Below are 55320 nucleotides of genomic sequence, written 5' to 3'. Positions count from 1 at the left end.
GGCCCCCGGTTATGACGGCGTGGCGTTCCAGGCGGCTTGCGATCTGGTCTTCCTGGGCCGGGTCCAGCCTTCGGGCTATACCGAGCCGGTCCTGCACGCACGCCGGCTTCAGGCCAAGGCCGACCAGGCCGCCTGAACAGCGCCTGCGCCCGACCGTTCCTGCCCCGGTCCATGCCGCCTTGCGGCGGGGCCGGGGCCTTTTCTTTTCGAAATCCTGGCCGCGATCATGAATCGATTCCCGTGACGTTACGTCCCATTTCCGGATGAGATGTCTTGTCACGCCCTTGTGAAAGATAATTTCGCGATGCTAAGAACGCCGCTGTAAGTCGCTAACAGGGGAGGTGCCCTCGTGAAGATCGGCGCTTTGAAAGAGAGCTACGAGGGAGAGGCGCGCGTCGCGATCACTCCTGCTTCGGCCGCCCATCTCAAGAAACTGGGCCATGATGTCTTTGTCGAATCCGGGGCCGGGGTGGGGGCCGGGTTTACGGATGCGGCCTATGAGGCGGCGGGGATCACGCTTGAACCCACGGCCCTGGCGCTGATCAACGACGTCGATGTCGTGGTCAAGGTCCGTCCGCCCAGCGAAACCGAGATCGGCCAGATGCGCCACGGCCAGACGCTGATCTCGCATTTCTATCCGGCGCAGAACGCAGAGCTTCTGGAAGCGGCGCGGGAACAGGGCATCACCGCCATCGCCATGGACATGGTGCCGCGCATCTCGCGCGCACAGAAGATGGACGCGCTGTCCTCGATGGCGAATATCGCGGGCTACCGCGCGGTGATCGAGGCCGCGAACAATTTCGGACGTTTCTTCACCGGCCAGGTGACGGCTGCGGGCAAGGTCCCCCCCGCCAAGGTTCTGGTTGTGGGTGCGGGCGTCGCGGGCCTTGCCGCGATCGGCGCGGCGACCAGCCTTGGCGCGCAGGTCTATGCCTTCGACGTGCGCCCCGAAGTCGCCGAGCAGATCGAATCGATGGGCGCGGAATTCGTCTATCTCGATTTCAAGGAACAGGCGCAGGACGGTGCGGCCACCGGCGGCTATGCCGCCCCGTCGAGCCCGGAATTCCGCGAAAAGCAGCTGGAGAAATTCCGCGAGCTTGCGCCCGACATGGACATCGTCATCACCACGGCGCTGATCCCCGGCCGCGATGCGCCCAAGCTCTGGACCACCGACATGGTCCAGGCGATGAAGCCCGGTTCGGTCATCGTCGATCTTGCGGCCGAGCGCGGCGGCAATTGCGAACTGACCGTTCCCGACGAACGCTTCGTCACCGAAAACGGTGTCGTCATCATCGGCTATACCGACTTCCCGTCGCGGATGGGGGCGCAGGCCTCCGAGCTTTACGGCAACAATATCCGCCACATGCTGACCGACCTGACGCCCGGCAAGGATGGCAAGCTCGTCCAGAACATGGAAGACGACGTCATCCGCGGTGCGACCGTCACCCATGATGGTGACGTGACCTGGCCACCGCCGCCGCCCAAGGTCGCGGCGATTGCGGCGCAGAAACCACGCGAAAAGGCCAAGGAACTGACGGCGGAAGAACGGCGGGCCAAGGAACTGGCAGCCTTCAAGGCGCAGACGAAGTCGCAGATCACGCTGCTGGGTGCCGGTGCGGTGCTGATGCTTCTCATCGGCAGCTTCGCGCCCGCCAGCTTCCTGTCGCATTTCATCGTGTTCGTTCTGGCCTGTTTCGTGGGCTTTCAGGTCATCTGGAATGTCAGCCATTCCCTGCACACGCCCCTGATGGCGATCACCAACGCGATCTCGTCGATCATCATCGTCGGCGCGCTTCTGCAGATCGGCTCGGGGTCATGGCTCGTGATGCTCTTGGCCGCGCTGTCGGTCCTGATGGCGGGCGTCAACATCTTCGGTGGTTTCCTGGTCACGCGCCGGATGCTCGCCATGTTCCAGAAGTCGTAAGGAGGGCATGATGGAATTCGGAGTAAGCACCGCCGCCTATGTGGTCGCGGCCGTCCTCTTCATCCTGTCGCTGGGCGGGCTGTCGGGGCAGGAAAGCGCCAAGCGTGCGGTCTGGTACGGCATCAGCGCGATGGCGCTGGCCGTGGTGGCCACGCTGTTCGGCCCCGGCGCGGGGAACTGGTTCCTGTCGCTGGTGATGCTGGCCATCGGCGGCAGCATCGGCTGGGTGGTCGCCAAGCGCGTCCAGATGACCGAGATGCCGCAGCTTGTCGCCGCGATGCACAGCCTGGTCGGCCTCGCCGCCGTCATCATCGGCTTCAATGCGCAGTTCGAACTGTCGCGCGTGCTGCGGATCAAGGCGTCCGGCGCTGAAGCCGCCTTCCATGGCTTCGCCGCCGTTCTCGCGCACAAGACCCCGGCCGAAATCGCCATGCTCAAGGTCGAGGTCTTCCTGGGCATCTTCATCGGCGCAGTGACCTTCACCGGCTCGGTCGTGGCCTTCGGCAAGCTTGCCGGCAAGATCGACGGCAAGCCCAGGAAACTGCCGGGCGGCCATATGCTGAACGCGGGCGCCGTGGCGCTGTCGCTTCTTTTCGGCATCCTTTATTGCGCAGGTGTCGGCCCTGCGGTGTTCTGGCTGATCCTGATCGCGGCGCTCGCGCTTTTCATCGGCTATCACCTGATCATGGGCATTGGCGGGGCGGACATGCCGGTCGTCGTCTCGATGCTGAACAGCTATTCCGGCTGGGCGGCCGCGGCCATCGGCTTCACGCTCGGCAATGACCTCCTGATCGTCGTGGGTGCGCTGGTCGGCTCTTCGGGTGCGATCCTGAGCTACATCATGTGCAAGGCGATGAACCGCCATTTCGTCAGCGTCATCCTGGGCGGCTTCGGCGGCACCGCCGGCCCCGCGATGGAAATCGAGGGCGAACAGGTCGCGATCGACGCCGACAGCGTCGCGGCCGCGCTGAACGACGCCGATGAAATCGTCATCGTTCCGGGCTATGGCATGGCCGTGGCGCAGGCCCAGCAATCGGTCAGCGAACTGACCCGCAAGCTGCGCGCCAAGGGCAAGAACGTCCGATTCGCCATCCACCCTGTCGCCGGGCGCCTGCCGGGGCACATGAACGTGCTCTTGGCCGAAGCCAAGGTTCCCTATGACATCGTCCTGGAAATGGACGAGATCAACGAGGATTTCCCCTCGACCGACGTGGTCATCGTGATCGGCTCGAACGACATCGTGAACCCGGCGGCGCAGGAAGACCCGAACAGCCCGATCGCCGGCATGCCGGTCCTGGAAGTCTGGAAGGCCAAGCAGGTCTTCGTCAGCAAGCGCGGCCAGGGGACGGGCTATTCCGGCATCGAGAACCCGTTGTTCTACAAGGAAAATACCCGGATGTTCTATGGCGACGCCAAGAAGTCGATCGACCAGCTCCTGCCCATGATCGACTGATCGCCAAGCCGGTCACCATGCCGCAATGATTAAGGCGGGCCAATCGGCCCGCCTTTCTTTTACCGCCGCAAGGTGGTGGAGATCAAAGAGCCTGGAGCATGGATTTGATGACATCGGCGGGCAGCGCAGGATGGACCGCCAGCTTGCGCGTGCGGCTGCCCCTGCGCGGGATCAGCAGGGCGCAGCGGGTGGCCGCGGCCTGCGAACGTTCGGCCGAGCTCAGCACGATGGCGCCGGCACGCCACCGTGATTTGGGACCGAAACGCATCACAATTTCGATGAGACCCGGGACATAGCCATGGGTTTCTGCCGAATCGATCAGACGATCATGAATGACTGGTGGTAAGTGCATCAGGTTGAAACTCGAAAACTCGAGTGAATCATTAACCGGATGCCCCCCAGAATCCTATCTGACCTTTTGAACAGGTCTCCCATACAAGTTACGGGAAGACGCGGTCTTTTTGGCAATCAGGGGGTGATGAGAATCGGCGTGCCGTCGCGCACCATGGCATAGATGTCCTCGACCTCGTCATCCCTCACGGCGATGCAGCCCGCCGTCCAGTCGCGCCTGTATTGCGACAGCGTTCGACCCTCGGGGCCCTGGCCATGGATGAAGATGTCGCCGCCCGGTCTTTGGCCAAAGGCGGCCGCGTTGGCCGAATCGACGACGTTCGGATAGGACACCCCGATCGACAGATGATAGCGGCTGTTGGGATTGCGGCGGTCGATGAAATAGACCCCCTCGGGGGTCTTGCCATCCCCCTCGAACTGCTTGTGCCCGATCGGTTCGTTGCCCAATCCGATGTCATAGACCTTGATCGCGCGCCGCCCGTTCAGCAGGTACATCTTGCGCTCGCCCTTCTGGACCAGCACCTCGGTCACGGGCGGGCCCTTGTAGGTCTTGAACTTGCTGGGTGCGCAGGCGGCCAGACCTGCGATCAGGAACACGCCCAGAATTCTGGCGATCAACCGGTTCATCTCTGCCCCTTTTGCATGGTTTTCCGGTTATTTTGCCCTGTTCCGGGCCTTGCGGCAACGACGCCCGCGTTCACGAAAACCTGATGCCGCGGCGGGGACGCGCCAAATGGTTGAGACAGAAGATTTTCCCTTGCGGCAGCATTCGCGCTCTGCCCATGATCCGGGCATGAATGACGAAGATGAACACCCGCTGCGCTATGCGCTGGTCAATGAATTGCATGCCCGGCCTTCACCGCGGCTCGAAGCGCCCTGCACGGCAGTCTTCCTTGCGATCAAGGAACCGAAGAATGCGGCGACCCGGGACCGGGAACGGGATGTGGCCCATCTGGCCGATCTGGTCGGCCGCCACGGTGCGCCGCGTCCCGACCCCGAGGCGGGGCATTATTCGGCCAAGCTTGGCCGCCATCGGCTGCGCTGGGAAAGCCATACCGAATTCGTGACCTACACGGCCTTTTCCCGCGGCCTTCCGCCACGGCCCTTCGATCCGGGGGTGGGTGACATCTTCCCGCGCGACTGGCAGCACGAGGCACCGGGAAAGCGCGTGGCGGCGGTGATGATCCATGTCGATCTCTTGCCCGAGGACCCCGAGGCGATCCTGCCCCGGCTCGAGGAATGGTTCGCGGCGGAAAGCCTTGCCTCGGTCTGGGTTCTGGACGAATCCGCCGTGGTCGCCGGTGACTTCCGGGTCGATCCGGCAGGCTGGATGCGCTTTGCGGTCTTCGTGCGTCCGGGCACGGCATCCGGGCGGATCGGCCGCATCATCCAGCGCCTGCTTGAACTGGAAACCTATCGCGCGATGTCGATGCTGGGCATGGGCCGGGCGCGCATCCTGACCGACCAGATGAACACGCTCGAACCGCAGCTCAGTGAAATCGTCCAGGGCATGGCCGATGATTCCCGGCAATCCGAAACCGTGCTGCATGATCTGCTTTCCGTGGCGACCCGGCTCGAAAGCGCGGCCACCCAGAACAGCTTCCGCTTCGGCGCGACCTCGGCCTATGAGGCGATCGTGCGGGAACGCGTCGCCGCCTTGCGCGAAACCCGCTTCATGGGTGGCCAGATGCTGACCGAGTTCATGTCGCGGCGCTACGCCCCGGCAATGCGGACGGTGAAATCGACCGAAAGGCGGCTGGCGGCGCTGCTCGACCGGGCCGAGCGGGCGGGCGAGCTGTTGCGCACCCGCGTCGATGTCTGGCGCGGCGAGCAGAACCGTGAACTGATGCTGCGTATGGACAGGCGGGCCGATCTGCAGCTTCGCCTTCAGCACACGGTCGAGGGGCTTTCGGTCTTCGCGATCAGCTATTACGCGGTCGGGCTGCTGGGCTATGCGCTGGGTCCCGTGGCCTATGCGATCCATCTCGACAAGGCGGTGCTGCTGGCGCTGCTGACGCCCTTCGTGATCGCCTGCGTCTGGTACAGCATGCGCCGGATCAAGGCCAGGCTGCACGATGATCACGGATGAGTGCTGTTTACCAGCGCTGTCCAAGAGGCCATAACCCGGCGAAAACCTCTGGAGACCCATCTTGCGACTCTGCCTGTCCCTCCTAGCGCTCATGGCCCTTTCGGCCTGCAATGTTCCCTTCATTCCGGTGATCTGATGACCAAGAACCTGACCATGTACGGGCTTTCCCATTGCTCCACCTGCCAGAAGGCCCAGGCCGAACTTGAGGCCGCCGGCTGGACCGTCAAGTTTCGGGACGTGAAGAATGATCCTCTGGCCACGGCGGATTGGACGACCATGCTGGCCGAATTCGGCGACAAGCTGGTCAATCGCGCCAGCCTCACCTGGCGCGGCATGTCCGAGGATGAACGCGCCGCCGAACCGCTTCGGATGCTCGAAGCAAAGCCTTCGCTGATGAAGCGCCCCGCGATCGTCGAGGGCGACAAGCGCCTGCTCGGCTGGACCGCGAACGTCAAGCGCGCATTGGGTGTGGCGGCCTGAGGGCCGCCCGTCAGGCGATGTAGCGGTCGCGCCGGTGGTTGATCGCGATCACCAGGTTCAGCACCACCGCGCCAAGGAAGGACCAGGCCACCGTCTCGACGTCACGCAAGAGCAGCGCCGCCGCGAAAAGGCAGGCGTCGAAGATGAGCTGCGTCCAGCCCGCGCGAAACCCGGTCGCGTCCTGGATGTAAAGCCCGACGATCCCGATCCCGCCCAGGGATGCGCCGTGGCGGAACAGCGCAAGCAACGCCGATCCGGTCAGGCAGCCCAGAAGAAGCGCCGCGACCAGCGGGTGGATCTCGCCGAAATGCAGCCGGCTTGGCAGGATCTGCACGATAAGCGACAGAAGCGCGACGGCGAGAAAGCTCTTCAGCGTGAAGCCCAGCCCGAAGCGCCTGTAGCCCAGCCAGTAGAAGGGCAGGTTGACCACGAAGAAGACCGGGCCGAAGCCCCAGCCCGTGGCATAGGAAATCAGCACCGCAAGCCCCGCGGTCTGTCCGGTGACGAAACCCATATGGGTCATGAGCATGACACCGACGGCGGCCACGAAACTGCCATAGGCAAGTCCCTGGGCGTCGTCGATCATGCCGTGTCTTGTGTTCTTTTCGCTCATCGCGCTGCTCTGGCGCGCTCGGGCGCGATGCGCAAGATCCCGCGTTCGAATTCGACCTACTTCCCCGGAAATGCGTCCGGATCTGTCTGAAGAGACAGCCCGGATGCCCCACCTTGGGCATCGGGTGTTCCGCGCTTAGTGGTAGATTTCGCGCCAGTCTTGCCATGAGGAAATTTTCATGATGCGTCTTGCCGTCCTGGCTGCCCTGGCGGCCATGTCTGCACCGGCCCACGCGGCGCCCAGCGTCGAGCGCGGTGAATATCTTGTCCAGGGGCCCGCGGGTTGCGGCAATTGCCACACGCCGATCGGTCCCGAGGGTTTCGACTTGACCAAGGACCTGGGCGGCCGGCTGGTCGAAGAGAACCCGTTCTTCACCGCGATCGCACCGAACATCACGCCCGGCGGGGCGATCGCGCAATGGAGCGACGCCGAACTGGCCCGCGCGATCCGCGAAGGGGTCCGCCCCGATGGCAGCCTGATCGGCCCGCCCATGCCCTTCACCATGTATCGCGGCTTGGGCGATGAGGATCTCGCCTCGATCGTGATCTATCTGCGCAGCGTGCCCGCCGTCCAGAACGACCCGGGCAAGTCGACCTACAGAAACCCGCTTCCCCCGAATTACGGGCCGCCCGTCAGCGGCGTGACCCCACCCCCGCAAGGCGTGACGGCCGAATATGGCGCCTATCTTGCGGGGCCGGTGAGCCATTGCATGGAATGCCACAGCCCGATGGGTCCGCAGGGGCCAATGATCGACACGCGGCTCGGCGCGGGCGGGTTCGAGTTTCACGGACCTTGGGGCGTCGCGGTCGCCGCCAACCTGACGAACGGGCCGGACGGGCTGGCCGATTATACGGATGACGCGATCAGGGCGATGATCGTCGAGGGCAAACGGCCCGATGGCAGCATGATGATGCCGCCAATGCCCTATCCCTATCTTGCCCGGATGACGGCAGAGGATCTCGATGCGATCATCCTCTACCTGCGGTCCTTGCCGGCGCTGCCCGATCAGGAATGAAGGAAAAAGGGGGGCGGGCTGCCCCCCGATCGTTGCTGCATGCGCTCAGTTCAGCGCCTTGTCGGTGATGGCATGGCTCCAGGCACCGTCGGGCGCCTTCGAGATCACCGGATCCGACCCGCCCGACAGAAGCGTGTCGACCGTGCGCTGATAATCGGCCTCGTCCAGCGCACCGCTGGAACCGGCGGTCAGCTTGGCGATCTCGCCCGCCATCCGGGTCTGGTGCTCGATCGTCTGGGCCCCGGTCTCGTCGTTTTCAAGCACGATCTCGGCGGCCTCCTCGGGATGTTCCTCGGCATATTTCCAGCCCTTCATGCTGGCGCGGACGAAACGGACAAGCTTGTCCTCCATTGCCGGATCGCCCAGCTTCTCTTCCAGGACATAAAGCCCGTCTTCCAGCGTCGCGACACCCTGTTCCTCGTATTTGAAGGTCACCAGATCCTCGGCCGCGATGCCCGCGTCGATCACCTGCCAATATTCGTTATAGGTCATGGTCGAAATGCAGGCGGCCTGCTTTTGCAGCAACGGGTCGACGTTGAAGCCCTGTTTCAGCACGGTCACGCCTTCGGGGCTGCCATCGGTCGCAAGGCCCAGATGGTTCATCCAGCTCAGGAACGGATATTCGTTTCCCGAAAACCAGACGCCCAAGGTCTTGCCCTTGAAATCGGCCTTGGGATCGGTGACGCCCGATTCCTTGAGACAGGTCAGCATCATGCCCGATTTCTTGAAGGGCTGGGCGATATTGACGATGGGCAGGCCCTTTTCACGCGCGGCCAAGGCGGCGGGCATCCATTCGACGGTGACATCCGCGCCGCCTCCGGCCAGCACCTGGACCGGGGCGATATCCGGTCCGCCCGGCTTGATGGTGACGTTCAGGCCCTCTTCCTCGTAGAAGCCCTTGTCCTTGGCGACGTAATAGCCGCCGAACTGCGCCTGCGTGACCCATTTCAATTGCAGGGTCAGGTCATCTGCCGCCGAGGCTGCGCCTGCCATCAGCGCCATGACGCCCGCCGAGATCAGGAATGTCTTCATCACTCTCTCCACTGTTGATGGGGCATTTGCCCCGGCTTATTGGCGCTGCGAAGGGTGCCAGAAGGTCAACCGTTTCTCGGTCAGCGCGACAATTCCATAAAACAGGGTGCCGGACAGCGCCGCCACCAGGATCTCGGCCCAGACCAGCGCCATGTCGAGCTGTCCGACTGCGGTCGAGATGCGAAAGCCCATGCCCCGCGTCGGGCTGCCAAAGAACTCGGCGACGATGGCACCGATCAGGGCAAGCGTCGTGGTGATCTTGAGCCCGTTGAACAGAAAGGGCAGGGCTGCGGGCAGGCGCAGCTTGACCAGCGCCTGTGCATAGCTCGCGCCCCAGGTCGCGATCTGGTCCCGGGCCAGCGCATCGGTGGCCTTGAGCCCCGCGACCATGTTCACAAGGATCGGGAAAAAGACCATGACGACCACGACCGCCGCCTTGGACTGCCAGTCAAAGCCGAACCACATGACAAGGATCGGCGCGACGCCGACAATGGGCAGCGCGGCGACGAAATTCCCGATCGGCAGCAGGCCGCGCTGCAGAAAGGGTGAACGGTCGATGGCAATCGCCGTCACGACGGCCAGCGCCGCCCCGATCAGCCAGCCCGACAACGCGCCCTTCAGGATGGTCTGCACGAAATCCCCCCAAAGCAGCGGCAGGTTTCCCGCGAATGCCGACCAGATCTGGCTTGGCGCGGGCAGGATCACGGCGGGAACGGCAAGGCGGCGACAGGCCATTTCCCAAAGCACAAGGATCGTCGCCCCAAAGATCATGGGAACCAGCACGGATGGCAGCCGCCCGGCGCGACGCGCCAGAACGGTATTCAGGGCCACCGCCCCAAGCCAGATCGCGATCATCGCAAAGGCGTTGCTCATCGCGCCAGCCCCATGCGCTGCAGCGTCGCCTTCTCGATGGCGCCGATCACGGCCACCAGCGCGGCGGCAAGCGCCGCCGCCGCGAAAAGCGCGGCCCAGATCTGGATGGTCTGCCCGTAATAGCTGCCCGAAAGCAACCTTGCCCCCAGCCCCGCCGTGGCGCCCGCCGGCAACTCACCGACGATCGTGCCGACCAGCGCCGCCGCCACCGCGACCTTGAGCGAGGCGAAAAGATAGGGCAGGGCCGAAGGCAGCCGCAGCCGCCAGAACACCTGGGCAGGGGATGCGTTCCACGACCGCATCAGGTCCATCTGCATGGCATCGGGGGTTCTCAGCCCTTTCACCATGCCGACCAGGACCGGAAAGAAGCTGAGCCAGGCCGAGATCATCGCCTTGGGCATCAGGCCGGTGACGCCCATGCTCGCGAAGACGACGATCACCATCGGCGCGATGGCCAGAATGGGCACCGTCTGGCTTGCAATCGCCCAGGGCATGACCGACAGATCCATGACCCGGCTATGGACGATCCCCACGGCAAGCAGGACCCCGGCCAGCGCGCCGATCGCGAAACCCGCGAGCGTGGCGGACAGCGTGATCCAGCCATGCCAGACAAGGCTGCGCTTCGAGGTGATCTTCTGGCCCGCGACCCCGTCCCACAAACCCTTCGCGACCTGATGCGGCGCGGGCAGGACCGGGCGCTCCTGCGACAGGCTCCGTTCGACCAGTTGCCTTGCGTCCAGAACTTCACCCGCCCGTGCCGCCTGGTCGCGGACCCATGCGGCATTCAGCCCCACCGCCGCGACATACCAGACAAGGATGATCGCAAGGATCACGGTCAGGACGGGCAAGGCGCGGCTCATCTTGGCCCCACGGGGAACGCCACGGGGAACAGTGCACGAACGGTGTACGCGCTGTGTACAGGCGGTGTACGCGTGGTGCGGGGCTTCCGGTCAGTCATAGCTGTGCCCCTCGCGCAGGCCTTCGCGCACCTCATGGGCGATGCGGATGAACTCGGGCGTATCTCGGATCTCCAGCGGCCTTTCGCGTGGCAGGGTGCTTTCGATGATCCGGGTGATCCGCCCCGGACGCGGCGACATGACCACGATCCGGGTCGAGAGGTAAACTGCTTCTGGAATCGAATGTGTAACGAAACCAATAGTTTTTCCTGTCTTCCTCCAAAGTTCAAGCAGCGCTTCGTTGAGCCGGTCGCGGACGATTTCGTCCAGCGCGCCGAAAGGTTCGTCCATCAGCAGGATATCCGCGTCGAAAGCCAGGGCGCGCGCGATCGATGCCCGCTGCTGCATGCCGCCCGACAATTGCCAGGGAAACTTGCCGCCAAATCCGCCAAGCTCGACAAGATCAAGCACGCGGGCAATCTTCTCATCCCGATCCGCCTTGGAAAAACCCATGATTTCAAGAGGAAGCGAGATATTTCTGGAAATCGTTCGCCACGGGTAAAGGCCCGGTGCCTGAAAGACATAGCCATATGCTCGCGCGCGCCGGGCCTCGTCCGCGCTCATCCCGTTCACGCCGATCTGTCCCGAGGTTGGGGTTTCCAGCGCCGCGATCGTGCGCAGGAAAGTGGTCTTGCCACAGCCCGAAGGCCCGATGAAACTGACGAAATCGCCCTTTTCGATGGTCAGATCCACGTCTTTCAGCGCGTGAACCGGGCCATCCGCCGTTTCAAAGGTCAGGCTGACGCCATGCGCCTCGATCACCCCCAAGTCAGACCCCGCTCGCCGGAATGCCCGAGCGCTCGATCGGGCGCGGCGCAGTCAGCTCCTTCCAGGCCGAAAGCGCGCGGTTGACCGCCGGACGCGGTTGGCGCGCCACGAATTCGCCATGTCCCTCCCGGCTGTCGACTTTCCCCTCGGTGACGGCAACGACACCGCGCGTCAGCGTGTAGCGCGGCAGGCCCTTGACCTTGATGCCTTCGAACACGTTGTAATCAATGGCAGATTGCTGGTTTCCTGCGCTGATGCTCTTTTCGGCGGCCGGGTCCCAAACGACCAGATCGGCATCGGAACCGATCAGCACGGCCCCCTTTCTCGGATACATGTTCAGGATCTTGGCGATATTGGTCGAGGTCACGGCGACAAATTCGTTCGGTGTCAGCCGGCCGGTTTCCACGCCAAAGGTCCATAGAACCGGCATCCTGTCTTCAAGCCCGCCGGTCCCATTCGGGATCTTTGTGAAATCGCCGACACCATAGCGCTTCTGCTCGGTCGTGAAGGCGCAATGATCTGTTGCGACGCAGCTCAGGCTGCCCGATTGCAGCCCGGCCCAAAGACTGTCCTGGTGCAGCTTGTTGCGGAACGGCGGCGACATCACCCGGCGCGCGGCATGATCCCAATCCGCGTTGAAATATTCGCTTTCGTCCAGAACAAGATGCTGGATCAGCGGCTCGCCCCAGACGCGCTTGCCCTGCTGGCGGGCGCGTCGGATCGCTTCGTGGCTGTCCTCGCACGACGTATGAACGACATAAAGCGGGACGCCCGCCATATCCGCGATCATGATCGCGCGGTTTGTCGCCTCACCCTCGACCTGCGGCGGGCGGGAATAGGCGTGGCCTTCCGGGCCGGTATTGCCTTCCGCCAGAAGGCGGGCAGAAAGTTCGGCCACGACATCTCCGTTCTCGGCATGGACAAGAGCGACGCCACCCAGATCACCAACCCGGCGGAATGATGCGAACATTTCGTCATCATTCACCATCAGCGCGCCCTTGTAGGCCATGAAATGCTTGAACGAGGTGATGCCGCGCTTCACCACTTCATCCATTTCGTCAAAGACCTGCTCGCCCCACCACGTGACGGCCATGTGATAGCTGTAATCGCAATGCGCCCGGCCGGACTTGTTGTCCCACATCTTCAGCGCATCCAGCAGCCCTTGGTCAGGTGAAGGAAGCACGAAATCCACGACCATTGTCGTCCCGCCCGCCAGTGCCGCGCGGGTCCCGGATTCAAAGTCATCGGCCGAATAGGTGCCCATGAAGGGCATTTCCAGATGCGTATGCGGGTCGATGCCGCCCGGCATGACATAGCAGCCCGTCGCGTCCAGGGTCGTGCCACCGACCAGCCCTTCACCAATCGCGGCGATCTTGCCGCCTTCGATCAGGACATCCGCCTTGTAGCTCAGATCGGCCGTGACGATGGTACCGCCCCTGATGACCGTGCTCATCCCTTATTCCTTCCTTCGTTTTGGGTTCTGTGGGGCTGCCGGGGCGCAGGGCCCGGCCTCCCATCAGGAAACGATTTCGGCGGTTTCAAGCACCGCATGCAGCAGCACATCCGTACCGGCAGAGGCCCATTCCGGGCTGATTTCCTCGGCCTCGTTATGGCTGAGCCCATCGACGCATGGACACATGATCATCACGGTGGGCGCGACCTTGTTCACCCAGCAGGCATCGTGCCCCGCGCCCGAGATGATATCCATATGGCTGTAGCCCAGCCGGTCGGCAGCCGAGCGTACCCGGTCGACCAAGGCCGCATCGAAGGCCGGCGGGTCGAAGTGGCCCACGATCTCGTGGCTGAATTCACACCCCAGGGCTTCGCAGATTGCCGGAGCCTTTGAGGTGAACTCTTCGACCATCTCAAGCAGAGTTGGCATAAGATGACTTCTGAAATCGATCGTAAAAACAACCCGTTCCGGAATGATATTGCGGCTGTTTGGATAGACGTCGATATGGCCTATCGCGCCGACGGCGGCGGGTTGGTGCCGCATCGCTATTTCGTGGACCAGCTCGGTCAATTGCGCCAGGCCTCGCCCCGCATTGCGGCGCATCCGCATGGGCGTCGAACCGGTATGCTGCCCCTTGCCCGTCACTGTGCATTCGATCCAGCGCAGGCCCTGGCCGTGGGTGACGACGCCGATCTGGACATCTTCAGCCTCGAGAATCGGGCCCTGTTCGATATGATATTCGAACATGGCGTGGATCTTGCGATCTCCGGGCTTCTCGTCGCCCATCCAGCCGATGCGGGCAAGTTCCTCGCCGAAGCTCTTGCCCTTGGCATCGCGCCGCCCATAGGCGAAATCCTGATCTATCACCCCGGCAAAGACGCCCGAGGCCAGCATGGCAGGGGCGAAGCGGGTACCTTCCTCGTTCGTCCAGTTCGTCACGACGATAGGGCGGCGGGTCGTGATGCCAAGATTGCGGATCGACCGGATGACTTCGAGCCCGGCCAGCACGCCCAGCACTCCGTCGTATTTTCCCCCAGTAGGCTGGGTGTCCAGATGGCTGCCGATATAGACCGGCTCAAGCTCCGGCTCCGCCCCCTCGTGGCGAAAGAACATGTTGCCCATCTGGTCGACCGACATGACCATCCCAGCTTCTTCGCACCAACTCTGGAAAAGTTTGCGACCTTCGCCGTCCTCATCGGTCAGGGCCTGTCGGTTATTGCCGCCCGCGATGCCAGGCCCGATCTTGGCCATCTCCATCAGGCTATCCCATAGGCGGTCGCCGTCGACCTTCATGTTGGCTGCGGGCATGATGGCGGTATCCGCACCACCTTGGGCAGTCGTCATAGCTTCATCCTTCCTGTCTGGCCGCCGTCTTCTTCTGGACGGTCGGCGGGATCGGGCAGCGGCATTGGTTCTGGCACTCATGGCCAAAGTGCGCCGCGAAATATTGACCATTTGGTCAGGATCAGGCTAGCACGGGTCCATAGTCAGTCAAGCGCCGCGATATCAGCCCTTTGGCAGATCGGGTGCCTTTCACGGAAATCCGATGCAGGAAAAGCCGCGCCGACAGAGCCGTATCCAGAAAAAGAACCGCGAAGCGATCATGACCGCGGCGTTGCGTGAATTTTCGGCACGCGGCTTCGCAGGAACAACGATCGACCAGATCGCGGATGCGGCCGGTCTGTCGAAGCCGAATGTCCTTTATTATTTTCAGTCTAAGGACGCGATTCACAGCGAATTGCTGCGGGGTCTGCTGGACATGTGGTTGCAGCCGCTGCGGGATTTGCAGGCAGAAGGCGACCCGGCCGACCAGATCCTTGCCTATGCCCGACGCAAACTTGAGATGTCGCGGGATTTCCCGCAGGAAAGCCGTCTCTTTGCCAATGAGGTCCTGCAGGGAGCGCCGCGTCTCGAACCGATCCTGGGCGGTGAGTTGCGCCAGCTTGTCGATGAAAAATCGGCTCTTATCGGCCGTTGGATTTCAGAGGGACTGATTGCGCAGGTCGCCCCCCATCACCTTCTGTTCTCGATCTGGGCATTGACCCAGCATTACGCCGATTTCGAAGTCCAGGTGCGGGCGGTTCTTGGTCCCGATCACGATCCCTATGCCGAGGCCGAGGTCTTTCTGGACCTGCTGTTCCGTCGTCTGCTGCTGCCTCATTCTCGCGAATAGACATCCTCGTAGCGAACGATATCGTCCTCACCCAGATAGGCGCCGGTCTGAACCTCGATCAATACCATCGGAACCTTGCCTGGATTTTCCATGCGGTGGACGGCACCCAGCGGGACGTAGATCGACTGGTTTTCGGTCACCAGCGTCACGGTTTCATCGACAGTGACCCGAGCCGTTCCGCTGACCACGATCCAATGTTCCGAGCGGTGAAAGTGGGATTGCAGCGACAGGGCCGCACCGGGATTGACGACGATTCGCTTGACCTGGAACCGGTCGGCCAATGCAAGCGTCTCGAACCATCCCCAGGGACGATGATCGCGCAGGAAAATTTCAGCCTGTCGCGCGCCCTTTGCCTTCAGAGCGGATACCGCCTTGCGGACATCCTGGGCGCGATCCATCCCGGCGACAAGCACGGCGTCATTGGTCGAGACGACCATGACGTCCTTCAGGCCGATGCCGACGACCTCGACCCCTTCGTCCTGCGAACGCAGAAGGACGTTTTCGCAATCGATCGCCGTTGAATGCCCGTCCGTGACGTTGCCGCCTTCGGCGGGTGCATCCTCCTGCGCTTCGCGCCAGACCGCATCCCATCCGCCCAGATCCGACCAATGGCCCGAGAAGCGCACGACCGAAAGATTGTCCGCCTTTTCCAGAACCGCATAATCGATCGACACATCTGGAAGCGTGTCCCAGGGGCCCGGTGCGATACGCAGGAAGCCAAGGTCGGTGCGCGCCTCTCCCAGTGCCTGCTGAACTGGTTCAAGAAATTCGGGGGCATGAGCGCGGAACGCGTCGATCATGGTCCGCGCCGAAAACAGGAAGATCCCCGCATTCCAAAGGAAGTTCCCCTGGGAAATCATCTCGTTTGCGGTCGCGAGATCGGGCTTTTCGACGAAGCGTTTCAGCACCACCGGGCCTTCGCCCGAGGTTTCGGCCTCCATATATCCATAGCCGGTTTCTGGGCGCGTCGGCGTAATGCCGAAGGTCACGATCCGCCCGGCTTTCGCAGCCGGGGTGCCCAGTTCGACAGCGCGGCCAAAGGCCTCGGCGTCCGGGACGACGTGATCTGATGGGGCGACCAGCAACAGGCCATCAGGGTCCTTTTCGGCGACACTCAATGCGGCTGCAAGGATCGCTGGTGCGGTGTTGCGCCCGGAGGGTTCGATGAGGATGGCCGATGGCGTGATGCCGATAGCGGCCAGCTGCTCGGAGACGATGAATCGGAAATCGGCATTCGTCATGACCAGTGGTGCGCCGAAACGTGGGCCAGCCAACCTGCGGGCAGAGGCCTGGAAAAGCGTTTCGTCGCCAACCAGGGGAACGAATTGCTTCGGGAAGCTCTTGCGCGAAACCGGCCAAAGCCGCGTGCCCGATCCGCCGGCCAGAAGTACTGGGGTCATCACCATGCGTCACTCCCTTGGCGCGAGGCCGTTCATCTAAGCTCTGAAAACGCATTATTGATTTGGATTCCCAACGAGGCAAGCCATGCGTCGCCGGTTGTGTGTGTCAGTATCCACGTGCCCGGTCGACGCGGTGCAAGAGCGGCTCGTCCCGCATCGCGCGTCGCAGGTTTTCTGCCGCGACTGTCGCAGCCGTGGTCGGGCGGGTATCTGCGGCGATATGCGATGTCACCGTGACGCGAGCATGGGACCAAAACGGATGGTCCGCCGGCAGCGGCTCGATCTGGAAGACATCCAGCACGGCATGGCCGGGTCTGCCTGCCTCCAGCGCTTCGATCAACGCGCCTTCGTCGATCAGCGTCCCGCGTCCGGCATTGATCAGGGTCGCACCTTCGGGCAGCAAGGAAAGGGTCCTTGCGTTCATAAGGCCGCGCGTCTCAGCGGTGTCCGGCAGAAGGCAAATCAGGATCTCGGCACGGGAGAGCGCGTCGCCCAGACGATCGCCGGGAAGCACCTCGATGCCCTCCACGGGGCGACCGGATTGCGACCAACCGGTGACGCGGAAGCCCAGCCGTGCAAGCGTGCCGGCGACCGATCGCCCCAGTTCGCCCATGCCCAGAACCGTGATCCCGCGTTCCGAGGCCAGGGGCGGGACCAGTTCGTTCCGCCAGACGCCGTCCTGCAACTGGCTGTCCATGCCCAGATGGGCACGCATCGCCCAGCCGAGGCAGTATTCCGTCATGCCGATGGCCAGTCCGGGATCGACCATGCGGCACAACGGCTGCGTCAATGTCTCGTTCGTAACGATGCGTTCGACCCCGGCCCAAAGGCTCTGCACCAGGCGGGCATTCACGAAGGGGCTGAAATCAAGCGTGCTGCCATCCTCGGGGTAGCCGGGCGCATAGATGAGCGCGTCGAAGCTTTCCGGAGCGCCGTCGCGGCAAAGCTCGATCTCGGGGCAGGCGGCTTGCAGCGCGGGGGCCCATTCATCCCACAGCCGGGTGGGGGCCGCGAACAGAACCCGCATCAGCGCGGCCTGTGAACATGTGCGGATTGCAGGATGCCGAAACCCATCAGCAGAATCATGAGCGATGTTCCCCCGTAACTGACCAGTGGCAAAGGAGATCCCTTGGCAGGCAGCATTCCCATCACCGTGGCCATGTTGATTGAAAAATAAAGGAAGAATGTCCCGGCGATGCCGATCGTCAACAGGCTTGCGAACCTGTCCTTGTTCGTCAGCGCCGAATGCAGGCAGAAACCCAGAATGAGAACGTAAAGCATCAGTAGCGTGCCCGCTCCGACAAAGCCGAACTCTTCGGCAAGCGAAGTGAAGATGAAGTCGGTGTGCTTTTCGGGCAAGAAATTCAGCCGAGATTGCGTGCCCTGCATGAAGCCGCGCCCTGACCAGCCGCCGGAGCCCAGGGCGATCTGCGCCTGCATGACATTATAGCCCGCCCCCAGCGGGTCGGAACCCGGGTCGAGGAAGGTGTCGATACGCTTGAACTGGTACTCGTGCAGGAGCTGCCAGTCGGTTCCACGACTTTCCATGACCGCCGTGACCAGTCCGACGACAATCGCGATGACCGCTCCGAAATACCAAAGGCTGACCCCGGCCGCGAACATCACGATGCCGCCACCCGCGATCAGCATGACCGAGGTACCGAGATCTGGCTGCATCAACACCAGGGCCGTGGGCGTCAGGATCAGCAGAACCGGGATCAGCACCCATATCGGGCGAGAGACCTTTTCGATCGGCAGCCAGTCGTAATAGGCGGCCAGCGTCATCACGAAGGCGATCTTTGTCAATTCCGAGGGCTGGATGCGGATCGGGCCAAGGATCAACCAACGCTGGGCCCCCATGCCGATATGGCCCATGAGTTCCACCGCCACCAGAAGCAGGACACAGATCACATAGGCCACGACCGCGATTGATCGCCAGAACCAGATCGGAACGAAGGCGAGCGCGAACATGATCGCCATGCCGGCTGCGAAACGCTCCATCTGCGGCATCGCCCAGCGGTCGATATCCCCGCCCGAGACGGAATAGAGCATCAGGAAGCCGATGCAGCTGACCGCCGTGACCAGGAAGACAAGAGGCCAGTTCAGGTAAAGGATCTTGCGCCAGCCGGTCGGGACGCGTTCGACCGTGTAATCGAGATAGCTCATGTCAGGCCTTGGCGCGAGCCGTAGAAGGGGCAAGGGGAGGCATCAGGTTCATCTTGGACCACATTTCCTCGACCTTCGCACGTTCGCCGTCCGGATAGGCGGAAAGCGGGGGCAGCCCTCCGGCCAGCGCGAAAAGCAGGATGTCGCGCGCGATCGGAGCCGCGACCGCCGAACCGCCGCCGCCGTGTTCCACCACGACCGAAACGGCATAGCGCGGCATGTCATAGGGCGCGAAACAGACGAAAAGCGCGTGGTCCCTCCGATTCCACGGAAGTTGCTCGTTCGAGATGACGCCCCGCGCACGTTCGGCGGCCGTGATGTTGCGAACCTGGCTGGTCCCGGTCTTGCCCGCCATCTGCCATTCCGGCGCGACGATACGCGCCCGGCGCGCGGTGCCGTGGGTGCCATTCATCACCGCGTCCATCCCACCCCGGGCAGTCCGCAGGTTCAGCGGATTGATCCCCAGATCCTCGAATTCGGGCACCTGCTGGACGACCCCGTCAACGGCGCGAACCAGGCGCGGGATGACCGCCTTGCCTGTCGCGACGCGGGCCGTCATCACCGCAAGCTGCAGCGGCGAGGCAAGGACATAACCTTGTCCGATCGAGGCGTTAAGGGAATCCCCTACCTGCCATTCCTGCTGGTAGCGCTCCATCTTCCAGGCGCGGTCCGGCGCAATGCCCTCGGTGATGGCCGACATCGGCAGGTCGTGACGCACCCCGATGCCCAGGCGACGCGCCATCGCCGCGATCCGGTCGATCCCCACCTTCTGCGCCAGTTCATAGTAATAGACGTCGCAGGATTGCTCGAGGCTGCGTATCGCATCGACTGTGCCGTGTCCGCCACGCCGCCAGCAGTGAAAACGCCGGCCGGCGAGCTGGGTGAAGCCTGGGCAGAAGAACCTTGAGCCAGGGTTGATAACGCCCGATTCAAGCCCGGCAAGCAACGTGACCATCTTGAAGGTCGATCCGGGAGGGTAGGCGCCCTGAACCGTCTTGTCTGCCAGCGGGCGGTGATCGTGCTGCATCAGGTCCTTGTAATCACTTGAACTGATGCCGCGAACGAACTTGTTTGGGTCGAAGACCGGCGAGGATGATATCGCCACGATATCGCCGTTGGTCACGTCGATGACCACAGCGGCGGCACTTTCCGTCCCCAGCCGCTGCGCGGTGAAATTCTGAAGCCGGGCGTCGAGCGTGGTCTGGACCGTCGCGCCTTGCTGACCTTCCTGACGGGAAAGTTCACGCATCTCGCGCCCGGCGCTGTTGACCTCGACGCGGCGGTTGCCGGCTTTGCCGCGCAGCTCTTCCTCGAGCTTGGCTTCCATCCCGACCTTGCCAAGCTGGAATTCGGGCAAGCGAAGCACCGGGTCGGGATTGTCGATCTTCGACAGGTCGTAATCGGAAACCGGGCCGACATATCCAAGGACATGGGCAAAATCACCCGCGCGCGGATAGCTGCGGGAAAGCCCGGATTCGGGCGTGACGCCGGGCAGCGCCGGGGCGTTGAGCGCGATCGACGAGAATTCCTGCCATGTCAGGCGGTCGGCCACCATAACAGGTGTTACCGCACTGCGACGCCGGATCTCGGCCAGAAGTTCGGCGGCCTGCCTGTCGCTCATCGGAATGATCCGGCGCATCCGCGCCACTACGGCCGAGACGTCGCCCGCATCCTCGCGCGTCAGTGTCACGCGATAGTTCTGTTCATTTCCCGCGATGATGGTGCCGTTTCGATCAAGGATAAGGCCGCGCGCAGGCGGCAGAAGTCGGATCTTGATCGAGTTGCCGTCGGACAGCATCCGGTATTCTTCGGCATGTTCGAGCTGCATCGAGCGCAGCTTGAGCCCAAGCGTACTGATCACCGCGGCCTGGATGACGCCAAGCAAAAGCACCCGACGCGAAATCAGGCGGCTGCTTTCGGCAATTTCCTTTTGCGACTTGCGCATGGTTCAGCGATACCTCGTGTCAGCTTCCGACAGTCCGCGTCGCAGGCCAAGGGGCCAGCGCAGCAGTCCGACGACGATCGGATAGGCGGCCGTCGTGGCGATGAATTGCAGGATCACCTGACCCAGCGGAGGCATCGGCAGGAAAAAGACCGCAAGCACGATCCGGTATCCCAGCATCAGCATCGCCATCAGCATGGCCACCCGCAACCATTCAACCATGAACGGCAGCTCGCGCCAACGCAACTCGCGCGAACGTGCGGCCTCGCTGCCCATCACGACGATCGCCGTCCAGAGACCCAGCGGCCTGAACAGCATGATGTCCTCGATCAGGAAGAGCAGGGCGATGATCAGGACGGGCGCATGGTCGGGGCGTCGAAGCACCCAGGCAAGGGTGAGGCAAAGCGAGATGTCCGGCCCAGGCCAGACCACCTGCCCGGGATTGAGCGGCATCAGGCGCAGGAACAGGATCGCGAGGAAAAGCACGATAAAGAGACCGCGCCCGGCAAGCCGCTTGCGCCGGGCCGTTTCAATCATTTCCGGCCTCGGCTCCGTCCTCGGCCGCGTTGACGGCGCGTTGTGCGGCTACAGCGGGGTCGATATCAATAGTTGGTGGCAGCGGCGGTCCGATGAACTCCGCCGGAGGCGGCGGGATAAGCAGCCCCGTATCGGCCAGTCGTTCCGAAGGATGGCTTCGAAGAACGCGCAGGAATTCAAGCCGCCCGTAATCCGCCGCAAGCCTGACCCTCAACCTGCCATCGCTTGCCTGCGCGACCTGCCCGACCAGAAGCCCGGGCGGAAATACGCCTCCATCGCCGGAACTCACGACGCGATCCCCTGGGCGCAGGTTTTCAGGACTTTCGATGAAGTCGAGCGCCGGAAATGAGGTGTTGTCCCCACTGAGCAATGCATGCTGGCCTGACGGCTGGATGGTGACAGGGATCCTGCTGGACGGATCGGTAAGCAGCATCACGCGGCTCGTGCTTTCGCCCACACCCGAGATCCGGCCCACAAGGCCAAGCCCGTCCATCGTCGCCCAGCCATCCAGGATGCCATCGCGCGCTCCCACATTGAGCAGGACGGATTGCCGGAATGCAGTGCCGCTATCGGTCAGCACCACGCCCGAAACCGAGGTCAGCGCGGGATCGATCCTGACGCTGTTCTGCGACAGAAGCTTGGCGTTTTCCTGTTCAAGCTGGACGGCAGCCTCTTTCCAGGCCGACATCTTCTGCAGCTCGCGGCGCAGTTCCTGGTTCTGCTCGTATAGGCGCGAATAGGATTCGAAGCCGGCGACCATGCGGCTCAGCCGTGTCACCGGGGCCATGACCCATTCAAAGCCAGGCACGAACCTGTCGATGACAATCGCGCGCAACCGCTCGGCCCGGGGGCTGTCGATCTGCCAGAAAAGGAAGATGCCGAGCAGGGCGATGACCAAAAGCGAAACGAGGATGCGCCGGACCGGAGCCGCGTAATCTGGGCCCTTGCGTGCCACAGCCTGTCCCGATCAGCTGTCGTAATCGATGACGTGGCGCAGCTGCTTCTCGAATTCCAGCGCCTTGCCGGTGCCGAGCGCCACGCAGCTCATCGGCTGATCCGCCAGCGTGATCGAGAGCCCGGTCTGCTCGCGCAGTGCAAGGTCCAGATCGCCCAGCATCGCGCCGCCGCCGGTCAGCATGACGCCGCGATCGACGATGTCGGCGGCCAGGTCCGGAGGCGTGGCTTCCAGCGCGACCATGACGGCCTCGCAGATCTGCTGCACCGGTTCGGCCAGCGCCTCGGCGACCATGGCCTGGGTGATCTCCATTTCCTTGGGGATCCCGTTCAGCAGGTCGCGGCCACGCACCATGATGGTCGCGCCACGGCCGTCATCGGGCATGCGGGCGGTGCCGATCTGGGTCTTGACGCGCTCGGCGGTCGATTCGCCGATCAGCAGGTTGTGGTTGCGGCGCAGGTAGTTGATCAGCGCGTCATCCATGCGGTCGCCGCCGATGCGAACCGAACGCGCATAGACCACGTCGCCGAGCGACAGGACCGCCACTTCCGTGGTGCCGCCGCCGATATCGACGACCATGCTGCCGGTGGGTTCGGTGATCGGCATGCCCGCGCCGATGGCCGCGGCGATCGGCTCGGCGATCAGGCCGGCCTTGCGCGCGCCGGCCGAAAGCACCGACTGGCGGATCGCGCGTTTCTCGACCGGGGTCGCGCCATGCGGGACGCAGACGATGATCTTCGGCTTCGAGAAGGTCGTGCGACGAAACACCTTCTTGATAAAGTGCTTGATCATTTCCTCGGCGCTGTCGAAATCCGCGATGACGCCTTCGCGCATCGGGCGGATCGCCTCGATGCTGCCGGGCGTACGGCCGAGCATCAGCTTGGCATCCTCGCCAACGGCCAGGACCTGCTTCTTGCCATCCTTGACGTGATAGGCGACGACTGAGGGCTCATTCAGGATGATCCCCTTGCCCTTGACATAGACCAGCGTGTTCGCGGTGCCGAGGTCGATCGCGATGTCGGTGGAAAACAACCCGCCAAAGGCCATGTGAATATCCCTTCTGCCGTCCCTGCCATGACGGCCGCTTTGCCGTCGTTTTGCCGACGGCCATTGTCCCATTGCCGCGACGAGTCGCCCCGCCGTGGAATGGCTCCATATAGGCTGGCATTCCATCCGGGAAAACCCGGAATTTCGTAGCTGTCTGCCAGATGACGCGATGGCCGAAACTTCGATCGTGACAAGGCCGCCGCAGCAACATTGTGCCGTAACTTATCGAACCGGCTGACTCAATCCAGACGTTTCTGACTATGCGCGGAACTTTGCGGACGCCCTCGACCGACAAAGGGCGACCCATCGGGCCGCCCTGTTCGAAACCCGTTACGGAATCGCCTAATGCGAATACATGCTGACCTGTTTCGCGTCGGCGCCTTCGCCCACCATCTCGCGGCGGACCTTGAGGCGGTTCAGCGCGCCGACATAGGCCTTGACGCTCGCCAGGATCGTGTCGGTATCGGCGGCCTGGCCGGTGGCGATGCGGCCCTCTTCCTCCATGCGGACGCTGACGGTCGCCTGTGCGTCCGTGCCCTCGGTGACCGCATGGACCTGATAGAGTTGCAGCACGGCCTGATGCGGCCAGATCGCCTTCACGGCGTTGAAGCAGGCATCAACAGGTCCGTCGCCCGTCGCATGGACGGTCTTTTCCTCGCCGCCGACGATCATGGTGAGGTCAGCCGATTGCCCGTCGCTGCCGCAGACCACGCGCAGGTGCTTCACCTGCAGATAGTCGTTTTCGGTATTGGCGGCACTGTCCTGCATCAGCGCGACGAGATCGTCGTCATAGACTTCCTTCTTGCGGTCCGCGAGCGCCTTGAAGCGCACGAAGACATCCTTCAGTTGGTTGTCGCCCACCTCGTAGCCCAGATCATGCAGCTTTGAGCGCAGTGCCGCGCGGCCCGAATGCTTACCCAGAACGATATTGGCCTCGTTCAGGCCGATATCGGCGGGGCGCATGATCTCGAAAGTTTCGACATTCTTCAGCACGCCATCCTGATGGATGCCGGATTCGTGCAGGAAGGCGTTCTTTCCCACGATCGCTTTGTTGAATTGGACCGCAAAGCCCGAGACCTGGCTCACGCGGCGCGAGATGCCCATGATCTTGGTCGTGTCGATGCCGGTGTCATAGGGCATGATGTCATGGCGCACCTTCAGGGCCATGACGACCTCTTCCAGCGCGGTGTTGCCCGCGCGCTCGCCCAGGCCGTTGATCGTGCATTCGATCTGGCGCGCGCCTGCTTCAACGGCTGCAAGGCTGTTCGCGGTCGCCATGCCCAGATCGTTATGGCAATGCGTGGCGAAGATGATGTCATCCGCGCCCGGCACGCGTTCCAGCAGCATCTGGATCAGAGCGGCGGATTCGCGCGGTGCGGTATAGCCCACGGTATCGGGGATGTTGATCGTCGTGGCGCCGGCCTTGATCGCGATCTCGACCACGCGGCACAGGTAGTCATGCTCGGTCCGGGTCGCGTCCATCGGCGACCATTGCACGTTATCGCACAGGTTGCGTGCGTGCGTCACGGTCTGGTGGATGCGCTCAGCCATCTGGTCCATATCCAGATTGGGAATGGCGCGATGCAGCGGCGATGTGCCGATGAAGGTATGGATGCGCGGCTGGCGGGCGTGCTTCACGGCCTCCCAGCAGCGGTCGATATCGGGCAGCTGGGCGCGTGCCAGGCCGCAGATCACGGCGTTCTTTGCCTGTTTGGCGATCTCGCTGACCGCAGCGAAGTCGCCTTCCGAGGCAATCGGGAAGCCGGCCTCGATGATGTCGACACCCATCTCGTCCAGCATCTGGGCGATTTCCAGCTTTTCGGCATGGGTCATGGTTGCGCCGGGCGATTGCTCGCCGTCGCGCAGTGTGGTGTCAAAGATCACAACTCGGTTCTTGTCGGTCATGTCGGGGAATCCTTCTTTCGCTGTTCAGGTCCGGGCGCGAACCAAACTGAGCGGCGGCCCGGAGACCCGCTCAGCGCAGCGTAAGAAGGAGGAGACCGCGGAGGCTCACGGAGAAACGCGCGCCGATTTGCGCGTCCCGAGCAGTGGCGATGTGTCGCGTCCGAGTCATGGCGCGGACTATAAGGCCGGCTGGAAGGACTTGAAAAGACCGAAATCACGCTTGGTCAGCAATTTTCTGTCGCGCCAAGCGAAAAGACGGCGCAACGATGCGCCGCCCGTCCTGGGAAAACCATGGATGAAAGCCCGTCTCTGCGCGGGCTCAAAGGGCGCGCCAGCCTATGTCGCGCCTGTAGAAGCCGCCCGACCATTCGATCCCGTCGGCGAGTTCATATGCGCGGGCGTGGGCTTCGGCCAGTGTCGCGCCCCGGCCGGTTGCCGCAAGGACCCGACCGCCGTTTGCGACGATCCTGCCGTCCTTGCGCGTGGTTCCGGCGTGGAAAACCATATGAGCGGAATCTTCGGCCACGGTCTCGAGATTGGCTATTTCGCTGCCCTTCTCGTAGCTGCCGGGATAGCCCTTGGCGGCCATGACAACCGTCAGCGCGTGGTCATCGGCCCAGGTCACGGCAGTTTCTGCCAGACGCCCTTCGGCGCAGGCAAGGATGAGGTCAAGCGCCTGAGCGCCCAGGCGCATCATCAGCACCTGGCATTCAGGGTCGCCGAAGCGGACATTGTATTCCACCAGCCGCGCGCGGCCGTTCTCGATCATCAGACCGGCATATAGTATCCCCTGGAAGGGCGTGCCGCGCCGCGCCATTTCGACCACTGTCGGGCGGACAATCTCGGCCATGACCGCGTCCTGAATTTCCTGCGAGAGAATCGGGGCAGGGGAATAAGCGCCCATCCCCCCGGTATTCGGGCCAGTATCGCCGTCGCCCACCCGCTTGTGGTCCTGAGCCGTGCCGATGGGCAGGCAGTCCTTGCCATCGCAGAGGATGAAGAAGCTGGCTTCCTCGCCCGACATGAACTCCTCGATGACGACTTCGGCACCTGCATCGCCAAAGGCTCCACCAAACGCGTCGTCGATCGCGGCGATCGCCTCGGCTTCGGTCATGGCAACGGTCACGCCCTTGCCGGCCGCGAGACCATCGGCCTTGACCACGATGGGGGCACCCTTTTCGGCAATATAGGAACGCGCTGGCTCAGCGGCATCAAAGCGCGCCCAGGCAGCCGTGGGTGCGGCGCAGGCATCGCAGATTTCCTTGGTGAAGCTTTTCGAGGCTTCAAGCCGTGCTGCGGCGGCCGAAGGTCCAAAGGCGAGGATACCCGCCGCACGCAGGTCATCTGCCACGCCCGCGGCAAGCGGCGCTTCTGGTCCGATCACAACGAGGTCGATCGCATTTTCCTCGCAGAAGCCGATCACGGCGCTGCCCGACAGGATGTCAAGATCGGCCAGCTCTGCCAGGGGCTCCATCCCCGCGTTGCCCGGCGCAACGAACAGCCGGTCGCATTTCGGGTTTTGCCGAATTGCCCAAGCCAGCGCATGTTCGCGTCCGCCACTGCCGAGGATCAGGATATTCATGCGCAGGCCCCTTTGCTGGTTACAGGCGCCTCATAGAAACTGGCCTGCTCGGGATCAATCCGAAACTTCCCTTGAACCCGTCGGCAGGGCGGGCCAGAACCGATGGCATGGAACTGTTCGAAGACGAGCCCGCGGGCAACAATGCGCATGAATATACGGTTTCCGAGATTTCGGGGGCGGTCAAACGCGTTCTCGAAGGGGAGTTCGGCCGTGTTCGCGTGCGCGGCGAGATCGGTCGCGTGTCGCGCCCAGGTTCGGGGCATCTCTATTTCGATCTCAAGGACGATCGTTCCGTGATCGCGGCAGTGACCTGGAAAGGGCAGGCGGCGCGGCTCGCGACACGCCCGGAAGAGGGGATCGAGGTCATCGCCACCGGCCGCCTCACCACCTTTCCGGGCCAGTCGAAATACCAGCTGATTGTCGACGAAATCGAGCCCGCCGGTGCAGGCGCGCTGATGATGATGCTGGAAAAACGCCGCAAGGCACTGGCCGCCGAAGGGCTTTTCGACGAAACCCGCAAGCGGGCGCTGCCTTATTTACCTCGGGTGATCGGGGTTGTCACCTCTCCCTCGGGCGCCGTGATCCGCGACATCCTGCACAGGCTGCGTGATCGCTTTCCGACCCGCGTGGTGATCTGGCCCGTCGCGGTACAGGGCGAGGCTTGCGCGCCTCAGGTCACGGCCGCGATCCAGGGGTTCAACGCGCTTGATCCGGCAGGGGTTATTCCGCGCCCTGACCTGATCATCGTGGCGCGTGGCGGGGGCAGCCTCGAGGATCTTTGGGGCTTCAACGAAGAATCCGTGGTGCGCGCTGCGGCGGCAAGCCGGATTCCCCTGATCTCGGCCGTGGGTCACGAGACGGATACCACGCTTATTGATTTTGCCTCGGACCGGCGTGCACCGACCCCGACCGCCGCTGCCGAGATCGCGGTTCCCGTTCGGGCAGAACTGGCGGCGCGCTTGAATGAAAGTGCTGCGCGCATGATCCGCGCGAGTCAGTCGCAGCATCAACGCCAGCGCCAGCGACTGACGGATCTGGCCCGGGCACTAGGGCGCCCACAGGCTCTGACAGCACCCGCGCGCCAGCGCTTCGACCTGATTGGCGAGCGGCTCGAACCTGCCCTGCGCGGCTTCGTACGGATGCGGCGTGAGCGTCTGAATGCGTTGCCGCTTTCGCTGTCTTCCTTGCGCGGTAATATGCGCAACCGCCGCGAACGCCTGGATGAGCAGTCCCGCCGCCTGCCGCTAGTCCTTGTTCGCGATGTCGCGCGCCGTCGCGATCGGTTCGAGGAACTGGGCGCGCGTCTGGTCCGCGCCCGGACGCGGATGCTTGCCGACGCCGCGCGCAACACCCAGCGCGACCGGGTGGCGGTGGCTGTGCTTGCACGCCGTCTCGACGCGGCCCGGGCGCGTATCCTCGCGCCGCGTCGCGACTTGCTGGAACGTATCGACCGACTGCGTCAGACCCTGGGCTATACCGAGACATTGCGCCGCGGGTTTGCGGTCGTCCATGCCTCCGGCGGGCTTGTCACCACCGCGCAGGAGGCCCAGCAAACGCCGCGATTCGAAATCGAGTTCGCGGATGGCAGAATTGGCGCGCGGCCGGAAGGCCCGCCTTCGCGATCCTCGACCCGGAAAGACTCTCCGAGCGGCGGACAGAAGTCGCTGTTCTGATCCGCTGACCGAAGGATGGCTCAGTTGGCCAGCCTTCGGGGGCGCAGCATCAGCCACAGCAGCGCCCCGCCGGCGAGAACGAGGAAGGGCAACATGGCAAGGTTCACGGCGCTCCAGCCGGTTTGCGCGGAACCGCCCATGCAGTTCATGAGCCCACCCGACGAAAGCGAGGCAAGGAACACGCCGCCAAACACGGCAGCATCGTTCAGGCCCTGGACGCGTTCCCGTTCTTCGGGGCGATAGGCGCGGGTCAGCATCGAGGTCGCGCCGATGAAGCCGAAGTTCCAGCCAAGCCCGAGGAGGATCATCGTGGCATAGAAATGCGTGAGTTCGACGCCCGACAGAGCGACTGCCCCCGCACCCGCAAGGATCACCAGACCCAGCATGACGATCCGTGAGGCCCCGAACCGTGCGATCAAGTGTCCGGTGAAGAATGAAGGGGCGAACATGGCAAGCACATGGCCCGACACGATGTTTGCAGCGTCAGAAGTGTGAAAGCCGCAACCCACGATCGCGAGCGGGGCCGAGGTCATCACCAGATTCATCAGCGCGTAGGACACCATCGCACATATTACTGCGACGAGGATTTGCGGATCGCGGCTCAACTCGCCGAAACTGCGCCCGCGCGGAGAATCATGCGCCCGCGAAGCGGGCTTCGGGATGTCGAGAAAGGCGAAAATGATCGGCGCAAGCAGGTTCAATCCGACGATCGTGGCATAGGTGGCAAGAAAGGGCACTGCGGTCAGTTCGGCAGTCATGCGCACCAGCGCAGGGCCGGTGAAGGCCGCCACAAGCCCACCCGCCAGCACCCATGAGATTGCGCGCGATTGCATCTCGGGAGGAGCGCAATCCGTTGCGGCAAATCGGAAGAAGCCCTGCGCGGCCATGTAGGCGCCGGTGAACAGACCGCTTAGCGTGAACAGCCAGAAATTGCCCGAAATCATCGACCAGGCGGCAAGCCCGGCGCCAAGTGCAGAAATGGCGCAGGCAAGCAGAAACCCTGCACGTCTGCCATGGCGGGCCATGAAACCCGCCAGCGGTCGTGCCGAAAGGGCAGAGCCAAGAACGAGCATCGACAATGGTAGCGTCGCGATGCAGGGGTTCGGGCTCAGCATCTGGCCGGTCAGGCCACCGACGATGAAGATCATCGAAAGCTGCGCACCGAGCGTAGCCTGCGCGACGATAAGAACGACGATATTGCGCCAGGCGCGACGGTGCTGCATGACCTCCGCCACGTCCGTCATCGAAGGGATGCGGCCTCCCGCGCGCGCTGTTCGATCGCTTGCCAGTTGCCGGCGGCCACATCCGCATCTGGCGAGATCCAGCTACCACCCACGCAGATGACATTGGGCAGGGCAAGATAGTCTGCCGCATTGGTGGGCGTCACGCCACCCGTCGGGCAGAAGCTGACCTGGGGCAGGGGCCCCGCAAGCGCCTTGAGCGATTTCGCGCCGCCAGCGGCCTCGGCCGGAAAGAATTTCAGCATCGAATAGCCGTATTCCATTGCCCGCATCACCTCGGACGCCGTGACGGCGCCAGGCAGAAGTGGCAGACCAATCTCCTCGCAGGCATGAACCAGCCGGTCCGTTGCGCCGGGCGCTACTGCGAAACTTGCGCCCGCATCCTTTGCCCGCTTCGCGTCATCGGGGCTAAGCACGGTGCCAGCGCCGACATGCCCCCCCGCGACCTTGGACATTTCCCGGATCACGTCGAGCGCTGCCGGGGTGCGGAGGGTCACTTCAAGCACCGGAAGCCCGCCGGCGACAAGTGCACTCGCCAATCCCTCGGCCCGCGAAGCATCGGACACGACCAGAACCGGAATGACGGGGGCAAGTTCGCAAAGGGCGCGGCTTTTCTGCGACTGGATCTCGGGCGTCATGGGGCTGTCCTTGGGAAAGAAAAGAATTTGGCGGCAGACTGCGCTTTTCCAGCCGCAGGTTCAAGATCGGCCGTTAGCGTTAGCGGTCGCGATCATTGCGGCTTAGCCGCCCATCGACCGGCTGCCACCGGCGGCGGGACGCGCTGTCGAGCTCGCGCCGAATCCGCCCCGCTGGTTGACCTGCGCGGCTGTCATCGGCGGTTTGCCGAGGGTTGTCGGCGCCCTCTGGAACGTCTGGGGGGACACCTTTCCCTTGCCGGAATTGTTCGCAAAACTCTGCTCGCCCCGCGGCGTGGTGTAGCTGCCATTCGCGCTTCGGACCATGGGCTGGGAAAAGATCCCGCCCCCGCGCGACATCATCGAGCCCATCATGTAGCCCATCAGAAGGGGCATGAAGGAAAAGCCCCCGCCCGACTGCTGAGCTGCCGGATCGTCGCCGCAATTCCCCGCGCCGTGTTCCTGTTCGCAAAGCTCCTTCGATGCGTAACGCGGGGCGGTTTCGACGAAATCCTTCTGCGCCGCCGCGAAATTCTTGCGGCAATCGTCTTCGGTGAACCAGAGGCCGTTTTCCTGGCTTGCGGCGATGCAACTGTCGAGATCGGGGAAGGCCTGGGCTTCGACCCGGTCGTCCTTGCAGCCTGCCAGGGCCAGAGTGGCGGTTCCAGCCAGGACCAGCGCGACATGGCGTGAACGTTTGCGTGTCATCTTCGGCTATCCTTCGATGAAATGCGGCTTGAAGCGCGACATGTTGTGGGTGATGCGGGCGCGATCTTCGCGCAACCCGATGCCGCAGCACGTTTCGCCCACGATCCAGGCGCCGATGACGGGGTGGAAACCGCCAAATTCCGGCATAGGTGCAAGCGCCTGCAGGATCATTGGATGGTGCGAATAGCTGTCGTCGCGCGTGAAGGCCGTCGCGTGACCCCGCTCATAGATCGTGACACCAGCTCCTTCGCGCGAAAAGATCGGCTTCGTGACATGCCCCGCTGCAAGCTGATCACGGGCCGCTGCAAAAGCAGCCGCGATCGATGGCGAGGGGCTTCCGCCGGCCAGTGCGTCGCGAACATCTTCGAGGAAGAAGGCGGGGAGAAGGTTCGGATGGCCCGGAAACATGTCCCATAGCAAGGGCAGGAGCCCCTTGTTCGACAGCAGCGCCTTCCATGGCGGCTCGATGAAGCGTGTGCCCGACGGGCCGAGATGGGTCGCGAACTCATCACGCAGCATGTCTTCCCAAGGATAAAGCTTGAAGAGCGTGCCGATCACTCGCGACTGTTCGTCGGCAAACTGGCCTTCCTCCGTCAGGCCGATCTGGGCGAGATCGCAGAAATGCGCCCCGAGCCCGGCTTCGCGAGCGGCCCAGGCGAGGGTTTCGACAGTAGCATATTCCTCGGGGTTGCTCGCGTCGGCTGCGAAATGGACATCCTCGCCTGGCTCGCAGATCGTGGAGAAACGGGCCACGAGCGCTTCGTGAATGCCGTTGAACTGGTCGGCATCGGCGCTCAGCACAGATCGCTTTTGCTGCTCCTCGAACCAGAGCCACTGGTAGGAAGCCGATTCGTAAAGCGAGGTGGGGGTGTCTGCATTGTATTCCAGCAGCTTCGCAGGCCCACTGCCGTCATAGGCCAGGTCGAGTCGCCCGTAGAGTTCGGGATCATTCCGCTTCCAACTCGTGGCGATGAAATCGCGATGTTCGGATGGAATTGCCAAACGCTCCATCCATTCTTCGCTGGAAATCACGTTCGCGACGGCCTCGCGGCACATGGCATGCAATTCGGTCGACGGATTTTCGATGTCTTCTTCGATCTCGCGCAGCGTGAACCGATAGGCGCTGGTTTCGTCCCAATAGGGCGCGCCGTTCATGTCGGCGAAGGTAAAGCCGAGCCTGTCGGCCTCGTCCCGCCAATTCGGGCGCTCGGGCAGTGCGGGTTTGTCCATGTTCGCTCCTCGGATCCCGAGATGAAGGAGCAGGGCTGATTGTGCAAGCCCGAACACGCCATGCTCCTGTTCCGGCCTGCTCTGTCGGGCCATTGCAGGCCCATCGCTCGAGAGAGGGCTTGCCCGACGCGAAACTTCCCGCCAATCTCCTTCCATTCAAGCGCCCGTTCGAACGGGGCGCGACAACAGGGAAAAGAAAATGCACCACCTTTCGCTTCGCGCGCTCTTGCTTGCGACTGCCGTTTCGCTTGCTCCTGCCGCATTTGCCGAAACCCCGGCCGACACGCTGGTCGTGGCGGCACAAATCGACGACATCATCAGTCTCGACCCTGCCCAAAGCTTTGAATTTTCGGGAAATGACGTCGACAACAACCTATACGACCGTCTCGTGGATTTCGATCCGATGGATCTTGAGGCCGGCTTCAAACCGAGTCTCGCCGAAAGCTGGGAGGTCAGCGACGACGGCAAGACCATCACCCTGATGGTTCGGGACGGCGTGACGTTTCATTCGGGCAATCCCGTCCGGGCCGAGGACGCGGCCTGGTCATTGCAGCGGGCGGTCAAGCTGAACAAGTCGCCCGCCTTCATCCTGAACCAGTTCGGTTTCACCCCGGAAAACGTGGATGAAATGGTCAGCTTCGATGGCAACAAGGTCATTCTGAAGCTTGATCAGCCCTATGCTCAGTCTTTCGTGCTGAACTGCCTTGCCTCGAACGTGGCTTCGGTCGTCGACAAGGAAACCGTCATGGGCCATGCGGAAGGCGAAGACTTCGGCAATACCTGGCTGTCGACCAATGAAGCGGGGTCAGGCCCCTACACCCTTCAGGCATGGCGTCCGAACGAAGCGGTCCAGCTGACTGCCTACGAGGAATACTGGCAGGGCGCTCCGGCGATGAAGCGTGTCATCGTGCGTCATGTTCAGGAAAGCAGCGCACAGCGCCTTTTGCTTGAGCAGGGCGATATCGACGTGGCCCGGAACCTGACCCCGACGGATGTGGATGGGATTTCGGGCAATGACGAACTGACCGTCGGGACCGAGCCGCGCGGACGGATCCTCTATATGGGTCTGAACCAGAAAGATCCGCTGCTGTCGAAGCCCGAAGTCGTCGAGGCGATGAAATATCTCGTCGATTATTCGGGAATGGAGAACAGCTTCCTCAAGGGCCAGTTCAAGACGCACCAGAACTTCCTGCCCGAGGGCTATCTTGGTGCCTCGGACGAAAATCCCTGGACCTATGATGTAGAGAAAGCAAAACAGATCCTGTCCGACGCTGGAATTACTTCGGGCACGGTGAAGACTGCGGTTCGTGACATCCGCGAATATGTCGACGTGGCACAGACCCTGCAGGCCTCGATGGCACAGGCCGGCCTGACACTGGAAATCCAGCAGATGACGGGCGCGCAGGTTCTCGATTCATATCGGGCGCGCCAGGTTCCGATCTTCATCGGCGAATGGGGGCCGGACTATGCCGACCCGAACACGAACGCGTCGACCTTTGCCTACAATCCGAACAACGCGGATGACGCGAAGCTGTCCTATCTCGCATGGCGCAACGCTTGGGCCGTGCCGGATGACATGAACAAGGCGACGATTGCGGCCACCATCGAAGGCGATACCGACAAGCGCGTCCAGATGTATCTCGATATCCAGAAGGAATTTCGCGACATCGCGCCGATCATCCCGTTGTTCCAGCGCATCGAACAGGCCGGCCTGCAAAAGAACGTCAAGAACTGGAATGCCGGTGGGGCGGTCAGTTCGGTCTTCTACCGCCAGGTCACGAAGGACTGATTTGTGACCGATACCGAAATGGTCAAAGCGCCGGGGCAGGGAAACCTGCCACCGGCAGGAGGCGGCGCGCCCGGAGTTCGGCGCGCCCTTTTTCGTAAACGGGCCAGAAGCATCGGCGGCGTTGCGCTATCGCTTGGGCTGACCTTGCTGGGCCTGCTGCTGGTGACCTTCATCATTGGCCGCGTCATGCCGATCGATCCGGTGCTGAAGGTTGTCGGCGAGCGTGCCACCCAGGCCCAATATGACGCGGCCTATCAGGCCATGGGTCTCGATCGGCCTATCTGGGAACAGTTCCTGCGCTACATGGGCGAAGTCCTGCGTGGTGACTTTGGCCGTTCGATCTCGACCGGCCACCAGGTGACGGATGATCTCAGGCGCGTCTTTCCGGCGACCTTCGAACTGGCCCTGCTGGGCACGCTGATCGGGGTCTTCGTGGGGGTGCCGCTGGGCGTCGTTGCCGCTGCCCGCAGGGGCGGCTGGATCGACCAGATCGCGCGCGTCGTCGCGCTGGTCGGTTATTCGATGCCGATATTCTGGCTCGGGCTCATGGGGCTTTTGCTGTTCTACGGCATGCTCGGCTGGGTTGGCGGGCCGGGGCGGCAGGGCATCATCTATGACGGCATGGTACCGAGCGTGACGGGAATGATCCTGATCGACAGCATCCTCGCCGGTGACTGGGGCGCGTTTCGCGATGCCTTCAGCCATATCATCCTGCCTGCAAGTCTGCTTGGCTATTTCAGCCTTGCCTATATCAGCCGCATGACGCGCAGCTTCATGCTGGAACAGCTTTCGGCGGAATATGTGACCACCGCTCGTGTCAAGGGCCTGAGCGAACGCCGCGTGGTCTGGGGGCATGCGTTCCGCAACATCTTCGTGCCGCTCATCACCGTTATCGCGCTGAGCTTCGGCTCGCTTCTCGAAGGTTCGGTGCTGACTGAGATCGTCTTCAGCTGGCCCGGCATCGGGCAATACATCACCAAGGCGCTGCTCGCAGGCGACATGAACGCCGTCCTTGGCGGGACCGTCCTAGTCGGGACCTGTTTCGTCTTGCTGAACCTGCTTTCCGACATCCTCTACCGCGTCCTGGACCCGAGGGCGAAATGACCGAGATGACTACACGCACATGGCTTCTGTCAGACGCGCCCCAGACCCGCCGACAGGCGAGGCTTGGCGCGATCTATCAGGGATGGTTGACCTTCCGCTCGAACACGCTTGCCATGTTCGGGCTGGCGATCCTGCTCGTCTTGCTGCTGATGGCACTTTTCGCGCCATGGCTTGCACCGCACGATCCGTTCGCCCAAAATCTCGCAGAGCGTTTGAGGCCGCCATCCGCGGCGCATTGGCTGGGAACGGATGCCCTGGGGCGCGATATCCTTTCGCGGCTCATCCACGGCTCGCGCATCACGCTTTTCATCGTGGGCACGGTTGCCTTGATCGCACCGGTGATCGGGCTGTTCGTCGGTACCGTCGCAGGCTTCGCCGGGGGCTGGGTCGATCAGGTGCTGATGCGGATCACCGACATCTTCCTTGCCTTCCCGAAGCTGATCCTTGCGCTGGCCTTTGTCGCGGCGCTGGGGCCGGGGATCGGCAACGCGGTGCTTGCGCTTGCCATTACCTCATGGCCACCATATGCGCGGCTCGCCCGCGCCGAGACCCTGACGATCCGCAATGCAGATTACATCGCGGCGGCACGTTTGCAGGGCGCCGGGCCAATGCGGCTGTTGATCGGTCATGTCTGGCCGCTTTGCATCTCGTCATTGATCGTGCGGGTGGCGCTGGACATGGCTGGGATCATCCTGTCGGCGGCCGGACTTGGTTTCCTTGGCCTCGGCGCACAACCACCGATGCCGGAATGGGGCGCGATGATCTCGGACGGGCGGACCTATATTCTGGATTTCTGGTGGGTGGCCGCCGTGCCGGGCATCGCAATCTTCATCGTCAGCCTTGCTTTCAACCTGCTCGGCGATGGGTTGCGGGACGTGCTTGATCCGAAGGGAGCCAAGGAATGAGCGATCTGCTTCTTTCCATCCGGAATCTTCGGGTCAGTTTCCCCACCCGTTCCGGCGTCTTCGAGGCTGTGCGTGGGGTAAGCTTTGATCTGGGCCGCGAACGGCTCGGCGTCGTTGGCGAATCCGGTTCGGGAAAATCCATGACCGGTCGCGCGATCCTTGGCCTTGTCCGACCGCCGGGAAAGGTGTCGGCCGACCGAATGGACCTGAATGGCCAATCGATCCTGAACCTGCCTGAACGCAAGATGCGCGCTTTGCGCGGATCGCATATCAGCATGGTGATGCAGGACCCCAAGTTCAGCCTGAATCCGGTGATGACGGTCGGTCAGCAGATTATGGAAAGCTACCGCCTGCATTCCGGCCAGTCCGGCCGATCCGCCCGAGACAAGGCCATCGAGATGCTGCGCGCCGTGCAGATCCGCGATCCCGAGCGCGTCTTTGACGCCTATCCGCACGAGGTCTCGGGCGGGATGGGACAGCGCATCATGATCGCGATGATGCTTGCTCCGGACCCCGAGATCCTGATCGCGGATGAGCCTACCTCGGCATTGGACGTCTCGGTTCGCAACGAAGTCCTGCGCATCATGGACAAACTGGTGACCGAACGCGGCATGGGGCTGATTTTCGTCAGCCATGACCTCAACCTGGTTGCGCAATTCTGTGACAGGGTGCTCATCATGTATGCCGGACGCGTTGTCGAGGAGCTCGCAGCGAAGGATCTGCACAGCGCGACCCACCCCTATACGCAGGGTCTGCTGAACAGCCTGCCGCGTCTCGATCATCAGGTCGAGCGTCTTGCCGTTCTGCAGCGCCAGGAAAGCTGGCGCGAGGAAGAAAGCACCTCGTCACTTCCCGGGGGGCTTTGAAATGGCGCCCCTGGGTTTTTGCAAGATCCATCCGCAAGGCTCATCAGAATGCTGAATGTCGAGAATCTGAACGTCTGGTTCGGCGATCCGCCGGATCGTGTGGACGCCGTGAAATCGGTGAGCTTCCGGGTGGCGCGCGGTGAAAGTTTTGGGCTGGTCGGCGAAAGCGGTTCGGGGAAATCAACGATCCTGCGCGCGATCACCGGATTGTTCGGCACTTGGTCAGGCTTGATCGAGGTGGCAGGCGAAAAAGTGTCGGGTCGCCATCGTTCGCGCGCATTCCACAAAACCGTGCAAATGGTCTTTCAAGACCCCTATGCCAGCCTGCACCCGCGACATTCTGTCGATCGTGTGCTGTCAGAGACGCTGCATCTGCAGGGCATGGACCAGATCGACCGGAGGATAGCGATCCTGCTCGATTCCGTCGGTCTGGGGCGCGGATTCCGCTTTCGTTACCCACACCAGCTTTCTGGCGGGCAAAGACAGCGGGTAGCGATCGCGCGTGCGCTCGCGGCCGAGCCGGATCTGCTGCTGCTGGATGAACCGACATCCGCACTGGATGTGAGCGTGCAGGCAGAAATCCTGAACCTGCTTTCGGATCTCAGGAAGGAACGCGGCCTCACTTACGTCATGGTCAGTCACGACCTTGCTGTCGTTGCACATATGTGCGACCGGCTCGCCGTCATGCGGAGTGGCCAGGTCGTCGAAAAGATGGATGCATCGGTTCTGCGCTCGGGTGCGGCCCAGACGGATTATGCGCGCCAGCTTCTGGCGGCGAGCAGTTCCTATGAGCGCGAAGCCGGCTAGACCGCGATCCCGAACAGACGACCAACGCCGGCGGTGACAGCCATTGCAAGAAGGCCGCCCAGAACAACCCTCAGGACGGCGCGTCCCAGTGGCGCGCCTCCGGCCCAGGCGCCCAAGGCACCAAGGATGGCCAGAGCGAAGACGACGGAAACAAGCACGCTTGCGATGACGGCTCCGCCCGGCGCAAGGATCGCTGCCAGAAGCGGCAAAGCGGCAGCAACGCTGAAGGTGGCAGCCGAAGCGAAGGCAGCCTGAAGCGGGTTTGCGGAAGAAACTTCGTTCAGCCCAAGCTCGTCGCGGATATGCGCGCCCAAAGCGTCATGTTCCGTCACCTCGCTCGCGGCTTGAAGCGCGGTCGCAGGGGACATGCCGCGCGATTCGTAGATCGCGGCCAACTCGCGCAGCTCCTCGTCTGGCATGTCCCGGAGGGCGGCGTGTTCACGCGCGATATCAGCGCGCTCTGTATCGGATTGCGAACTGACCGAAACATATTCACCCATCGCCATTGACAAGGCCCCGGCCACAAGACCCGCCATGCCCGAGATGAGGATTGCTTGCCGGCCCGGATTGGCAGCCGCAACGCCCACGATCAGTGCGCCCACGGAAACGATGCCGTCATTCGCGCCGAGAACTGCGGCACGCAGCCATCCCATGCGCGAAACATAATGGGGGTCGTCGGGATGCGCAGTGTCGGTTCTGCTGTCAGTCTGGCCGCTAATCATGCTCATGCGTTTCCCCTTTTGGCATCAGGACGAAATGGCGGGCAGAGCCTAGCCTGTCCGTTGGCGGATTGGCCAGAGGGTGGGCGGAACGATCTGCAGTTTCCCGGACACGACATCCCATGCCAGTGAGGCCATGACTGAGCCAAATCGAACCCTTCGAAAAGGGCTTCAAGCATCGGCGCTGCACCCATCTATGCAGTTGTAAATCGTTCGCATCTAGGTGAAATAAGGGCATGGACGTTGAAACCCGTGCCCAATCCTTTGAAACTGCGCTTCGCCGCGCCGGTGTTCGCATCACGCGCCAGCGGGCCGCGCTTTTGCGCGTTCTCGCGGCGGCGGAGGATCATCCGGACGCGAATCAATTGCACACCCGCGCGACCGAGGCGGGGGCGGGCGTTTCGCTTGCGACGGTCTATCGCACGTTGACGGCGCTCGAGGCGCAGGGTGTCATCGTGAAGTTGGAATTCGAAGGTGAATCGGCACGGTTCGAACCAGCCGACGGCTTGCATCACGATCACATGATCGACGTCGAGACGGGCGAGGTGACCGAGTTCATGAGCGAGCGAATCGAGCGGCTCCAGGCCGAGATCGCGGCAGAACTGGGCTTTGAGATCGTCCGCCATCGGCTTGAACTCTATGTGCGCCGCAGGAAATGAGCCTGACCGTCTTTGAAAAGATCATTTCGGATCGCGGCTCGAGATATGCGGTGTCCGGTGGTCCCGCGTCCAACCGAGATGAGGCACTTGCCCTGCTTTCCGAACTGAAGCGCAACAAGCGATTTGCGAAGGCCACGCATAATAGCTGGGCTGCCGTCCTGTCGGGCGAGGGCGTCAAGGACGATGACGGCGAAAGTGGCGCGGCCCAGATCATCCTGCAAATGCTGGAGCGGGCAGGGCTGACGGATCACGTCGTCATTGTCACGCGCTGGTACGGCGGCAAGCATCTGGGGGGCGATCGCTTCCGCCATGTTGTCGATGCGGTGCGCCACTATCTTGCTGAAACCGGGCGCTAATCGGCGACAGCATGTGCCTGCAGCAGTTCAAGCGGGACAATGTCCAGCGTCCGCTGATGCGTCGCCCCAAGAATGACTTTCGGGGCTGCGAATTCCTCGGCCGCCTGCATGAAACGCGCCGCGCAAAGGCACCAGCGGTCCCCGGGGGTAAGACCCGGAAAGCGAAATTCCGGGCGCGGGGTGGAAAGATCGTTCCCCAGATATTTTGACAGGGCCAGGAACTCGGCCGTGACCACCACGCAAACGGTATGACGGCCAAGGTCTTCCGGGCCAGTATTGCAACAGCCGTCCCGGAAAAAGCCGGTCATGGGTTCGTTCGAGCAGGCGGCCAGCGGTTCACCCAGCACGTTGAGGGACGGTTCCATGATCTGAACTCCTTTGCCTGTCGGTTTCTCGGCTGGTTCCCATCCTAGCGGAACCGGTTGCTTAGGGCCCTGAGCCTGTCCGTCAGGCTTTGTTCGGCCGCGGGGGCTGCTGCCTCAGGCGGTTCCGTGGAGGCCGGCTTCGGCGCGGCCTTTTCCACGCGCTCGGGCCGCGTTCCGCTGTTTCGAGCGGGTGCTGCACGGGCGGACACAGCGTTCATGAACTTGCTGTCATCGCCATTTGCAAGTGCTGCTGCCCCGTCCGAAATGCCCCGCAGCAGGTCATCGAGACCGGGCAACTCATCCTTTGCAAAATCCGACAGCACATATGCGGCGACGCGATCCTTGTGGCCGGGATGGCCGATCCCGATGCGCAGCCTGCGATATGCCTCGCCGATATGTTGGTGGATCGACCGCAGGCCGTTGTGACCGGCGTGACCGCCGCCAAGTTTCAATCTTGCCTTGCCGGGCGGCAGATCAAGTTCGTCATGCAGCACGATCACATCGCGAGGTTCGATCTTGAGATAGCGCATCGCCTCGCCGACCGCCTGCCCTGACAGGTTCATGAACGTCGCGGGCTTCAGCAGGGTCACGCGTTCGGAGCCCAGCCTGCCTTCCGAAGTCTCGCCCTGAAACCTTGACCGCCATGCGCCAAAGCCATGATCCGAGGCAATGTGGTCAAGTGCCATGAAGCCGACATTGTGTCGGTTCTTGTCGTATTTCGGGCCGGGATTGCCCAGGCCGACGATCAGTTTCATCAATTTCTCCGTCGATTGGGACCAGAATAACGGCATGCAGGATCGGGGGCAATTTCCAACGCTCTCTTGTCCTCGCGGTTCGGCGTTACTAAGACTCTCTCAACGTTTCGTCTTTATGAGATGGCCGTCTGCGGGGCACCTGCAGGGCGAATCGCAAGACGGACAGGGCAGGCAGGGACAAAAGCAAGGAAAGACATGCAAGATCCGGCAGAATTCTACATGAACACGCTCGTCCCCATGGTCGTCGAACAGACCAGCCGCGGTGAACGGGCCTATGACATTTTTTCGCGCCTCCTGAAGGAACGGATCATCTTCCTGTCGGGCCCCGTCCATGACGGTATGGCGACCCTGATTTCGGCGCAGCTCCTGTTCCTTGAAGCGGAAAATCCCAACAAGGACATCAGCATGTATATCAACAGTCCCGGCGGCGTAGTGACCGCGGGCCTGTCGATCTATGACACGATGCAATACATCAAGCCGCGGGTTTCGACCCTCGTGGTGGGCCAGGCGGCGTCGATGGGCTCGCTGCTGCTTTGCGCGGGCCAGCCCGGTCAGCGCTTCTCGCTTCCGAACTCGCGCGTCATGGTCCACCAGCCTTCGGGCGGGTTCCAGGGGCAGGCCACCGACATCCTGATCCATGCCCGCGAGACAGAGAAGCTGAAGCGCCGTCTGAACGAAATCTATGTGCAACACACGGGTCGCACGCTTGAAGAGGTCGAGCAGGCGCTTGAGCGTGACCGATTCATGTCGCCCGAGGAAGCCAAGGAATGGGGTCTGATCGACGAGATCCTGGTTGCACGGGGCAAGGCCGAGCCGTCCAGCTGACGGTTTCCGCCACGTGGCGGGGCGGAATTTTTTGGGATTGTGACGGGCCCGGGTGGCCCGTAACATGTCGGGAAACTCAGGATACGGCAGGGGCCGGATCGAAAAAGGCGGATGTCCGGCGATAAGGCCGGGCTTCCGGCGCAATACGAGGATCGAACTGATGGCCAATCCGACAGGCGGCGACAGCAAGAACACGCTTTACTGCAGCTTCTGCGGCAAGAGCCAGCATGAGGTGCGCAAGCTGATTGCCGGGCCGACCGTATTCATCTGCGATGAATGCGTCGAACTCTGCATGGATATCATCCGGGAAGAGACAAAGTCATCGGCCCTGAAATCGGGTGACGGTGTCCCAAGCCCGCGCGAGATCTGCAATGTTCTCGATGATTATGTGATCGGCCAGGAACATGCGAAACGCGTGCTTTCGGTGGCGGTGCACAACCACTACAAGCGACTGAACCACAGTTCGAAAAACGACATCGAGCTGGCCAAGTCGAATATTCTCCTGATCGGTCCGACCGGCTGCGGCAAGACGCTTCTGGCGCAGACCCTGGCGCGGATTCTCGACGTGCCCTTCACCATGGCGGACGCGACGACCCTGACCGAGGCAGGCTATGTTGGCGAGGATGTCGAGAACATCATCCTCAAGCTGCTTCAAGCCAGCGAATACAACGTAGAACGTGCGCAAAGGGGCATCGTCTATATCGACGAGGTCGACAAGATCACCCGCAAGTCCGACAACCCCTCGATCACCCGGGATGTCTCGGGTGAGGGGGTGCAGCAGGCTCTGCTCAAGATCATGGAAGGCACTGTCGCAAGCGTGCCTCCGCAGGGCGGGCGCAAACATCCGCAGCAGGAGTTCCTTCAAGTCGATACGACGAATATCCTCTTCATCTGCGGCGGGGCTTTCGCGGGTCTCGACCGGATCATCGCGCAGCGCAACAAGGGCACGGCGATGGGCTTTGGCGCTGCTGTCAAGGAAGATGACGACAAGGGGGTTGGCGAACTCTTCAAGCAGCTCGAGCCCGAGGATCTGCTGAAATTCGGCCTGATCCCTGAATTCGTCGGCCGTCTGCCTGTGATCGCAACTCTCGGCGATCTGGATGAGGAAGCGCTGATCACCATCCTTACCAAGCCGAAGAACGCGCTGGTCAAGCAGTACCAGCGTCTCTTCGATCTTGAAGACGTGAAGCTGACCTTCACCGAAGATGCACTTGTCGCGATTGCGCGTCGTGCCATCAAGCGCAAGACCGGTGCGCGCGGCCTGCGGTCCATCATGGAAGACATCCTGCTGGACACGATGTTCGAACTTCCGGGCCTCGACAGCGTCGAGGAGGTCGTGGTCAACGAAGAGGCGGTCGACAATCAGACGGCCAAGCCGCTGCTGATCCATGTCGACACCAAGAAGGAAACCGCCACCGCGGGCTGATCGCGATATGCGGAAATGCGAGATTTCGGAACCAGCCGTCTTGCAGCGGCTGGTTTTTTTAATTGGCTGAGGGCGTTAGCCTTGGCAAAAGGAATCCGCATGAAGTCTGTATTTTGCGGGGAAGTCGCAGCGCGTGTCACATTAGCCACGCTCGCTCTGGACGTTGACCGCGACTTGCGCCATATCTCCCCCAACTCCGATTGAAGAGGTTCGCACCCATGTCGTTTCTTCTGCGCATCCTGACCTGGTGGAACAGCCAGACGATCAATACCCAAGTCTGGACCAAGCTCTATGGCGAGAAAGTGGGCGAGGACGATCAGGGCAACGTCTATTACCAGTCGGGTGGCGGGAAACGCCGCTGGGTCATCTATAATGGCGAGGCCGAGGCAAGCCGGGTATCGCCCGATTGGCATGGTTGGCTGCATCATACCTACAAGCAGCCGCCGACCACCGATCCGCTTTCCCACAGGACGTGGGAAAAGCCGCATGCTCCGAACCTGACGGGCAGCGGACAAGCCTATCATCCCGCAGGCTCGCTCTATCGCGCCGAACCGGTCGCCCGCAGCGATTACGACGCCTGGCAGCCCGAGTAAGCGATGCAAAGCACGGCGGAACGAGCCGAGCTTTGGGTGGGAGCCGCGATCTTGGCCGTGGCGGCCGGATTTCTGTTCTGGTCGACCTCGGGCGGCGGGGTTCGTCAAAGTTTGGCTTCGGGCAATTACGAATTGCGGGCCTCTTTCCCGAATGTGGACGGCATCGAGATCGGGACTGATGTGAGAGTGGCGGGCGTCAAGGTCGGACGCGTCAGCGCGGTTGATCTGAACCCCGAAACCTATCTCGCCGATGCCCGGCTCAGGATCCCGACCTCGATCCAGCTTCCCAGTGACAGCGCCGCGTTGATCCAGTCCGATGGTTTGCTCGGTGGGGCCTATATTGAGTTGCAACCCGGTGGAGCCCCTGACAATCTGAACGCAGGGGACGAAATCGAGGACGTACAGGGGGCGGTGAGCCTTCTCGGTCTGATGATGAAATTCGTCGATGCGCAGTCGGACGAGGACGACACACCATGATCCGAAACCTGGCCGGTTTCCTGCTTTGCGCCGCGCTCTGCTGCAGCCCGGCGCTTGGACAAGAGGATACCCAGCCGGAAGAGGATCTGACCATCGACCCGGCCCTCAGCTCCGACCCAAACGCGGTGGTCGTCGCCGAGCCTTCGGCCGCCGAGCGAGAAGCCGCGATTGCTGCTGCCCGTGGCCCGCAAACCCGCAATGCGACGGGTGCGCTTCTTCGCGGTCTCGACAAGGTGACCGGCCAAACGATAGATTTCGAGATGGAAACCGGGCAGGCCAGCACCTTCGGGAGGCTTGAGCTTCGACTGTCGGAATGCCGCTATCCTGCGGCCGATCCGACCTCGGATTCCTATGCAGAGGTTACGGTGACCGATCAGCGAGCCAATCGCATCGTGTTTTCGGGTTGGCTCATCGCCTCATCCCCCGCACTTTCTGCAGTGGATGATCCCCGTTACGACGTCTGGGTAATGTCCTGCAGCAGGACGTGAAATTCCGGTAGCTCCTGCGAAGTGAACTCGGCTTTCTGCCGGATGGCGACTCCCAGGCGGCGCCTGTATTCCGCGCGGCTGATCGCGAGACCTCCGAGTGATTTCAGGTGCTGTGTCGGGTATTGCGTATCCCAAAGCGTGTAGCCGCAGCGCTTCAGATGCGATGACAACGAGATCAGCGCCACTTTCGACGCGTTCGTTTCGCGCGAGAACATGCTTTCCGAAAAGAAGGCCGAACCGATCGAGATCCCATATGTCCCGCCGATCAGCCGGTCGCCATCATAAATTCCGAGAGAATGGGCGTGCCCGGCTTGGAATAGCTGCTCATAAAGCCTGAGAAGCGGTGCATTTATCCAGGTTTCGGGGCGATCGGCGCAACCCAGTACCACGCCCATGAAATCCGAATTGATGCTGGCCCGCCAGCCGGTCTGGCGCAGGAAACGGCGCATCGAACGGGACACATGCACCCCGCCCACGGGCAAGATCCCCCGTTCTGGCGGGTCAAACCAGTACAGTTGTGCGTTCCCGGCAGATTCAGCCATCGGAAAGACCCCCTGGGCATAAGCCGAGAGCAGTCTTTCCGGTGTCAGTCCCGTCATCGGCGATCAGCTGTCCGGATTGGCCAGCTGAGCAAGCCAGCGCTCCAGCCAGTGAATCGAATAATCGCCGTTCAGCACGTCGGGGTTCTGCAAAAGCGCCCTGAACAGCGGAACCGTGGTGTCCACCCCGTCAACGATCAGTTCGCCTAGCGCGCGATCCAGACGCGCAATCGCTTCGCGCCGGTCGCGCCCGTGAACAATCAACTTGCCGATCAGACTGTCGTAATATGGGGGGATCCTGTAGCCGTCATAGATCGCCGAATCCATGCGAACGCCAAGCCCTCCGGGGGCGTGGTACTGGGTGATCCGACCCGGCGAGGGTGTGAAGTTCGGCAGTTTCTCGGCATTGATCCGGACCTCGATGGAATGCCCGCGGATCTCAAGATCCTCCTGACGGAACTCCATCTCTTCACCAGCGGCAACAAGGATCTGCTGGCGCACGAGGTCAACGCCAAAGATCGCCTCGGTCACCGGATGCTCGACCTGCAGGCGGGTGTTCATCTCGATGAAGTAGAACTCGCCATCCTCGAACAGGAACTCGATGGTTCCCGCGCCGCGATAGCCCAGCTCGGACATCGCGCTTGCGCAGATTTCGCCGATCTTTGCGCGCTGCTCGGGAGTGATGACGGGGCCGGGCGCCTCTTCCAGAACCTTCTGGTGGCGGCGCTGCAGCGAACAGTCGCGTTCTCCCAGATGGACTGCACGCCCCTTGCCGTCGCCAAAGACCTGGATCTCGATGTGTCGCGGGCGCTGCAGATACTTTTCGATATAGACTTCGTCATTACCGAATGCCGCCTTGGCCTCGCTGCGCGCGGTGCGGAAGGCGTTTTCAAGCCCGATCTCGTCATGCGCGACCTTCATGCCGCGACCGCCACCGCCAGCGGTGGCCTTGATGATGACCGGATAGCCGATTTCTGCCGCGACCTTCCGGGCCGCAGCCACGTCGGCGACACCGCCATCCGAGCCCGGAACGACGGGAATCCCCAAGGCCTTCGCGGTGTCCTTGGCGGTGATCTTGTCACCCATGATACGGATATGCTCGGCCGAGGGGCCGATGAAGGCGATGCCATGGTCTTCGACCATCTGCACGAAGCCTGCATTTTCCGAAAGGAAGCCGTAGCCGGGATGGATCGCCTGGGCGCCGGTGATCTCGCATGCAGCGATGATCGCGGACATGGAAAGATAGCTTTCGGTCGAGGAGGGCGGCCCGATGCAGACCGATTCATCGGCCATGCGAACATGCATGGCATCGGAATCGGCGGTCGAATGAACAGCTACCGACGCTATGCCCATCTCGCGGCATGCGCGGATCACGCGCAGGGCGATCTCGCCCCGGTTGGCGATCAGGATCTTGTCAAACATGACGGCCTCACTCGACGACCATCAGGGGGGCGCCGAATTCGACCGGCGTGCCATCGTCGACGAGGATGCGCTTGACCGTACCCGAGCGGGGCGACGGGATATGGTTCATCGTCTTCATCGCTTCGACGATCATCAGCGTATCGCCTTCCTTCACCTGCTTGCCGACTGTGACAAAGGCCGCCGCGCCCGGTTCGGGGGAGAGATAGGCGGTGCCGACCATCGGCGAGGTCACGACGCCCGGAAGGCTGGCAGGGTCTTCGTTCGCGGCAGGTGCGGCAGCAGTTGGTGCGGCAGCAGCCGGGGTCGGCAGCGCGGCGGCCGGTGCGGGTGCGGCGATCGTTTGGATCAATTTGCCCTGCTTCGAGAGACTGACCGTCAGACGATCGTTTTCACCATATTCGCGTTTGACCGAAAGCTCGGTCAGGTCATTGCGGTTGAGCAGCTCGGCCAGGGCCTGGATGAAGGCCACGTCGCCTTCGCTGGTGCGTTCGTCCTGACCTGCGTGATTTTTATCGTCGCTCATGCCGTCCTCTGGATATTTTGATTGAGGCCGCACCCTCGGGTGCAGCGGTTTGCGCAGCTTATAGCCTGTGGGATGACCCGAGGGAAAGGGTTTCGCCTGCTGCTGTCATCGGGAACCACGTTCTTTCCATCGCCGGTGAATCCAGAACCACTGCTCCATATGCTGGCGGACCTGGTTCTCGAGATGGTCATTCAGGGTCTGCATCATGGTTTCGGGATCGGAATGCGCGATGGGTTCGCCCACCTCGACGCGAAAGCTCAGCCCGTCGGGTTGTCGAATGCCCGCGATCGGCAGGATCAGGGCATCGTATCTTATCGCAAGTTCGGCCGGGGTCAGGACCGTCTTCGTGGGCAGGCCAAAGAAGCGCAGAACCGCGCCATTATCGTCGAACTGATCGTATCCGAGCGAAAGCCAGCCACCCCCCTTGAGAAACCGCAACATCGCAGCAAGGCCTGAGCGACCGCGCGGGAACATCGGTTCGGCGATAGCCTGCATGGCGGGGATGTAATGCCGGTTGAAAGCTTCGTTGTTCATCGGGCGGTAAAGGGCGCCGACCGGCCATCCCCGGCCGGTCAAAGCCGCCCTCATCGCATCGTAATTGCCAAAATGCGCGACGGCGAGGATCACGGGACGGCCAGCGGCAGCCGCTTGTTCCAATGCGGGAAGGCCCGGTCCGCTTAACGGGTCGGCACCGTGGATTCGACCGATGAACTCCTGTCCGGAATAGATCTCGGCCAGTGAGCGGCCGGCATTGTCGGGAACAGCGCGCGTCAGGCGCGCGATTTCGCGGTCGTCAAGATCGGGGCGCGCCTTGGCAAGGTTCTCGCGGATGCGCTTGCGCCAGCCTGCGACCGGGCCAAGGAAACGGGCGAAAAACCAGCCCATCGCGGGCACACGCCGTTCATAGGGCAAGATGCGGGCCAGGCCCATGATCGCGAGGAATGTTCCATTCGCCAGCCGATCGCCCAGCGAGATCGTGTCGTCGTCCTTTTCACTCATCCGCTCTTGCCACTTGTCGGGTCTGGTTATCCGGCCCGCTGCATTGCGCGGGCCTCTCGCATCCAGACATATATGCCTGCCGCGACGATGATCAACGCACCCACCACGGTCCAGCGGTCCGGCAAGGTGCCCCAGAACAGCCAGCCCCAAAGTCCGGCCCAGATCAGACCGGTATATCCGAAGGGTGCTATCGCGGCTGCTTCAGCCAGGGCAAAGGCGCGGATCAGCAATGCCTGCGCGACGGTTCCGAATATTCCGAGCAGCAGGAAGTACCACAGATCACCGGTCACGATTGGCTGCCAGAAGAAAGGAACGACTAACGAGGACAGAATAGTGCCGACGACGGCAGACCAAAGCACCGAAGTGGCGGTCGAATCCTCGCGCGCAAGTCGGGTCAGGATCGCGCCGGCGGCATAGGTGAACGCACCGATCAGCGGCAGGATCGCCGCGGCATCGAACACGCCTGCGCCGGGCCGGATGATGATCATGGCGCCGCAAAGGGCGACGACGATACCCATCACACGGCGAATGCCGATGCTTTCGCCCAGGAAGATCGCGGCACCCAGCGTGATCAGGACGGGATTGATGTCCATGATCGCGGTCGCCTCGGCCAGCCCGATGAACTGCAGCGAGGTGAAGAAAAGCCCCACGGACCCGAGTTGGGTCAGGCCGCGAAACAATTGCACGACGGGACGTCTCGTCCGCATGCTGCTGCGCAGCCGGGGGGCAAGGATCACGGCCACGATCGCGAGATTGGTTATGAACCGGGCCCACACGATCTGGGCCGGATGGTAGGTTTGTGCCAGGTGCTTGGCGGTGGCGTCCATCAGCGTGAAGGTGAAAATTGCCAGCAGCAGAAGCAGGATACCCTGCAACTGGGCTGATCGTCCTGGCTGTCCCACGGGTGCGAGAATGGGTGGCAGGCCCTGTGGAGCGATCTCTGGCTGGTTCATCTGGAACTCCCTCGGCGCAGCTTATGCCTGTGGCGCGCGGGGACGTCCATGGGGCGGAAAGCAGAACGGCCGCGCCATGAAGGCGCGACCGCAGTCAGGATATTGTCTGAAATCAGCCCAGCAGACGGCGGGCTTCGGCGACTGTCGCTTCGGCCGTGATCCCGAATTCCGTGTAAAGGGTCGGAGCCGGAGCCGATGCGCCAAAGCCGGTCATGCCGATGAAGCCCGAGGTCGCTTCATTGCCCCTTTCGCCAAGCAGGAGCCATTCCCAGGGCTGACGGACGGCGGCCTCGATGGCGACGCGAACCGTTCCGGCAGGCAGGACCGAGGCGCGGTAGTCCACGTCCTGATCGCGGAAAAGCTCCATCGACGGGACCGAGACGACACGGGTCGGAACGCCTTGCGCTTCCAGTTGCTCGCGTGCGGCGACGGCGATCTCGACTTCCGAACCGGTGGCCATCAGCACGACCTTCGGCTCGGCCGAGGCTTCGCGCAGGACATAGGCACCCTTGGCCGTCAAGTTCTCGCCGGCTTCCGTCCGCAGGGTGGGCAGGTTCTGGCGGGACAGGGCCAGCACCGAAGGGGTCGATTCTTCGCTCAGCGCGATTTCCCATGCCTCGGCGGTCTCGACGAGATCGCAGGGACGGAAAGTCAGGGTGTTCGGCGTCGCGCGGCAGATCGCCAGATGCTCGACCGGCTGGTGGGTCGGGCCGTCCTCGCCAAGGCCGATCGAATCGTGCGTCATGACATAGACGACCGGCAGGCCCATCAGCGCCGAGAGGCGCATCGCGCCGCGGGCATAATCGGTGAAGCACATGAAGGTGCCGCCATAGGGGCGGAAGCCGCCATGCAGCCAGATGCCGTTCATCGCGGCGGCCATGCCATGCTCGCGGATGCCGTAATGGATGTAGCGGCCAGTGCGGTTCTCGGGCGAGAAGATGCCCAGATCCTTGGTCTTGGTGTTGTTCGAGCCGGTCAGGTCGGCCGAGCCGCCCAGCGTCTCGGGAAGTTCGGGGTTCACGACCTCAAGCACCATTTCGCTTGCCTTGCGGGTCGCGATCTTGGGCGTGCTGGCGATTGCCTGCGCCTTCAACGCGGCGATGGTCGGGGATAGCTTGTCATTCGTGGCACCCGAGATCCGGCGCGCGAACTCGTCGCGGTTTTCGGCAGCGTCCACGCGGGCGTTCCAAGCTTCACGCTCGGCCTTGCCGCGGGCCCCGATGGCGCGCCAATCAGCAAGGATGTCCTCGGGGATCACGAAGGGGCCGTGTTCCCAGCCGTAGGCGGCGCGGGTCGCGGCGATTTCCTCGGCGCCCAGGGGCGAGCCATGCGCGCCCGAGCTGTCCTGTTTCTTCGGCGCGCCGTAGCCGATGATGGTCTTGCACGAGACGAGAACCGGGCGGTCATCCGCACCGCTGGCGGCATCGGCAAGCGCACGGTCGATATCGGCGGCATCATGGCCGTCGCAGCTCAGCACGCGCCAGCCCGAGGCCTCGAAGCGCTTCAGCTGGTCGGTATTGTCCGACAGCGAGACGCGGCCGTCGATGGTGATGTCGTTATTGTCCCACAGGACGATCAGGTTCCTGAGCTTCTGATGGCCGGCAAGCGCGATTGCTTCCTGGCTGATGCCCTCCATCAGGCAGCCGTCGCCTGCGATGACCCAGGTCTTGTGGCTGCACAGATCCGCGCCATATTGCGCGCGCATCGCTTCTTCGGCGATGGCAAAACCCACGGCGGTGGCAATGCCCTGACCCAGCGGGCCGGTCGTGGTCTCGACACCCTCGACATGGCCGTATTCCGGATGGCCGGCGGTGATGGCGCCCCATTGGCGGAAATTGCGGATCTGTTCCAGTGACATCTGGTCGTAACCGGTCAGGTGCAAGAGCGAATAGATCAGCATCGAGCCGTGGCCGGCGGACAGCACGAAACGGTCGCGATCGAACCAGTTCGGGGCCGAGGCGTCGAATTTCAGGTGATTGCGGAACAGGACGGTGGCCACGTCGGCCATGCCCATCGGCATGCCGGGGTGGCCCGAATTCGCAGCTTCGACTGCGTCCATCGACAAGGCGCGAATGGCGGCGGCAAGGCGCCAGTGATCGGGATTTGCCTTGCGGCGTTCAGCGATGTCCATTGTGGATTTCCGTGCTGGTGGATGCGGGCCGGGTCCTGATATTCAGCCCGGGGCAATGTTGCAACCCGGGACTGCCAGTATGACGAAATGCCCGACAAATCGCGCGAAGTCGGGGCAGACGGACTTTTGGGCCGGTCCGTGCTCGGGGCGGGGTCGAATTTTCAGCGGTAATGGGCTGATATTCATCGAAAAGCACCGCATATCACGTCGCGGCTGGCGGCCAAGGCACGGTCCGCGACGGGCGGAAGCTGGCTTTTTCCGCCGGAAACCGCAAGCGGTGATCGCAAAATTTCGTTGTGTCCTTCGCCATCTTTTGACGCGGTGCCCATGTCCCATTCGCCTGCCTGATGTGCCCGAGAAACCGGCGGCCTTTCCCCTGTCCTGGGGAAGGTGCATAAAATCATTGCCTTGCCGCCAGAACGGGTCGTTACTTGGTTCATTCGAAAAGTTCGGAAAATCAAGGGGGACATCATGGCAAAGGCTGTGCCTTCTGCGGCGGATCCGGTAGACGAGATCCTTCCGCCGCTTCGTCTGACCACGCTGGGGCTTCAGCATGTGCTCGTCATGTATGCAGGGGCTGTCGCGGTTCCACTGATTGTCGGCAGGGCCTTGAAACTTTCCCCCGAAGACGTGGCCTTCCTGATCTCGGCGGACCTCTTCTGCTGTGGGATAGCGACGATCATCCAGTCCTTTGGCGTCACGCGCTGGTTCGGCATTCAGCTTCCCGTGATGATGGGCGTGACCTTTGCATCGGTCGGGCCGATGGTCGCCATGGCCAATGCCTATCCCGGACCAGATGGCGCGCGGATGATCTTTGGCGCCATCATAGGGGCAGGGATCATCGCCATGCTGATTGCGCCCTTCGTGGGCCGGATGCTGCGTTTTTTTCCTCCGCTTGTGACGGGCACGATCATTCTCGTCATCGGGGTCACATTGATGCGGATCGGGATCAACTGGATCTTTGGAAACCCTGTCGGCCCCACCGCGCCCAAGATCGTCGATCCCGTCGCGGCGGGCTGGGTCAACCAGTTGAAGGAAATGGCAGATACCGGAGTCGTCCCGGCCTTGCCTGAAAGATTCTCACCCGCGCCAAGCCTGCAGAATCCGCTTTACGCCAAGCCGCTGAACATCGGCATCTCGGCTGTGGTCCTCGTCTCGATCCTGATGATTGCGCGCTTCGGCAAGGGGTTCGTCGCCAATATCGCGGTGCTTCTTGGCATGCTGATCGGGGCGGCCCTGACAATCGTCCTTGGGCAGATGAGCTTTGCGAAGGTGGGCGAGGCATCCTGGTTCGGGCTCGTCACGCCATTCCATTTCGGCGCCCCGATATTCGACCCCGTGCTTATCGTCACCATGGTTCTTGTCATGATCGTGGTCATGATCGAATCCACCGGGATGTTCCTTGCGCTTGGCGAAATGACGGGCCGTGAAGTCACGCAAGAGAGATTGACCGCCGGGCTGCGGACCGACGGGCTTGGCACGCTGATCGGCGGGATCTTCAACACCTTCCCCTATACCTCCTTCAGTCAGAATGTCGGCCTTGTCGGGGTGACGGGCATCAAGAGCCGTTTCATTTGCGTCGCCGGCGGGGCGATCCTGATCCTTTTCGGGCTTGTGCCAAAGATGGGGGCCGCGGTGGAATCCCTGCCAACGGCTGTTCTGGGTGGTGCGGGCCTCGTGATGTTCGGCATGGTGGCGGCTACCGGGATACGTATTCTATCGACGGTGGATTTCGCCAAGAACCGCAACAATCTGTTCGTCGTGGCAGTCGCTCTGGGCTTCGGGATGATCCCGCTGATAGCGCCCGACTTCAAGCAATGGATGCCGCATGCGATCCATCCGCTTATCGAATCGGGCATCCTGCTGGCGACGATTTCGGCCGTCGCCCTGAACGCCTTCTTCAACGGAGCGCAATCAGCGAACGAGGATGAAGCCAAGCGCGCGGCTAGCCTCGCGGATCACTGATCTTCGGAAGATTCGCCGTTGGCCGGGGACAATTCGGCCAGCGGGCGGATGCGCAGGCGCGTGACCCGATTTTCCCGGCGGGCGACCACTTCGAACCGATAGCCATGGAATGAGAAGACCTGGCCCGGCGTCGGAATGGATTGGGCCATGTGAATGACCAGCCCGGCGATGGTGTTCGCTTCCTCATCGGGCAGGTTCCAGTCAAGCGCACGGTTGAGGTCCCGGATCGTCATGGCGCCATCGATCGAATAATCGCCGGTATCGCTTGGAACCAGGGACTGCATGGCGTCGATGTCGTGTTCGTCGGTGATTTCGCCCACGATCTCTTCAAGAATATCCTCAAGCGTGATCAGCCCGCGCAGGCTGCCGTATTCGTCGACGACCAGGGCAAAATGCGTGTGTCGCGAAAGGAACTCGCGCATCTGCTCGTCAAGGGGCGTCGTGTCGGGCACGAAATAAGGGGGCATGGCGACGCTGAGCACGTCGAACTTATCGAGCGCTTCCGGCCCGATCTCGCGCATGGCGCGGCTCACTGCGCGCAGCAGGTCCTTTGCATGAAGAACGCCAATTACGTTTTCACGTTCACCGCGGTAGACCGGCAGGCGCGTATGCGAGCTTTTCAGGACCATTTCAAGAATGTCCTGCGGCGGCAGGTCGCCATCGATCATTTCGATCCGCGAACGGTGCAGCATGATCTCCTCGACGGCACGATCCCCCAAGTCGAGTGCGCCCAGGAGCAGGTCGCGTTCCTCTTTCTGGACGGCGCCACTGGAATGGCCGATGGCCAATGCGCCGGCGATTTCCTCCTGCACCGAAAAGACGTTGCCATCATCATCGGTACGCTTTCCGAAAAGCACCAGAATGCCACGGACGAGAAGGCGGACGACGCTGACGATCGGTGAAAGTATGCTTGTCACCAGCCTTATCGGTGGTGCGACGCGGCTCGCCATGTCTTCGGGCGCAAGGATCGCATAGGTTTTCGGCAGAACCTCGGAAAAGATCAGCACCAGGACTGTCATCACCAGCGTCGCCATGGCGACGCCGCCCGAGCCCAGCATCTTCGTGAACAAAGCGGTCGCAAGGCTTGCCGAGAGGATGTTGACGACGTTGTTGCCCAGCAGGATCGAGCCGATCAGCCTTTCACTGTCTTCTGTCACGTCGAGCGCGGCCTTTGCCCCCGCATCGCCGCGATCGGCTCGTGCCCGCAGCTTTGCGCGGCTCGAGGCAGTCAGCGCCGTCTCGGAACCCGAGAAAAAGGCCGAAAGCGCCAAGAGCACGACAATCGCCCCTGCGGTCAGCCAGAGCGTTGGGTCAAATGATAACGAGCCTTCGGCGACGGGTTCGGGCGTCTGGGCAGTGGCCGCAGCGGCCAAAAGTGTCAAGGGCGTCATTCTTCTCTCGCCGGCCGCCGTTTGGCGGCAAGGGGATGGTGGTTCAGAACAAGATCGCGCATCCGCGCGTCAAGGACGTGGGTATAGATCTCGGTCGTTCCAAGATCGGCATGACCCAGCAGGGTCTGGATGGCACGCAGATCCGCTCCGCCTTCAAGAAGATGCGTGGCGAAGGCGTGGCGGATGACGTGCGGTGAAACTCGCGCAGGGTCGATCCCCGCGGCAATGGAAAGCTGGTGAAGCAGAGCGTTGACGGCCTGCCGGGTCATGTGCCCTTCCTGGCTAGCCGCCGGAAAAAGCCAGCGCCCCCCGCGACCGGCGACCAGGCGGCCAAGTGAACTCTCCGGCGGGGCATTGTCGCGCAAGGATAGCCAGGCCACCAGCGCCTCTCGCGCCGGGGTCGTCAGCGGCACCATGCGTTCGCGCCCGCCCTTGCCGCGAATAAGCAAAAGTGCAGGATTGCCGCGGCACGCGCTCACGGGCAGACCGACGAGTTCGCTGACCCGCATGCCGGTGGCATAGATCAATTCGAAAAGCGCAAGGTTGCGTGCCTGCTCGATGGCGTTTCGGCCAAGGGCGGGCAGGGCGTCCAGCATGGCCTGAACTTCGTCTCGGCTCAACGTTTTGGGAAGGCGTTGTGCGCGACCGGGCCCCGCGATCCGCATCGCGGGATCGTCCTCTCGCCAGCCTTCCTCGAGCGCGAAGCGCGTCACCTGCCGTATTGCGGACAGTCGGCGTGCGCGCGTGGCGCGGGACAGGCCCTGCGCGTCACAATGCGACAGGTAGTCTTCTATGGTCTCGCGTCCCAGCGTGATCAGCGTTTCCCCGCGTCCTGCCAGCCATCCCGTGAAGTCCTTGAGATCCCGTCCATAAGCAAGGAGCGTATTGCGAGCCGCGCCGGCCTCGGCCGCCTGGGCGTCGAGAAATGCTGAAATCCGGCGCCTGTCGCCGACCGTATCAGTCATGGCGAAACCCCCGAATCCACGCCGGAATGGGTTGCCAGCAAGACCGGCGCCAGGATCAGCTCGATCGCGGCCTGTCGGGCAATCTCGCCTTGATCAA

General features: G+C 62.5%; 55 protein-coding genes (2 of these 55 cut by a window edge). 21 read left to right on the top strand and 34 right to left on the bottom strand.

Annotated features, from left to right (window positions below):
- The 3 genes from RGQ15_RS12370 to RGQ15_RS12360 all read left to right on the top strand — a co-directional run.
- Positions 1-136, top strand: partial view of a malate synthase G gene (locus RGQ15_RS12370; protein ID WP_311160557.1) — the final stretch only. The gene continues 2003 nt to the left of window position 1, outside the view; only the last 136 of its 2139 coding nucleotides appear in the window; its start codon lies beyond the left edge, outside the window; its stop codon occupies positions 134-136.
- A 213-nt stretch (positions 137-349) separates the two neighbouring features.
- The gene (locus RGQ15_RS12365) at positions 350-1924 is read left to right on the top strand and encodes a Re/Si-specific NAD(P)(+) transhydrogenase subunit alpha (protein ID WP_311160555.1); all 1575 of its coding nucleotides are present in this window, start codon (positions 350-352) and stop codon (positions 1922-1924) included.
- 10 nt (positions 1925-1934) lie between these two features.
- Positions 1935-3377: an NAD(P)(+) transhydrogenase (Re/Si-specific) subunit beta gene (locus RGQ15_RS12360; protein ID WP_311160554.1), complete on the top strand. Its 1443-nt coding sequence runs from the start codon at positions 1935-1937 to the stop codon at positions 3375-3377.
- 82 nt (positions 3378-3459) lie between these two features.
- On the opposite strand, the gene RGQ15_RS12355 is transcribed toward RGQ15_RS12360, so the two are convergent.
- A complete protein-coding gene (locus RGQ15_RS12355; protein ID WP_311160552.1) occupies positions 3460-3645 on the bottom strand; it encodes a hypothetical protein in 186 nt (61 codons plus the stop codon).
- A gap of 200 nt (positions 3646-3845) precedes the next feature.
- Positions 3846-4355, bottom strand: coding sequence for a L,D-transpeptidase family protein (locus RGQ15_RS12350; protein ID WP_311160551.1), 510 nt, complete (start codon positions 4353-4355; stop codon positions 3846-3848).
- Positions 4356-4521: 166 nt separating this feature from the next.
- Here RGQ15_RS12350 and RGQ15_RS12345 point away from each other — a divergent pair, with 166 nt between their 5' ends.
- Positions 4522-5817, top strand: a complete 1296-nt coding sequence (locus tag RGQ15_RS12345; RefSeq protein WP_311160549.1) for a DUF3422 family protein — start codon at positions 4522-4524, stop codon at positions 5815-5817.
- A 135-nt stretch (positions 5818-5952) separates the two neighbouring features.
- On the top strand, positions 5953-6297 hold the full coding sequence (locus RGQ15_RS12340) for an arsenate reductase family protein (RefSeq protein ID WP_311160548.1): 345 nt from the start codon (positions 5953-5955) through the stop codon (positions 6295-6297).
- A 10-nt stretch (positions 6298-6307) separates the two neighbouring features.
- On the opposite strand, the gene RGQ15_RS12335 is transcribed toward RGQ15_RS12340, so the two are convergent.
- Entirely contained in the window at positions 6308-6910 is a 603-nt protein-coding gene (locus tag RGQ15_RS12335) for a YitT family protein (protein WP_311160547.1), read from the bottom strand.
- Between the two features lie 178 nt (positions 6911-7088).
- Here RGQ15_RS12335 and RGQ15_RS12330 point away from each other — a divergent pair, with 178 nt between their 5' ends.
- Positions 7089-7925: a c-type cytochrome gene (locus RGQ15_RS12330; protein ID WP_311160546.1), complete on the top strand. Its 837-nt coding sequence runs from the start codon at positions 7089-7091 to the stop codon at positions 7923-7925.
- Positions 7926-7970: 45 nt separating this feature from the next.
- Here the strand turns inward: RGQ15_RS12330 and RGQ15_RS12325 are convergent, their stop codons facing one another.
- The 6 genes from RGQ15_RS12325 to RGQ15_RS12300 form a co-directional block, all read right to left on the bottom strand.
- Positions 7971-8957 (bottom strand): ABC transporter substrate-binding protein, encoded by a 987-nt coding sequence (locus tag RGQ15_RS12325; protein ID WP_311160545.1) that lies wholly within the window; start codon positions 8955-8957, stop codon positions 7971-7973.
- 36 nt (positions 8958-8993) lie between these two features.
- Positions 8994-9830 (bottom strand): ABC transporter permease, encoded by an 837-nt coding sequence (locus tag RGQ15_RS12320; RefSeq protein WP_311160544.1) that lies wholly within the window; start codon positions 9828-9830, stop codon positions 8994-8996.
- Positions 9827-10690, bottom strand: coding sequence for an ABC transporter permease (locus tag RGQ15_RS12315; RefSeq protein WP_311160543.1), 864 nt, complete (start codon positions 10688-10690; stop codon positions 9827-9829). Before RGQ15_RS12315 ends, RGQ15_RS12320 begins: the two co-directional genes overlap by 4 nt.
- Before the next feature lie 90 nt (positions 10691-10780).
- Positions 10781-11548 (bottom strand): ABC transporter ATP-binding protein, encoded by a 768-nt coding sequence (locus tag RGQ15_RS12310; protein WP_311161090.1) that lies wholly within the window; start codon positions 11546-11548, stop codon positions 10781-10783.
- Between the two features lie 7 nt (positions 11549-11555).
- On the bottom strand, positions 11556-13007 hold the full coding sequence (gene hydA, locus RGQ15_RS12305) for a dihydropyrimidinase (protein WP_311160542.1): 1452 nt from the start codon (positions 13005-13007) through the stop codon (positions 11556-11558).
- 63 nt (positions 13008-13070) lie between these two features.
- Positions 13071-14315, bottom strand: a complete 1245-nt coding sequence (locus RGQ15_RS12300) for a Zn-dependent hydrolase (protein ID WP_409201340.1) — start codon at positions 14313-14315, stop codon at positions 13071-13073.
- A 238-nt stretch (positions 14316-14553) separates the two neighbouring features.
- Here RGQ15_RS12300 and RGQ15_RS12295 point away from each other — a divergent pair, with 238 nt between their 5' ends.
- Positions 14554-15180, top strand: coding sequence for a TetR family transcriptional regulator C-terminal domain-containing protein (locus tag RGQ15_RS12295; protein WP_311160539.1), 627 nt, complete (start codon positions 14554-14556; stop codon positions 15178-15180).
- Here RGQ15_RS12295 and RGQ15_RS12290 read toward each other — a convergent pair.
- From RGQ15_RS12290 to purD, 9 genes are all read right to left on the bottom strand, one after another.
- Positions 15165-16586, bottom strand: a complete 1422-nt coding sequence (locus RGQ15_RS12290; protein ID WP_311160538.1) for a mannose-1-phosphate guanylyltransferase/mannose-6-phosphate isomerase — start codon at positions 16584-16586, stop codon at positions 15165-15167. The genes RGQ15_RS12295 and RGQ15_RS12290 overlap by 16 nt on opposite strands.
- Positions 16587-16686: 100 nt before the next feature.
- Entirely contained in the window at positions 16687-17607 is a 921-nt protein-coding gene (locus RGQ15_RS12285) for a 2-hydroxyacid dehydrogenase (RefSeq protein ID WP_311160537.1), read from the bottom strand.
- On the bottom strand, positions 17607-18746 hold the full coding sequence (gene rodA / locus RGQ15_RS12280; RefSeq protein ID WP_311160536.1) for a rod shape-determining protein RodA: 1140 nt from the start codon (positions 18744-18746) through the stop codon (positions 17607-17609). The genes RGQ15_RS12285 and rodA overlap by 1 nt, the downstream gene beginning before the upstream one ends.
- Before the next feature lies 1 nt (position 18747).
- Positions 18748-20691, bottom strand: coding sequence for a penicillin-binding protein 2 (gene mrdA / locus RGQ15_RS12275; protein WP_311160534.1), 1944 nt, complete (start codon positions 20689-20691; stop codon positions 18748-18750).
- 3 nt (positions 20692-20694) lie between these two features.
- On the bottom strand, positions 20695-21225 hold the full coding sequence (locus tag RGQ15_RS12270) for a rod shape-determining protein MreD (protein WP_311160532.1): 531 nt from the start codon (positions 21223-21225) through the stop codon (positions 20695-20697).
- Positions 21218-22180 (bottom strand): rod shape-determining protein MreC, encoded by a 963-nt coding sequence (gene mreC, locus RGQ15_RS12265; protein WP_311160530.1) that lies wholly within the window; start codon positions 22178-22180, stop codon positions 21218-21220. Before mreC ends, RGQ15_RS12270 begins: the two co-directional genes overlap by 8 nt.
- Positions 22181-22192: 12 nt before the next feature.
- Complete coding sequence (locus RGQ15_RS12260; RefSeq protein ID WP_134679321.1) at positions 22193-23227, bottom strand: rod shape-determining protein; 1035 nt, start codon at positions 23225-23227, stop codon at positions 22193-22195.
- Positions 23228-23569: 342 nt separating this feature from the next.
- On the bottom strand, positions 23570-25132 hold the full coding sequence (locus RGQ15_RS12255; RefSeq protein WP_311160529.1) for a 2-isopropylmalate synthase: 1563 nt from the start codon (positions 25130-25132) through the stop codon (positions 23570-23572).
- Positions 25133-25451: 319 nt separating this feature from the next.
- Positions 25452-26714, bottom strand: a complete 1263-nt coding sequence (purD, locus tag RGQ15_RS12250; protein ID WP_311160528.1) for a phosphoribosylamine--glycine ligase — start codon at positions 26712-26714, stop codon at positions 25452-25454.
- A gap of 107 nt (positions 26715-26821) precedes the next feature.
- On the opposite strand from purD, the gene xseA reads away from it, so the two are divergent.
- Positions 26822-28387 carry an exodeoxyribonuclease VII large subunit gene (xseA, locus tag RGQ15_RS12245; protein WP_311160527.1) on the top strand — a complete coding sequence of 522 codons (1566 nt, stop codon included), beginning with the start codon at positions 26822-26824 and terminating at the stop codon, positions 28385-28387.
- Positions 28388-28407: 20 nt separating this feature from the next.
- On the opposite strand, the gene RGQ15_RS12240 is transcribed toward xseA, so the two are convergent.
- The 4 genes from RGQ15_RS12240 to RGQ15_RS12225 form a co-directional block, all read right to left on the bottom strand.
- Entirely contained in the window at positions 28408-29631 is a 1224-nt protein-coding gene (locus RGQ15_RS12240; protein WP_311160526.1) for an MFS transporter, read from the bottom strand.
- Positions 29628-30266 carry a bifunctional 4-hydroxy-2-oxoglutarate aldolase/2-dehydro-3-deoxy-phosphogluconate aldolase gene (eda, locus tag RGQ15_RS12235; RefSeq protein WP_311160525.1) on the bottom strand — a complete coding sequence of 213 codons (639 nt, stop codon included), beginning with the start codon at positions 30264-30266 and terminating at the stop codon, positions 29628-29630. The genes RGQ15_RS12240 and eda overlap by 4 nt, the downstream gene beginning before the upstream one ends.
- A 102-nt stretch (positions 30267-30368) precedes the next feature.
- Positions 30369-30971, bottom strand: coding sequence for a DUF1190 domain-containing protein (locus RGQ15_RS12230; RefSeq protein WP_311160524.1), 603 nt, complete (start codon positions 30969-30971; stop codon positions 30369-30371).
- A gap of 6 nt (positions 30972-30977) precedes the next feature.
- Positions 30978-32201, bottom strand: a complete 1224-nt coding sequence (locus RGQ15_RS12225) for a glutathionylspermidine synthase family protein (protein ID WP_311160523.1) — start codon at positions 32199-32201, stop codon at positions 30978-30980.
- A 199-nt stretch (positions 32202-32400) separates the two neighbouring features.
- Here RGQ15_RS12225 and RGQ15_RS12220 point away from each other — a divergent pair, with 199 nt between their 5' ends.
- From RGQ15_RS12220 to RGQ15_RS12200, 5 genes are read left to right on the top strand one after another with little or no spacing between them, the layout of a single operon-like run.
- On the top strand, positions 32401-33990 hold the full coding sequence (locus RGQ15_RS12220; protein WP_311160522.1) for an ABC transporter substrate-binding protein: 1590 nt from the start codon (positions 32401-32403) through the stop codon (positions 33988-33990).
- Positions 33991-34008: 18 nt separating this feature from the next.
- The gene (locus RGQ15_RS12215; RefSeq protein WP_409201339.1) at positions 34009-35094 is read left to right on the top strand and encodes an ABC transporter permease; all 1086 of its coding nucleotides are present in this window, start codon (positions 34009-34011) and stop codon (positions 35092-35094) included.
- A complete protein-coding gene (gene nikC / locus RGQ15_RS12210; protein ID WP_311160519.1) occupies positions 35091-35999 on the top strand; it encodes a nickel transporter permease in 909 nt (302 codons plus the stop codon). The genes RGQ15_RS12215 and nikC overlap by 4 nt, the downstream gene beginning before the upstream one ends.
- Positions 35996-36865 carry an ABC transporter ATP-binding protein gene (locus RGQ15_RS12205; RefSeq protein ID WP_311160517.1) on the top strand — a complete coding sequence of 290 codons (870 nt, stop codon included), beginning with the start codon at positions 35996-35998 and terminating at the stop codon, positions 36863-36865. The genes nikC and RGQ15_RS12205 overlap by 4 nt, the downstream gene beginning before the upstream one ends.
- 48 nt (positions 36866-36913) lie before the next feature.
- Positions 36914-37672, top strand: coding sequence for an ABC transporter ATP-binding protein (locus RGQ15_RS12200; protein ID WP_311160515.1), 759 nt, complete (start codon positions 36914-36916; stop codon positions 37670-37672).
- Here the strand turns inward: RGQ15_RS12200 and RGQ15_RS12195 are convergent.
- Positions 37669-38394: a VIT1/CCC1 transporter family protein gene (locus RGQ15_RS12195; RefSeq protein WP_311161089.1), complete on the bottom strand. Its 726-nt coding sequence runs from the start codon at positions 38392-38394 to the stop codon at positions 37669-37671. The two genes, RGQ15_RS12200 and RGQ15_RS12195, sit on opposite strands and share 4 nt — an antisense overlap.
- Before the next feature lie 233 nt (positions 38395-38627).
- Between RGQ15_RS12195 and RGQ15_RS12190 the strand changes: the two genes are divergently transcribed.
- Positions 38628-39050 (top strand): Fur family transcriptional regulator, encoded by a 423-nt coding sequence (locus RGQ15_RS12190; protein ID WP_311160514.1) that lies wholly within the window; start codon positions 38628-38630, stop codon positions 39048-39050.
- The gene (locus RGQ15_RS12185; RefSeq protein WP_311160513.1) at positions 39047-39406 is read left to right on the top strand and encodes a YigZ family protein; all 360 of its coding nucleotides are present in this window, start codon (positions 39047-39049) and stop codon (positions 39404-39406) included. Before RGQ15_RS12190 ends, RGQ15_RS12185 begins: the two co-directional genes overlap by 4 nt.
- Here RGQ15_RS12185 and RGQ15_RS12180 read toward each other — a convergent pair.
- Both RGQ15_RS12180 and pth read right to left on the bottom strand, forming a co-directional pair.
- The gene (locus RGQ15_RS12180) at positions 39403-39771 is read right to left on the bottom strand and encodes a DUF2237 family protein (RefSeq protein ID WP_311160512.1); all 369 of its coding nucleotides are present in this window, start codon (positions 39769-39771) and stop codon (positions 39403-39405) included. The genes RGQ15_RS12185 and RGQ15_RS12180 overlap by 4 nt on opposite strands.
- 44 nt (positions 39772-39815) lie before the next feature.
- Entirely contained in the window at positions 39816-40526 is a 711-nt protein-coding gene (pth, locus tag RGQ15_RS12175; RefSeq protein ID WP_311160511.1) for an aminoacyl-tRNA hydrolase, read from the bottom strand.
- Positions 40527-40721: 195 nt separating this feature from the next.
- Here pth and RGQ15_RS12170 point away from each other — a divergent pair, with 195 nt between their 5' ends.
- From RGQ15_RS12170 to RGQ15_RS12150, 5 genes are all read left to right on the top strand, one after another.
- The gene (locus RGQ15_RS12170; protein WP_311160510.1) at positions 40722-41351 is read left to right on the top strand and encodes an ATP-dependent Clp protease proteolytic subunit; all 630 of its coding nucleotides are present in this window, start codon (positions 40722-40724) and stop codon (positions 41349-41351) included.
- A 160-nt stretch (positions 41352-41511) separates the two neighbouring features.
- The gene (gene clpX / locus RGQ15_RS12165; RefSeq protein WP_311160509.1) at positions 41512-42777 is read left to right on the top strand and encodes an ATP-dependent Clp protease ATP-binding subunit ClpX; all 1266 of its coding nucleotides are present in this window, start codon (positions 41512-41514) and stop codon (positions 42775-42777) included.
- Between the two features lie 218 nt (positions 42778-42995).
- On the top strand, positions 42996-43370 hold the full coding sequence (locus RGQ15_RS12160; RefSeq protein WP_311160508.1) for an NADH:ubiquinone oxidoreductase subunit NDUFA12: 375 nt from the start codon (positions 42996-42998) through the stop codon (positions 43368-43370).
- A 3-nt stretch (positions 43371-43373) separates the two neighbouring features.
- Positions 43374-43847: an outer membrane lipid asymmetry maintenance protein MlaD gene (gene mlaD / locus RGQ15_RS12155; protein WP_311160507.1), complete on the top strand. Its 474-nt coding sequence runs from the start codon at positions 43374-43376 to the stop codon at positions 43845-43847.
- Positions 43844-44335: a DUF2155 domain-containing protein gene (locus RGQ15_RS12150; protein WP_311160505.1), complete on the top strand. Its 492-nt coding sequence runs from the start codon at positions 43844-43846 to the stop codon at positions 44333-44335. The genes mlaD and RGQ15_RS12150 overlap by 4 nt, the downstream gene beginning before the upstream one ends.
- Here RGQ15_RS12150 and aat read toward each other — a convergent pair.
- The 6 genes from aat to tkt form a co-directional block, all read right to left on the bottom strand.
- Positions 44299-44934 carry a leucyl/phenylalanyl-tRNA--protein transferase gene (aat, locus tag RGQ15_RS12145; protein ID WP_311160504.1) on the bottom strand — a complete coding sequence of 212 codons (636 nt, stop codon included), beginning with the start codon at positions 44932-44934 and terminating at the stop codon, positions 44299-44301. The two genes, RGQ15_RS12150 and aat, sit on opposite strands and share 37 nt — an antisense overlap.
- 6 nt (positions 44935-44940) lie before the next feature.
- Entirely contained in the window at positions 44941-46296 is a 1356-nt protein-coding gene (accC, locus tag RGQ15_RS12140; RefSeq protein ID WP_311160503.1) for an acetyl-CoA carboxylase biotin carboxylase subunit, read from the bottom strand.
- 7 nt (positions 46297-46303) lie between these two features.
- Positions 46304-46819, bottom strand: a complete 516-nt coding sequence (gene accB, locus RGQ15_RS12135; RefSeq protein WP_311160501.1) for an acetyl-CoA carboxylase biotin carboxyl carrier protein — start codon at positions 46817-46819, stop codon at positions 46304-46306.
- Between the two features lie 105 nt (positions 46820-46924).
- Positions 46925-47818 (bottom strand): lysophospholipid acyltransferase family protein, encoded by an 894-nt coding sequence (locus RGQ15_RS12130; protein ID WP_311160499.1) that lies wholly within the window; start codon positions 47816-47818, stop codon positions 46925-46927.
- Positions 47819-47844: 26 nt separating this feature from the next.
- Complete coding sequence (locus RGQ15_RS12125) at positions 47845-48771, bottom strand: DMT family transporter (protein WP_311160498.1); 927 nt, start codon at positions 48769-48771, stop codon at positions 47845-47847.
- A gap of 112 nt (positions 48772-48883) precedes the next feature.
- A complete protein-coding gene (gene tkt, locus RGQ15_RS12120; protein ID WP_311160497.1) occupies positions 48884-50902 on the bottom strand; it encodes a transketolase in 2019 nt (672 codons plus the stop codon).
- A gap of 471 nt (positions 50903-51373) precedes the next feature.
- Here tkt and RGQ15_RS12115 point away from each other — a divergent pair, with 471 nt between their 5' ends.
- Positions 51374-52867: a nucleobase:cation symporter-2 family protein gene (locus RGQ15_RS12115; protein WP_311160496.1), complete on the top strand. Its 1494-nt coding sequence runs from the start codon at positions 51374-51376 to the stop codon at positions 52865-52867.
- Here the strand turns inward: RGQ15_RS12115 and RGQ15_RS12110 are convergent.
- The 3 genes in view from RGQ15_RS12110 to RGQ15_RS12100 are tightly spaced (each overlapping or abutting the next) and all read right to left on the bottom strand, a layout consistent with a single transcriptional unit that may run on beyond the window.
- On the bottom strand, positions 52861-54258 hold the full coding sequence (locus tag RGQ15_RS12110; RefSeq protein ID WP_311160495.1) for an HlyC/CorC family transporter: 1398 nt from the start codon (positions 54256-54258) through the stop codon (positions 52861-52863). The genes RGQ15_RS12115 and RGQ15_RS12110 overlap by 7 nt on opposite strands.
- Positions 54255-55223: a tyrosine recombinase gene (locus tag RGQ15_RS12105; RefSeq protein WP_311160493.1), complete on the bottom strand. Its 969-nt coding sequence runs from the start codon at positions 55221-55223 to the stop codon at positions 54255-54257. Before RGQ15_RS12105 ends, RGQ15_RS12110 begins: the two co-directional genes overlap by 4 nt.
- Positions 55220-55320, bottom strand: the end of a protein-coding gene (locus tag RGQ15_RS12100) for a hypothetical protein (RefSeq protein WP_311160492.1). The gene runs 1525 nt beyond the window's last position; the window shows 101 of its 1626 coding nt (coding positions 1526-1626); the start codon falls outside the window, past its right edge — the gene reads right to left on this strand; its stop codon occupies positions 55220-55222. Before RGQ15_RS12100 ends, RGQ15_RS12105 begins: the two co-directional genes overlap by 4 nt.

Origin of the sequence: Paracoccus sp. MBLB3053 (assembly GCF_031822435.1) — a bacterium.
Taxonomy (GTDB): Bacteria; Pseudomonadota; Alphaproteobacteria; order Rhodobacterales; family Rhodobacteraceae; genus Paracoccus; species Paracoccus aurantius.
Note: the sequence above shows the minus strand (reverse complement) of the source record. Positions and strands in the feature narration are given on the sequence as shown.

What these genes read in the sequence shown, in the direction of transcription:
- RGQ15_RS12360 (WP_311160554.1), top strand. Translation starts at nt 1,935, where the DNA reads ATGGAATTCGGAGTAAGCACCGCCGCCTATGTGGTCGCGGCCGTCCTC.
- RGQ15_RS12355 (WP_311160552.1), bottom strand. Translation starts at nt 3,645, where the DNA reads ATGCGTTTCGGTCCCAAATCACGGTGGCGTGCCGGCGCCATCGTGCTG.
- RGQ15_RS12350 (WP_311160551.1), bottom strand. Translation starts at nt 4,355, where the DNA reads ATGAACCGGTTGATCGCCAGAATTCTGGGCGTGTTCCTGATCGCAGGT.
- RGQ15_RS12345 (WP_311160549.1), top strand. Translation starts at nt 4,522, where the DNA reads ATGAATGACGAAGATGAACACCCGCTGCGCTATGCGCTGGTCAATGAA.
- RGQ15_RS12340 (WP_311160548.1), top strand. Translation starts at nt 5,953, where the DNA reads ATGACCAAGAACCTGACCATGTACGGGCTTTCCCATTGCTCCACCTGC.
- RGQ15_RS12335 (WP_311160547.1), bottom strand. Translation starts at nt 6,910, where the DNA reads ATGAGCGAAAAGAACACAAGACACGGCATGATCGACGACGCCCAGGGA.
- RGQ15_RS12330 (WP_311160546.1), top strand. Translation starts at nt 7,089, where the DNA reads ATGATGCGTCTTGCCGTCCTGGCTGCCCTGGCGGCCATGTCTGCACCG.
- RGQ15_RS12325 (WP_311160545.1), bottom strand. Translation starts at nt 8,957, where the DNA reads ATGAAGACATTCCTGATCTCGGCGGGCGTCATGGCGCTGATGGCAGGC.
- RGQ15_RS12320 (WP_311160544.1), bottom strand. Translation starts at nt 9,830, where the DNA reads ATGAGCAACGCCTTTGCGATGATCGCGATCTGGCTTGGGGCGGTGGCC.
- RGQ15_RS12315 (WP_311160543.1), bottom strand. Translation starts at nt 10,690, where the DNA reads ATGAGCCGCGCCTTGCCCGTCCTGACCGTGATCCTTGCGATCATCCTT.
- hydA (WP_311160542.1), bottom strand. Translation starts at nt 13,007, where the DNA reads ATGAGCACGGTCATCAGGGGCGGTACCATCGTCACGGCCGATCTGAGC.
- RGQ15_RS12300 (WP_409201340.1), bottom strand. Translation starts at nt 14,315, where the DNA reads ATGCCCGCAGCCAACATGAAGGTCGACGGCGACCGCCTATGGGATAGC.
- RGQ15_RS12295 (WP_311160539.1), top strand. Translation starts at nt 14,554, where the DNA reads ATGCAGGAAAAGCCGCGCCGACAGAGCCGTATCCAGAAAAAGAACCGC.
- RGQ15_RS12290 (WP_311160538.1), bottom strand. Translation starts at nt 16,586, where the DNA reads ATGGTGATGACCCCAGTACTTCTGGCCGGCGGATCGGGCACGCGGCTT.
- RGQ15_RS12285 (WP_311160537.1), bottom strand. Translation starts at nt 17,607, where the DNA reads ATGCGGGTTCTGTTCGCGGCCCCCACCCGGCTGTGGGATGAATGGGCC.
- rodA (WP_311160536.1), bottom strand. Translation starts at nt 18,746, where the DNA reads ATGAGCTATCTCGATTACACGGTCGAACGCGTCCCGACCGGCTGGCGC.
- mrdA (WP_311160534.1), bottom strand. Translation starts at nt 20,691, where the DNA reads ATGCGCAAGTCGCAAAAGGAAATTGCCGAAAGCAGCCGCCTGATTTCG.
- RGQ15_RS12270 (WP_311160532.1), bottom strand. Translation starts at nt 21,225, where the DNA reads ATGATTGAAACGGCCCGGCGCAAGCGGCTTGCCGGGCGCGGTCTCTTT.
- RGQ15_RS12260 (WP_134679321.1), bottom strand. Translation starts at nt 23,227, where the DNA reads ATGGCCTTTGGCGGGTTGTTTTCCACCGACATCGCGATCGACCTCGGC.
- RGQ15_RS12255 (WP_311160529.1), bottom strand. Translation starts at nt 25,132, where the DNA reads ATGACCGACAAGAACCGAGTTGTGATCTTTGACACCACACTGCGCGAC.
- purD (WP_311160528.1), bottom strand. Translation starts at nt 26,714, where the DNA reads ATGAATATCCTGATCCTCGGCAGTGGCGGACGCGAACATGCGCTGGCT.
- xseA (WP_311160527.1), top strand. Translation starts at nt 26,822, where the DNA reads ATGGAACTGTTCGAAGACGAGCCCGCGGGCAACAATGCGCATGAATAT.
- RGQ15_RS12240 (WP_311160526.1), bottom strand. Translation starts at nt 29,631, where the DNA reads ATGACGGACGTGGCGGAGGTCATGCAGCACCGTCGCGCCTGGCGCAAT.
- eda (WP_311160525.1), bottom strand. Translation starts at nt 30,266, where the DNA reads ATGACGCCCGAGATCCAGTCGCAGAAAAGCCGCGCCCTTTGCGAACTT.
- RGQ15_RS12230 (WP_311160524.1), bottom strand. Translation starts at nt 30,971, where the DNA reads ATGACACGCAAACGTTCACGCCATGTCGCGCTGGTCCTGGCTGGAACC.
- RGQ15_RS12225 (WP_311160523.1), bottom strand. Translation starts at nt 32,201, where the DNA reads ATGGACAAACCCGCACTGCCCGAGCGCCCGAATTGGCGGGACGAGGCC.
- RGQ15_RS12220 (WP_311160522.1), top strand. Translation starts at nt 32,401, where the DNA reads ATGCACCACCTTTCGCTTCGCGCGCTCTTGCTTGCGACTGCCGTTTCG.
- RGQ15_RS12215 (WP_409201339.1), top strand. Translation starts at nt 34,009, where the DNA reads ATGGTCAAAGCGCCGGGGCAGGGAAACCTGCCACCGGCAGGAGGCGGC.
- nikC (WP_311160519.1), top strand. Translation starts at nt 35,091, where the DNA reads ATGACCGAGATGACTACACGCACATGGCTTCTGTCAGACGCGCCCCAG.
- RGQ15_RS12205 (WP_311160517.1), top strand. Translation starts at nt 35,996, where the DNA reads ATGAGCGATCTGCTTCTTTCCATCCGGAATCTTCGGGTCAGTTTCCCC.
- RGQ15_RS12200 (WP_311160515.1), top strand. Translation starts at nt 36,914, where the DNA reads ATGCTGAATGTCGAGAATCTGAACGTCTGGTTCGGCGATCCGCCGGAT.
- RGQ15_RS12195 (WP_311161089.1), bottom strand. Translation starts at nt 38,394, where the DNA reads ATGATTAGCGGCCAGACTGACAGCAGAACCGACACTGCGCATCCCGAC.
- RGQ15_RS12190 (WP_311160514.1), top strand. Translation starts at nt 38,628, where the DNA reads ATGGACGTTGAAACCCGTGCCCAATCCTTTGAAACTGCGCTTCGCCGC.
- RGQ15_RS12185 (WP_311160513.1), top strand. Translation starts at nt 39,047, where the DNA reads ATGAGCCTGACCGTCTTTGAAAAGATCATTTCGGATCGCGGCTCGAGA.
- RGQ15_RS12180 (WP_311160512.1), bottom strand. Translation starts at nt 39,771, where the DNA reads ATGGAACCGTCCCTCAACGTGCTGGGTGAACCGCTGGCCGCCTGCTCG.
- pth (WP_311160511.1), bottom strand. Translation starts at nt 40,526, where the DNA reads ATGAAACTGATCGTCGGCCTGGGCAATCCCGGCCCGAAATACGACAAG.
- RGQ15_RS12170 (WP_311160510.1), top strand. Translation starts at nt 40,722, where the DNA reads ATGCAAGATCCGGCAGAATTCTACATGAACACGCTCGTCCCCATGGTC.
- clpX (WP_311160509.1), top strand. Translation starts at nt 41,512, where the DNA reads ATGGCCAATCCGACAGGCGGCGACAGCAAGAACACGCTTTACTGCAGC.
- RGQ15_RS12160 (WP_311160508.1), top strand. Translation starts at nt 42,996, where the DNA reads ATGTCGTTTCTTCTGCGCATCCTGACCTGGTGGAACAGCCAGACGATC.
- mlaD (WP_311160507.1), top strand. Translation starts at nt 43,374, where the DNA reads ATGCAAAGCACGGCGGAACGAGCCGAGCTTTGGGTGGGAGCCGCGATC.
- RGQ15_RS12150 (WP_311160505.1), top strand. Translation starts at nt 43,844, where the DNA reads ATGATCCGAAACCTGGCCGGTTTCCTGCTTTGCGCCGCGCTCTGCTGC.
- aat (WP_311160504.1), bottom strand. Translation starts at nt 44,934, where the DNA reads ATGACGGGACTGACACCGGAAAGACTGCTCTCGGCTTATGCCCAGGGG.
- accC (WP_311160503.1), bottom strand. Translation starts at nt 46,296, where the DNA reads ATGTTTGACAAGATCCTGATCGCCAACCGGGGCGAGATCGCCCTGCGC.
- accB (WP_311160501.1), bottom strand. Translation starts at nt 46,819, where the DNA reads ATGAGCGACGATAAAAATCACGCAGGTCAGGACGAACGCACCAGCGAA.
- RGQ15_RS12130 (WP_311160499.1), bottom strand. Translation starts at nt 47,818, where the DNA reads ATGAGTGAAAAGGACGACGACACGATCTCGCTGGGCGATCGGCTGGCG.
- RGQ15_RS12125 (WP_311160498.1), bottom strand. Translation starts at nt 48,771, where the DNA reads ATGAACCAGCCAGAGATCGCTCCACAGGGCCTGCCACCCATTCTCGCA.
- tkt (WP_311160497.1), bottom strand. Translation starts at nt 50,902, where the DNA reads ATGGACATCGCTGAACGCCGCAAGGCAAATCCCGATCACTGGCGCCTT.
- RGQ15_RS12115 (WP_311160496.1), top strand. Translation starts at nt 51,374, where the DNA reads ATGGCAAAGGCTGTGCCTTCTGCGGCGGATCCGGTAGACGAGATCCTT.
- RGQ15_RS12110 (WP_311160495.1), bottom strand. Translation starts at nt 54,258, where the DNA reads ATGACGCCCTTGACACTTTTGGCCGCTGCGGCCACTGCCCAGACGCCC.
- RGQ15_RS12105 (WP_311160493.1), bottom strand. Translation starts at nt 55,223, where the DNA reads ATGACTGATACGGTCGGCGACAGGCGCCGGATTTCAGCATTTCTCGAC.